The sequence below is a fragment of the Spirosoma sp. genome (genome assembly GCF_026391055.1).
GTDB lineage: Bacteria > Bacteroidota > Bacteroidia > Cytophagales > Spirosomataceae > Spirosoma.
Genome location: NZ_JAPLET010000012.1, coordinates 1 through 44,334, shown reverse-complemented (window position 1 = coordinate 44,334; position 44,334 = coordinate 1). Strand labels below are relative to the sequence as shown.

The following is a 44,334-nucleotide window of genomic DNA, read 5'->3' as shown; positions in this document are numbered from 1 at the left end:
GTCGGTTGCGGTTCCACTCGGTGGAGCCGTCGGTGCCGAAGAAGTACTGGCGCATGTTGTTGTCGATGCCGATGATGAGGTCGAATTTGTCGGCGAAGAAGGCGACGGCTTCACTGCCAATCAACCCGGCCGATCCTGTAACGAGTGCAATCTTCATATCAATTAAAGAAAACAAAGGGGTATTACTAGCAAAATAATGCTATTTCCCTGGGTGAACATCAAACAAAAGTAACGCAAAAATTTAGACTTATAGTACCGTATGTCTACTAAAACGCACCAGAAGAAACCGATTTTTACCAAGCGGACAGGTAAAATAAAAGCGGTAAACCAGCGTCTTTACGCTAATCTACCGCTTTTCGTAAGTTCATTGAACTACTTATGCGCCTTGCCCGATGGTTCCGGCGCCAAATAATTTTTCACGAATTTTCTGGGTCCGTGCGTCTAAATCTGGATTAGGCGTGTATTGATATTTTGTTTGTACAGCAGCAGAGTCTCTACCCGCTCCGTATACTTCAGGATCGCCTGCCCGGTAATCAGCCCGGTAATCATTGGCCCGGACATCTTTCTGACGAATTGTGTTATATTTCTGATAGTCGCAGGATGCCAGCGATAAGACCGCTACAGCCAACAAACCTATGCTTTGTACGCGTTTCATAGCCACTTGATTACGAATTGATTCGGCAAAAATAGGTCAGACCGCTTAGGTTTCCAAACCAAAGCCCCCACTTCTTATTGGCTAGTTCTGGTTAATTTTTCAATCTCCTCCCATACAAAGCCCATTAACTCGCGGATATGTTCCTGCGAAAAGTCGAAGGGTACGTTCGCTGCCGCGTAAATCTCCCGAATGGGCGCTTTATAACCCAAGCTCAGCGCCTGTTTGTACCCATCCAGACCCGCTTTTGGGTCGCGTCGGTAATTTCGCCAGACACCAATAGCCCCTAACTGAGCAATTCCATACTCTATATAATAGAACGGTACTTCGTATAAATGAAGTTGCCGCTGCCACAGGTACTCCTGGTAGAAGGCAAAGCCATTCCAGTTGGTGATGCTATCCGTGAACTGATTGTATATACGTACCCAGTTTTCCCGTCGTTCGGCATCGGTATGGGTTGGATTCTCGTAAATCCAGTGCTGAAATTTGTCGATGGTAGCTACCCAGGGCAGTGTTTCAATGATCGACTCCAGGTGCTGAAGCTTAGCCCGACGCAGTTCCTCGGGGTTCTCAAAAAACACGTCCCAATGGTCCATAGACAGTAGTTCCATGCTCATAGAGGCCAGTTCGGCAACTTCCATCGGCGGATTACGGAACGCTTTAAGCGATAAATCGCGGGTCAGGAAGGAGTGAATAGCGTGGCCTCCTTCGTGGACCATCGTTACCAGATCGCGCAGACTGGAGGTGGCGTTCATAAAAATAAACGGCACGCCAATTTCTTCGAGGGGGTAATTATACCCGCCGGGTGCTTTGCCCTTGCGCGATTCCAGATCGAGGTGCCCCATAGCCCGCATGATGCGTAAATCATCGCCCAGTTCCTTGTCGAGCCGGTCGAAACAGGTAATCGTTTTCTCCAGCAGTTCGGCTCCGGTCGAGAAGGGCTTCAGCGGTGGGCGCCCTTCCACATCGACCTTGGCATCCCAGGGACGCAATGGGTCTACCGATAGCCTTTTCTTACGTTCTTCAGCCAGTTCGTTCAGTAAAGGCACAACAGCCTCAGCGACTGATTCATGAAAGTTGATACAGTCTGCCGGGGTGTAATCGAAGCGCCCCAGGGCGGCAAATGAATAATCGCGGAAGTTGGCAAAGCCTGCATTGACGGCGATTTGATGCCGCAAATCGCGCAGGCGGTCGAAGAGCTGATCCAGCGTTTCGTGGTCCTGGAAACGTCGCTCCCAGATTTTGCGCCATGCTTCTTCCCGTATGGCCCGGTCGGTCGACTGGAGCCGGTCGCTGGCTTCGGGCAGAGTCATCTCACGCCCGTCGATCTGCACGGTCATCGCCCCAACGATGGCACCGTACTTACGCTCTTCGGTCTGGAGTTCGGTTTGGAGCGGCACGTTTTCATCCCGAAAAATTTCGATGGCTTTTTTCATGCCCCGTACCATTACGTCGTAACCATCATCGGTCAGTTGGCTCAGAAAAGGGCTATTGACCGCTTTCAGGTCCAACTCATTTCCGTAGGTAGTCATAGGCGGCTGAATTTCGGCGATGAAAAAATTCAGTTGATTGACCAGTTCCTCATTGGCGGTGTCGCAGGTCATGCGAATGTAACGCCACGCAAAATTTTCGGATAGGTACGATTCCAGTTCGCTACGGTCAATAAGCCATTGCTTGAGTTCGTCGGCGTTGTCGATGGCTCGGTCCAGCAGTTCTTCATATAAAGGCTTTACATCGTCCCAACTGGTTAGTTCGATGGTTTCGCCAATAAAAGAACGGGTTGGCCGGGCCGGAAGATTTAGGGTTTGATTTGCTGTCATAGGTCTTGTCATGTAACCGGGCCGTCAGTTCGATGGAAAGCCGCGCAAGCCACAGGTTAATTTTTCAGGTGCTGTTTAGTCAGGAATATGCGGCCTTCAGGCCATGCTACTGTAAGCCATTATGAAACTTTTTTGTTCACGAACTTGCAACTACGAAATCATTCGTATATGTTTACTACGAAATTATTCGTAGATAGATTATGAAGCCAACCGACTCCGAATTGGAAATCCTGCATGTGCTCTGGTCCAATGGTCCCAGCACGGTACGGCAAGTCCACGAGAAGCTGAGCCAAAGCCGCGACATCGGCTACACAACGGCCTTAAAATTAATGCAGATTATGCACGAGAAAGGCTTTTTGTCTCGTGACGAAGAAGCCCGCTCGCACACGTACACGGCACTCGTCAGTGAAGAAGACACGCAGCGCAATCTGGTCGACCGCTTTGTGGAAACTGCTTTTCGAGGTTCGGCGTCCAAGCTGGTGATGCAGATTCTGGGCCAGCACAAGGCCTCACGCGAAGAGCTGAACGAGATCAAGAAGCTGTTGAATGATATAAACCGGGATTCACAGGATTTAACTGATTAATAGGATTGTGTCATGAACTACATCCATCTCCTCTCCAGCCCGGTTACCGAGGCCCTTGGCTGGACATTACTCCACGCCGTTTGGCAGGGGTTCTCGCTGGTACTACCCGTTGCGATTGTCCTGCACCTGCTGCGCCATCGGTCTAGTGTATTGCGCTACCGGGTGGGTACGCTCACGCTGCTTGGTCAATTGATTGTTTCGGCGGCAACGTTCGCCTGGTATTACCAGCCGCTGGCTGATCGTGTTTCGCCTAAATCCATGACAACGGCGATGCAAACGCTGCCCATTCGCTGGCAGGCGATGGCGCAAACGCTGCCCTGGCATCAGCAGGTACAACTGTTTCTGGAAAACCACCTCAGCCAGTTTGTCCTGATTTACCTGATCGGGGTAGCCCTGTTTGGAGTACGGCTGACGGGTGGCTGGCTTTATCTGCAACGGCTCACGAAAACCGCTACCGAACCTGCATCTACGGTGTGGCTCCAGCTCACCGACCGCCTTCGGTCAACGCTGGCTATTTCGGGCTTGGTGCAGGTGCGGGAATCGGCCCGGATTGGCGTTCCCATGGTGGTGGGTGTACTGAAACCGGTCTTGTTACTGCCAGTCTCGATGGTTACCAACCTGACTACCCGCGAAATAGAAGCTATCCTGGCGCATGAACTGGCGCACATTAAACGGCACGATTACGCGGTCAATCTGCTGCAATCGGTCGTTGAAGTGCTGTATTTCTTCCATCCGGCTCTGTGGTGGCTATCGGCGCGGGTGCGCGAAGAGCGGGAACATTGCTGCGATGACCTGGCCGTACAGGCTTGTGGTGGCGACGGTCGCATACTGGCCCAGGCACTGGCGCATGTAGAAGAGCTTCGGCTCCTTCAGCTCAATGCAGCACCGACTCTGGCAATGGCTTTTGCCGGCAAGCGGCAGCATTTACTGCATCGGGTTCGGCGGATGTTGGGTGTTCCTACTCGCCCGTTCGTTTCCAACGGTAGTCTGGCGGGGTTGACCCTGGCGACACTCCTGCTTATGAGCGTATCCGTCTACGCGGTTCAACAACAGGAAAAGCCGAAACATAAAAGCAGTCAACCGCAGCCAACCCGAAAACATAAAGCAGGAAATGGCACTGAGTTCAGCATTGTCGACAATCGGAAAGTAGAGTACATCATCTGGAGAGGAGGAAAATTGCCCCCCAGGCAGGTAGCCCGGCTACAGCATCAGTTGGATCAGGTAATGGCGGGTCAACTAAACCTCGACGATGTAAAACAGCCCGACCGGGATATTCTGCTGACCATTATCGAAACGAATTACGGGCATCAGAAAGGTATGGAAGCGCTGGCAGAAGGCTTGTCTCACATCGACTATGGCAACATAATGGCGTCGGCGCTGACGGACATTCCGCTCAGTCCCGATGGCACGGTGGAAGGCCTGGCTAAGGTTGATTACGACGCCATTATCCGCGATGCGTTTGCGTCTTTACCAGCCCTGACTCCCCTACCCGATTCACTTGATAAGTTCAATCAACTGAACCAGCGGCTGCCTGACAATGATACGCTTCCCAACCAATTTCAGAATAAATTTCTGGAGCTTAAGCGCAAGTACGATCAAGTGGCTACGCAGTTGACGGAACAGGAAAAGGCTATGGAAAGCTACATAGAGATGATGAAGGAGCCATCAAAGCAGTGGCGACGTCTGGAACTGGAGCAATGGAAACTACAGGAAAAGATAGCTTATATGCAGAAACAAGCTTCCCGAGCCGACTTTCGGTCGATCAACGATGCAATCTTAGCGGAACTCGCAACTGCCGAAAGCCAGCTGTCCGAGCTTCGTAAACAGATGAATGAGCTAGAACTTAGCAAGATAAAGCCGCACTCGGATAAGATGTCAAAAGCATTTAAACGACTAACAAGGCTGAGGGATTCTATTCGGATCAGTGAAGGCGACCTACTTAATATCGCGCCCGCAGCACCTGTACCTCCGGCAGCACCAGCAGCGCCATTGGTCGACGCACCCGCACCACCACCGGCCAGAGCCGTCAAACCGTTACATGGCCGGGCAGCGCCATCTGCCGTTCCCAAACCACCAAAACCAGCCAAAGCACCCAAAGCAGACCGGCCGGAAAAGCCGGAATTACCCGAGACACCGGAATTACCGGAAAAGCCGAATTAGTGTAATGTCGGGCGTCCCGCCCGGGTGTGTAGCTCGTAGCCCGTTGTGGTCATGTCTTCAACACCCCGGCGGGACGCCCGGCATTACGCTAGTCAATTTCAATCACTACGTCGCGACCGTCGGGGTGAGCTACGCAGGTGAGAACATAACCGGCTTTCAGTTCAGACTCCGACAGGCCGTCTTCTTCATCCAGCTTAACTTTCCCGGAAATACATTTGCCCAGACAGGCCGTACACATACCCGCCTGACATGAGTAAGGAAGATCGATATCCAGGTCCAAAGCCGCTTCCAGAATGGTCTGGTGCGGAGCCACGGCAAATTTATATTCACTTCCTTCGTACAATACCGTTACTTCGGGCGAACTGCTTTCGGCGGCTGTTTCGGGTTCTTCAACTACCTCACCAGCTGCAACGGGTGCCGTAGCAAAGCTTTCTTTATGCACACGCTCCACCGGTACTCCCACCAGCGACAAAGCCGAACGGGCTTCGGCCATCATGCCATCGGGTCCGCACATGTAGAAACTGGCATTCTGCAACTCAGGGGGCGACAGTTGATCGAACAGTTTGGTTAGCGAATGCTGATTCAAGCGTCCTTCGGCACCCGTCCAGCCATTGGAAGGCTGGCTCAGTACGTGTGTCACCTGAAAACGCGACTTTCCGTAAGCCTGCTCCATGGCGTCCAGATGGGCTTTGTAAATGATCGACGCCTGATTGCGGTTGCCGTAAATAAGCCAGATGCGGCTGTTGGGCTCCACATGCAGGGCCGATTTTGCCATGGAAAACAACGGTGTGATACCGCTTCCCGCCCCAATTAGCACGAGTGTCCGGCGCCCCTGCGGCTCCAGTTTCGGCACGAACGTACCCATCGGTTCCAGGCTTTCGATAATATCGCCAGGCTTGATCCGGTCGCAGAGGTAGTTGGACGCGAGTCCGCCGGGAACACGTTTCACCGAAACCGCCAGTGACACATCAACGTGGGGCGACGAGGCCATGGAGTACGACCGGCGCACTTTCTGTCCATTGATGTTCAACAGGAATGTCAGAAACTGACCGGGCTGATAGCGAATTTCTTCGTTGATGGGGTGCCAGAAACTTATTGTTACAGCGTCGGCCGTTTCGCGGACAACGTCTTTAACTTTCAAAAAATACCGATTTGCCATTACTATTCAGGTTGTCTTTCAGCATGGAGCGAATGGAGCAGTCAGGAATTATCCTATTTCCTGTTTACTTTTCGGTAGCAATTCTATCTGGATCGCTGCCTGTTCGTTCCGTTGATTTCTTTTTTTGCAAAGGTACAAGTGAACGGGTGGAACTTACCCATTTTTATGAAAATCCACGAGTGCTACAGCGGGTGCTTTAATAATACGACCCATTGTTAAACCGGTTTGTTCAACAGCCTCCCGCAGCTGATCGGCGAAATAATACGCAATGGAGCCAACGAAATGGACAGGCCCTGTTTCAGACTCCGGAAAGCGCTTCACGTAGGTTGTCAGAAAGAGGACAAAGGCGTCGATCACCAACTCAGTTATGTACGGCTCATTGAGATGAGCAAACAGAAACGGTGTAAAGGACGCGAAGTACCGATTGGGGTACGGTTTCTGGTAGGCATTTTCCAGTAAGGTCGGGCGGTCGAGCGCATATTGGTTCTGGAAGGCCGCCCACAAATTGGCTGGCAGCCGCTCCTGAAAGAAGTCGCGAACGAGGGTTTTACCCAGATACCCACCGCTCCCCTCATCGCCTAGCCAGAACCCCAGCGACTGAATGCCTCGCGTAATCTGATTACCGTCGTAGCAACAGGCATTGGCCCCCGTTCCGAGGATACAGACTATTCCCGACTCATGACCCAGAGCCCCCCTTGCCGCGCCCAGCATATCGCTATTCACGTCAACCGTTTGTAAGGCTGGCAAAACAACCCGCAAGGCATCGGCAATGATATGGTTTACCGCTGGCCCTGTACAGCCGGTACCATAGTAGAAAACGTTCGTTACGGCGGCATCCGTCAGATAAGGAATAAGCTGTATCTGCAACGTTGCTACGATTTGTTGAGTAGTCTGATAATATGGATTGAAACCATCCGTTTGAATAGCGCGGGGCTGTCCATCAGCAGTTACCAGTTGCCAGTCGGTTTTTGTTGAACCGCTATCAGCGATTAAAAGCATAGATAAATACGAGTAGCGTAACGGTTGCGGTTAACGTAGTTTGCCGACAGCGGAAAAACGGTCAAAAACGCTGTTCGAATGGGGTGCATCGACGAGTTCGTCGGTGAGGTCCTGCCCGGCCCAGTGTTCGTAGTGCTTGCCATTGCGCCAAAGGCGTGAGTTCGACAGGTCGTAAATGATCCCTTCGTACGCACACCATATCTCGTCCCGGTCCTGCCCGTTTCGGAGGGCCAGTTGCGATCGGGTGTAGGTTGGCAATGGCGCTTCATGAGTTGGCATGGTCTATCCGTTCAGTCAAACTACAGGAATAATTGATCATCCTTTTTGTGAGTGACAACAAAATTAGCGTAACTTAGCCACTTCTGTTCCCATTGCATTTTATTAACCATGAGAAAGATTCATTACATCGCTTTTCTTTCAGTAGTAACCCTGATTAGTGCGTTAATAGGCTGTAAGAGTAATAAACCCGCTCCTGTTTCGGAGCGAATTGCGAAAGCCTGGTCCGCCAGTAAAGTTGACGAGGGCACCGTTACGGTCTATACAAAAGGCGGAACGGCCAACGTACGCAACTACGGCTCCTTTAAACTCGACCTGAGCCAGGCCCCTACGGTTCGCTACACGGAGTTTGACGGCAATGTATTTGTTGGCAAGTACTCTGTTCCCTCCGACAATCGCCTTGTACTGACTGACCTGACCCCTTCCCCAACCGGTGCCAATGGCACAATTGAATTCGTAATCAATTCAATTGATGATTCCAGCGTTACGCTCACACGGACAACGACCAGCCAGAAAACCGGTAACACAACGAATGTTTACACGCTGACCAATCCGTAGGACATCAGCAAACCAATTCATACGAAAAGCCGTTCCGTATAGCAATCGGAGCGGCTTTTTCCGTACCCACGGGTTTCAACACGGGTTGTTGATAAACTAAAAAGCACGGGTTGAAACCCGTGGGTACATTATTCAATACTTTATGACTGATCTTAATACAATTGGTGAAATTGGCCTTATAGAACGTATTCGGCAGGCAACGCCCGCGTCTACCCATTCCGAAACGGTGCGCGGTATTGGCGATGATGCCGCCGTGTTCGACTGGGGCGACGACTATGGTCTCCTATCGACCGATATGTTGGTAGAAGGCATCCATTTCGACCTGACGTATGTTCCGTTGAAACACCTCGGTTATAAGGCCATCACCTTTGGCGTCTCGGATATTGCCGCCATGAATGGACTACCTGTGCAAGTGACTGTAAGCATTGCCTTGAGCAGCCGGTTTCCGGTAGAGGCCATCGACGAACTATATGAGGGTATCCGGGCGGCCTGCGAGGCTTACAAGGTTGATCTGGTTGGGGGCGATACCACAGCCTCTCGCTCTGGTCTGATCATTTCGGTGTCGGTGCTCGGCAAAGTCCCGAAGAACCTGATTACCTACCGAAACACCGCGAAACCCAATGATGTCGTTTGCGTAACGGGCGATCTGGGAGCCGCTTATCTGGGCCTTCAACTACTGGAACGCGAGAAACAGGTGTTCCTCGCCGACCCAAATATGCAGCCCAATCTCTCCGAAGAACGGGCCTATCTGGTACAGCGCCAACTCCGCCCCGATGCCCGCACCGATATGGTTCACGAACTCCGCGACCTCGGCATTCGGCCAACGTCAATGATCGACATTTCGGACGGACTGGCGTCTGAACTCCTTCACCTCTGCCATCAGTCGGGTACTGGCGCGATTATCTTTGATGAAAATATTCCAATCGACGACCAGACGCATCTGGCGGCCGATGAGTTCAAGATCAGCCCGATAACGGCCGCCTTAAATGGGGGCGAAGATTACGAATTGCTCTTTACGGTTCCTCCGCAGGAGTTTGAAAAACTGTCGGCCAACGCCCGTATTACAGCCATTGGCTACCTGACGGCTGATCCTAAGCAAATTGTTCTGGCCACGAAAGCCGGCCAGCAAACGCCGATTCGGGCGCAGGGCTGGAACCAGTAATTAGCCGCTACGCGACTGGCGCGCCCCATACGATGCAGAAACGAGTCCGGTTTGATTTTGAGATTCATTTCACCAACGGCGGTAGCCTGAAAGGTGAAGACTTTCGGTTGGATATTGACGGCGATACCATTTCCGATCAGGCCCTGACGGATTATATTATTGCCGATTTACGGTTGTTGATGGTGGGGCGAACGTGTATTCTCAACAAAGAGATTATTACCGAAGCGCACAAGCGGACACCCGTAGCCGACGCGGGACAACGGACGCGCCTTGTCGATTTGAGCCATACCATTGAAGATGGTCTTGTTACCTACAAAGGGCTGCCCGCACCCATCGTCTGCGATTATCTGAGCCGGGAATCCTCCCGTCAGTTCTACGAAGCCGGTACCGAGTTCCAGATTGGTAAGATCGAGATGGTTACCAATACCGGAACCTATCTGGATTGCCCTTTTCACCGATATGCAGATGGCAAAGACTTATCTGAGTTCGGGCTTGAAGCGTTTACGGATCTGGAAGGCACCGTTATTCGCGTCCCTCATACCGATACGCTGGCCATTACGGAAACTCATTTGCAGGCATACGAAATCAGAAATCGGGCCGTCCTGATCCATACCGGCTGGGCTGATTTCTGGAACACCGATGCGTATTACGAAAATCACCCGTTCCTGACTGCTGATGCAGCTACCTACCTGCGCGATTGCGGGGTGAAGCTGGTGGGTATCGACTCGCACAACATCGATGATACTCGCGGAAATAGCCGACCGGTACATTCTACCTTGCTGGGCGCTGATATTCTGATTGTGGAACACTTGTGTAATCTGGATGCTCTTCCCGCCACCGGCTTTACCTTCAGCGCTACGCCACCCAAATTCAAGGGCGTCGGAACATTCCCCGTGCGGGCTATGGCAAAAGTATGCTAGTGAGTTGTACCCACTGACTTTAGTCCGTGTTTTGAGTAAAGCACTACTTACATAGCAAACACGGGCTAAAGTCCGTGGGTACAACTTACTACTTTACAAATTTATATATCCACTCCGATACCGTTGCCATTGTATTAATTGTCGCCTTATCGTCTTTAATCTCCTTCGACAGGAGAACCAGGACATACTTCCGACCATCGGGTAACAGAACGATGCCGGAGTCATGCCGAACACCGGCTATTGAGCCCGTCTTATGCGCTACCTTCACGTCTTTGGGCAACTTTCCAGGAATGGCGTCGTTGAATTTCTGGTCGAGTAGCGTGTTAATCATGGCTTTCGACGCATCGGGACTAACGGCTCCCCCCCTTGCAATTTTTTCAAAAATGACCATCAGATCGTAGGCGGTTGTCGTGTTGTTAAGCCCCTGGGCGAAAGCCTTGCTGTCTTCTACCCCCCGCCGAACCTGAATGTCTTTTGCGCCTAAATCGCGCATGGTCTGCGTTACATTTTGAGCACCAACGCGCTCAATCACCATGTTTGTTGCCAGATTACTGCTCACAATAATCATGTCATATACCAAATTCGCTAGGGTTCGCTTCGTCCCTACGGCTTTGTAGATACTCGTGTCGCTATCCTGCTCGGCACGAAGGTTGTAGGGGCTACCATCCACAATACTCTTGAAGTCCGTCGTGATGGTCATGGAATCCTGAAGGGCCAGTTTATGCTGAGCGGCCTGCTTGTAGACCTCAATCATGACCGGCGTTTTCATGGTACTGGCCGCATGGAACACCTCATGCTCCCGAATGAGCAATTCCTTACCGGTTGTGAGATCTTTGAAGGCAACGGCAAAAATACCGGGCTGCTTACTCAACTCCTGCTCGATCTGCTGCCGTAACTTCGATAAAGTCGTGCGTGATTGAGCTGCTACGGGTAACCACAAAGCCGATACAAAGGCCAAGCCAATGGTCAGAAAAAGAGTTTTGGTTTTTGTTCGTCGACGCGACGCTGCTGGTCTATACCTGGTCATATAGCCAAAAATGCAGTCAATCCGGGACATTTCCTCACTTTACCCGCACGAATTTTGAATAACAGGGCTGCGCCTGATTACAGTTCGACAACAGCATGAGCATATCCTGCTGCACAACAAACCGCTGCTGAAATGGCGTGTTTGCTCCGTTGGTACTGATAAAGAAATTAACAAACAGACTGTCGGGATACGTGGTGTCCACTCTGAAGTACTTGATAGAGCGGTAATAAGTCATTTCAGTGCCACTTGAGGCAAGCTGGCCATCAGCACCGAAGGTAAGCGTTTGCGGTGGAACAGCCGGATAACGTTTGGTCGTATAAAATGAGGTGTCGCGTCGAACAAAAATAGTGTCGAGCTTCGTAATCGTTGTGTCTTTCCGTACCGTTTGGCCACCCACCGTAACCTGAATGGTATCGTGCCGGACATTGAGATTGACCGTCAGAATTGACTTGGTCGAATCTTTGGAAAAATAACGCTCCACGAGTTGCCATGTACCCGTAAGGCGAGGGTCGCCGGGGCCGGGTGAAAAGCTGGCTGCATTGTTCTTACAATCAATAAGAAGACAGGCCAGCAACAGGGTCAGACTCAGGTAAAAAACGTTTCTCACAGGCTAATTAAGGGATCATAAAGCTAACGAACAGAGTCATAATCCCATTGTTTCGTCGGCTTCTCCTTCCTGAAAAGTTCTTTTCTGTCTTTCTGACGGAAGCAAAACACCAACGTATGCATCGGAATTTCGCTTCCATCAGAAAGACAGAAAAGACTTAACAAAAAACTTTATACAAACTCCATGCCCCTTTCTTTGGCGTCGGCAACAAAGTTTTTGACTTTCTGTTCTTCCTCTTTACGGCAAATCATGAGTACATTGTCGTACTCTGCCACAATATAGCCATCCAGTCCGTTAACGACTACCAGCCGGTCTTTCGGGGTTTTTATGATGCAGTTTTTGGTATCGTACAACATGATATGCCCGTCGATCACGTTGAGGTCGTCGTTCTTGTCCGATACTTCATACAATGATTTCCAGGTGCCCAGATCCGACCAGCCGAAGTCACTCAGCACAACGTACACATTCCCGGCCTTCTCCATGATACCGTTGTCAATAGAGATGCTGCGCGTGAGTGAGTAAGCTTTATCGACAAACGCTTTTTCCCGTTCGGCATAATAAGCCTCGTTTCCTTCTTCGAAAATCTCGGCAACTTCGGGCAGATACGCTTCGAAAGCCTTGATAATGGATTGGGCGTTCCAAACGAAAATACCGGCATTCCAGACAAACTCACCACTTTCCAGAAACTGCTGGGCAAGCTCCAGATGGGGTTTCTCGGTGAACGTCTTTACCCGCCGTAGCGCTGACTTTTCGACGGATTCGCCCTCTTCCGCAACGTACTGGATATACCCATAACCCGTGTCGGGGCGGCTTGGCTGAATGCCAAGAGTTACCAGAATATCATGCCCTTTAGTTGCATCAAGAGCGGTCTGAATCGTCCGTTTAAACTCTTCTTCTTTCAGGATAATATGGTCGGCGGGTGCTACAACAATGTTAGCTTCCGGGTCTTTCTGAGCAATTTTGTAACAGGCGTAAGCGATGCAGGGTGCGGTGTTTCGGGCCACAGGCTCGCATAATACCTGATCGTCAGATAATTGAGGAAGCTGCTGCTGGCAAAGATCTTTATAGAGCGAGCTGGTAACGATAAAAATATTTTCGGGTGGACAAACGCCATCAAATCGGTCGGCAGTCTGTTGAAGCAGGGTTCGGCCGGTGCCGAGTACATCGTGGAATTGCTTGGGATAGCTTGTTCGGCTGAAAGGCCAGAATCGCGTTCCGACACCTCCCGCCATGATAACAACATACGTATGATTCATTGACACTGAGTTATTTTGCAGCAAAGTTGTAACTATCTACTTGATTTATAAAGTACTGGATTGATTTACGATTCAGCGGACAGAAAAAGTATGAGATGTAGGATATAAGATGCATGATATAGGATATATGGCATAGAGTGAACCAACTTTATCTCACACTTCCCCCTCACCCACCTCCTTAAAAGTCTCCACCTATGGTTCTTAGCAAAGCTACCGCAAACTGAACTTCCTGACTGCGAAGTTGCACCAGTTGCTGTTCAGTCGTTAGAATGGTCCGCTGCGCATCCAGCACTTCCAGATAGGTAGCCAGCCCACGCACGTACAATTCGCGGTTATACTGCTCCGTTCGGCGGGCCAGAGCAACTGTTTGACCCTGTAAGTCTATTTGCTGACGAAGCATGGTCAGGTTATCGAGGGCGGTTTCGGCATCGCGCTGGGCGAGTTGAAGTGCCTGTAGGTACACCTGCTGATTGGTCTGCGTCTGCTGTTTCGATAAGGCAATGTTCTGGCGGGCGCGGTGGCCTTCATACAGCGGTACCGACGCATTAACACCAACAAGGTACGTTGCGGCACTGGGCGTAAACCAGTTACCTATTTTGCCTGCCAGCACCCCGCCCGAGCCAACCAGCGTTACGCGTGGCTGGGTGCTGGCCTGCTGTAAAATTACCTGCGCTGACGCAATCTGGTTTTGCCGGATAAATTGCACCAGATCCGGCCGACGCTGGAGCTGTTCCGCCGTAACGCTGGCGTACGGATAAGTGGGAATTGTTTGCGGCAACGCACCAGATGGCACCTGGAAGGCAGTCGGGTCCTGCCCGCAAAGCTGAGCCAGTCCGTTAACCAGCTCGACGCGGGCGCGTTCCAGCCCTTTGAGCGTCACCTGCAAACCGGCGTAGTCGGTTTCTGCCCGCTGTACGTCGATCTGGTTGATCAACCCCACCCGAAAACGCTCACGAAGAATGGACAGAGTGGTATCTCTCGACTGGATATTCCGGCGAAAAACGCCCTGCTCTGCGTCATTACCGCGAATGAGCATGTAGGTGCGGGCAATGTCTGACGCCAGCGAAAGCCGGAACGACTGAAAATCGGCGTCACTGGCCTGCGCCTGTAAGTTGGCAACGGCAATCCCGCTGCGAATCCGTTTGAACAAGTCAAGCTCGTAGCTGGCATCGACGGGCAGCAACTGAAATGTATTCAACTGAAACCGGGGCAATAAATCGGCCTGATTGGGTACCGAAAGCGGACGTCGCTCCGATAAACTCTGGGTCGTAACCAGTGCCGAACTCCGCAGCGACGGCGATAAAAAGGACTGCGCGATACGAACCCGGATTCGTGACTCCTCAAGTCGGCTGAGCGCGGCCCGGAGATTGGGACTATTGTCCAGCCCCTCCTGAATCAATGACTCCAGCATCGGGTCGCCAAACCGCCGAAAACCACTGGTTGTGAGCGTTGGCACCAGATCGATAGCCGACACGGTTGGTGTGGCGTTTCCCATTGGACTTGCTACCTGCGGCTGCACTGTTCCCGGCGAGTTAGCCGGGCCGGTGCCCGGCTGAATGGTAACCGAACCGCCCGGCGCATTGAGCGGGGTCGTCTGCGCATTGACCTGAGCGACGAAAAGACTTAAAACGAATACACTACGAAACAATTTCATCATCGTTGAACTATGATTTTTTCGGCTGGGGCTTTCCGAAACCTTACTTTCTGACCATCCCGCAAGCGGTCGTTTGGGTTGGTAACAACTAACTCCTGCCCGGTCAGGCCACTCACAGCTTCGAGCGTTGTGCCATAATCGCGACCAAGTTTGATCGGCACAAAATGAACCCGCTGACCACTATCGACTACTACTACCCGTGGTCCATCGGGTGTTATCTGCAAGGCGTTGGCCGGAATCAGTACGGGAGCCTGGGCGGCAATCATATCGAACTTTACCAGGCTATACAGCCCGGCGGGTAAACTTTCTTTGGCATTGGGAATTACGACTTCGGCCAGCAATGTTCGTGAATCGCTGCGTAAGGCCCCCGACGTATGCATAACTTTTCCCTGGAAGGTCTGATTTTTCAGCTCAGGAATCGTAACCGTAGCGGGCATCCCGATTTTCATGTACTGGTAATACGTTTGCGGCACATCGACAAATACCCGCAGTGAGCCCACTTCCGAGAGCGTAAACAGCGGCTGCCCCGTTCCCGGCGATACCAGTGTCCCGTTTTCGGCCGTCCGGCTGGTGATGATTCCGCTAAAGGGTGCCCGAATCTGCTGCAGATTTTTCAGCGCCTGCAACCGGCCGACATTGGCCTCCGCTACCGTCACCGCCGACCGGCGCGTATCAACATCCTGCCGGGCAATGGCACCGGGCAACTGCACACTTTGCAGACGGTCGAGGTTAGTTTGGGCCAGTTGCAGATCGGCTTTGGCACGGGCAATGTCCTGGTCCAGTTCGGGTACGTCGATGATAGCCAGCAGCTGCCCCTGTTTAACCTGTCCGCCAATGTCGACATACCACCGTCGCAGAAAGCCCTGCGTGCGGGCGTAGAGGGGCGTTTGCCGGAATGGCTGAATCTGGCCGGGCAAAGTAAGCCCGGTTGTATCGGACGAGTGCTTGAGCGGCACCGCGTTCACGATAGGGTCACGGCTCTTTTCCTCCGAAACGGCCGCTTTCAGTTCCTGCGTATTACGCATTCGGGGCAATACACCGAAAAAGACGAACACGGCAACCAACAGCAAAAGAGGAATCAGGATGCGAAGTGCTTTCATGGAGTAAGATTAACTAGTGTATTCAGGTTCTGGATAGACAAACGGCGCGTTTTATGGGTCATACCGAAAAACAACGGCTTCGTCTGATTTTACAAAGTTTCGACATGGACGACGGCTTCGTTGTTAAGTGGGCCGTAGAGATGCGGAAAGGCTTCGTTGTTAGTAGCCAGTTCGTACTTCAGTTCACTGGTCAGCTTGCTGGTATCGATGTGCAGCAGCAATAAATCGGGCACGGCTTGATAATAGCGGCTTAGCGTTCCTGCCACCTGTTCTTTGGTAGACAGATGAATGAAGCCTTCCGTTTGCAGGCTGGGCGCTTCGTAGGTAGACGTGTTTTCCTGCTGTTGCCAGTCGGCGGCTGAAACAATATGGTAAATGAGGTTCATTAAGCAGACTTGGGTTTGCGGGCCAGATAGCTGAATACAACAGGAACAAAGAGGAGTGTGGTAAAGGTAGCCAGCAGCAGGCCGCCAATTACCGCCCGGCCCAGCGGAGCGTTCTGCTCCCCACCTTCACCTAGGCCCAGCGACATCGGCAGCATACCGATAATCATAGCAATAGCGGTCATAATAATGGGGCGCAGGCGGGTTCGACCCGCTTCGAGGGCGGCTTCGTAAGCGTTACCACCCACTTCAGGCAGGTGGTCTTTGGCAAAGCTGACCAGCAGAATACTGTTGGCCGTGGCTACACCTACACTCATAATAGCTCCCATAAGCGACGGAATACTAAACGTTGTACCCGTCAGGAACAGCATCCAGACCATGCCGCACAAAGCACCCGGCAGGGCAGTGATAATAATGAATGGATAACGGAACGACTGGAAGTTGACAACCATGAGCAGATACACCAGCAAGGCCGCAAAGACAATGCCCAGGCCCAGTCGGCTAAAGGCGCTTTCCATGCTCTCTACCTGCCCGCGAATGGAGATGACGTTTCCGGGCTTGAGTTGTGTTTTGTATTCGGCCGTGATTTCTTCCAGCGCTTTGGCTACCGAACCCAGGTCCGTTTTCTCGACCGAGGCATACACATCGTAACTCGGCTGGGTATTGACCCGGTTGATGATGACCGGTGCCGTGGTGCGCTTCATGGTCATTACGTTACTCAGCAGTTGGGGCGTAGACCGGTCGGCCGGGCCAGCCGCGACGGGGGTTTGCAGCAACTTGTCGTACGAGTCCAGTTTGTAGGGTGGCGTTTGTACAGCAATGATGTAGGGGAAACCCGTATTTGGATCGGGCCAGAAGTTGGGACGGGTCTGGCCGGTGCCACTCAGCGAAATATTGAGGTTAGTGGCCACCCGCTGCTCGGTCAGGCCCAGTTGTCCGGCCCGCTCCCGGTCGACCGACAGAAAGAGTTCGGGAGCATCAAGCACCTGATGCAGGTGTACATCCACGGCACCGGGCACCTGCGCTATTTTTTGCTCCAGTTCGCGGGCTACTTTGAGGTTATTTGCCCGGTCGAAACCCGACACCTGCACGTCGATGGCGGCCGTCAGACCAAAATTCAAAATCTGGCTGACGATATCGGCGGGCAGAAAAAAGTACGTTACATCCGGCATTTCCTCGCGCAGCTTGGACCGAAGCTCGCGAACATAATCGATGGTTGGGTTCTTCCGATCTTCACTCAGGGAGATAAGCAATTCAGCATCTGCCGAGCTGGCGGTCGAGTTATCCGAGAAGAAAAAGTTATATCGCTCCGACGTCAGACCAATGTTGCTGATCACCGAGCTTACCTCTTCTTCCGGAATGACCTCCCGAACGATTTCGGTGGTTTGCGCGGCAATCTGCTCGGTATATTCCAGCCTGGACCCTACCGGCGCACGCAGGTGCAGTTTAATCTGCCCACCATCCACCTGCGGAAAGAAATCCCGGCCAACGAACGGAAGCAGTATAAACGTAAACACCACAACGACCAGAAAAACAGCAAACACCGTTCGCCGATTAGCCAGCACCCACTCCAGCGCCCGAATATACCGCGCCTGAAACCGGTCGAAACCCGCATTGAAACGGTTATAAAAGCGAGCAAAGGCATTGGGCCGTTTACCGCCCGCATGATTATGCTGCGTTTCGCCACGCAGCATCAGGTCGGCCAGGGCGGGTACTAACGTACGGGATAGTATATACGATGCCAGCATGGCAAATACCACCGCTTCGGCCAAAGGGCCGAATAGGAAACGCGCCGGACCTTCGAGAAACAGCACCGACGTAAACACGATACAGATAGTAAGTGTCGATACCAGCGTTGGGGTAGCAATCTGCTGGGCCCCTTCCAGAATAGCCTGCCGCAGGGGCAATCCCAGTTCTTCGTTTCGGTGAATATTCTCGATGGTTACGGTGGCGTCGTCGACCAGAATACCGATGGCCAATGCCAGTCCGCCCAGCGTCTGAATATTGAGCGTTTCGCCAAGCAGATACAACACAATCAGCGACGCCAGAATGGATAGCGGAATCGAAATGGCCACAATAAGCGTGCTGCGCCAGCTTCCCAGAAACAGCAGAATAAGTCCGGCCGTCAGCAAAGCCGCAATCAACCCTTCTATCAGCACCCCCTTAATAGAGGCCCGCACAAATACCGATTGATCGAACAGGGCTTCGACCCGAAGGTTCGATGGAGCGGCAGCGCGTACGGTCGGCAAAATCTGGTTTTTGATTTTATCGACAATTTCGGTCGTCGATGCATTGCCCGTTTTTACGATCCGCATCAGCACCCCTTTGCTGCCGTCCTGCTTCACAATATTGGACTGAACAGCCGCGCCGTCGTGCACATTAGCCACATCGCGCATGTGTACGGTGGTACCACCAATGATTTTAATGGGAATATCGTTGAGGGTATTGATCACATCCGGTTTGGAGTTCAGGCGGATGTTGTACTCCCGTTCGGCCAGCCGGAGCGAACCACCGGGCAGGGTTAAATTCTGGGCCGCAACGGCATTGGTTACTTCTTCGGGCGTGACGTTGTAAGCCACGAGCTGGTCGGGGTCCAGATCGACCGCAATCTGGCGGCTCTTCCCGCCAAATCCCTGTGAGAGACGGCTTCCCGGCACCGTCGAGATTTGCGGTCGAACGCGCGTTTGGGCATAGTCGGTAATCTGGGCTTCGGTCAGGCTATCGGATGAAAGGCCAAGCTGGAGAACCGGTACGTCGGTGGCATTATAGCGTACAATGAGCGGTGGTTGCGTACCGGGTGGCATCCGCACCAGAATTGTCTGTGAAATAGCCGTCACCTGCGCCAGCGCTTCTTCAATCTTGACCGTTGGCTGAAAGTATATTTTCAAAACAGCGGTACCATTATACGTCTGTGATTCGAGCCGTTGAATGTCGCTGACGTTATTGATAAGGGAGGTTTCGGAGAAATTGGTGATCATCTTCTCCATTTCGTTAGTCGACAGACCAGTATAGCCCCAGATGACCGAAACGACCGGAATATTGATTCTTGGAAAGATGTCGGTTGGCATTTGAATGACAGCCAACCCGCCCATAATCATAATGAGCAACGCCATTACAGCGATGGTGTATTTTTTTTCAAGCGCCAGGCGTACAATCCACATGATGAGCCAACAAAAACAAAAAATTAGCGAATACTGCGCATATACTATTACTCAATCGGGCAGGAAGAGCAATGTACAATTGCATAAATCCAAGAAGTCAAAGGAGATGAAGTACCGTTTCTAACTAACCATCAGGCAATTTAGTTGGATTATTCCAAAAAAGCCAATCGACATTATTGACTTATTCAAAGAATAAATTGTTATGACAACTTTTTTGTTAAAGTAAACGGATGGAATGTACCTGTCTGCTATTGACAGGAAATCCTCTTAATTTTGTAACAAACAAATCAATTTGAGTTATGCCAAAGGCACAGATGAATACCGACAAGGGGACGATGCTGATCGAGTTTTTCGAGAAAGATGCGCCCAAAGCGGTTGATAACTTTATTACGCTTGCCAAGAAGGGATTTTACGACGGCGTTAAATTTCACCGGGTTATCCCTAATTTCATGATTCAGGGGGGCGACCCAACCGGCACCGGAGCGGGTGGACCGGGTTACACCATCGACTGCGAGCTCACGGGCGACAATCAATACCACGACCGGGGTGTTTTGTCGATGGCGCACGCAGGACGCAATACGGGTGGTTCGCAGTTTTTCATCTGCCACAACCGTCAGAATACGGCCCACCTCGACCGCAACCATACTGTTTTTGGTAAAGTTGTAGACGGGCTGGACGTTATCGACCAGATTAAGCAGGGCGATAAAATCAACAGCATTACGGTTATTGAAGAATAGTAAAAATTTTAACCTTGTTGTATCAGGAAGCAGTCTGCTTCCTGATACAACAAGGTTTCTTATATAGGATACCTAACTATATACCGGCGTCTTCTTCGAGATCAGACCAATAATGGCCAGCACTACGGCCACAATAGCAGCTGCTCCGGCCACCAATGGTATCTGTCCAACGCCCTCCTGCTCCACCGCAATAGCCGCATACGCCCAGGCAAATACCAGAATATACGCTACACTTCGGAAGCGGTTAAAGACGATAGCCCCTACTACCAGACCAACGATCAAAATGGCAATGGCCCAGGTCTGTTCGCTTAGCCCCATCAGGCTGAATTCCGTCGATTTCAGAAAGACCGTTACGTTTAGAATCGTTGCAACGGTGAGCCAGCCAAAGTAGATCGAAAAAGGGATGCGGGTCACCCACGTTTCTGTCCCCGAAGCCGGTGACTCGGGCAGGGTTATATCGGGGTCGGCGTCAATGATAGGCACGTGCTTTCGTTCCAGCAGGCGCTGCTCAATAACGACCAGCGACAGCAGCATGATGAGAATAACGACCAGCGCTAACCCTATTTTCTCGTTGTTGAAAAGCGGGCTCCAGATGGCGTTACCGAACGCATTCAGCACCACCCACCAGCCGATGGCCCGGAAGCGCGGGTTCGTGCGCTGCGAGCCAAGTCCCTGATAGATACTGAAGGCCAGCAGTCCCAAAAAGATGACTCCCCAAATGGAAAAGGCGTACCCGGCGGGCGTAATCAACGTATGGTACTGATCTGAAATTTCCTTATTTGTCTTCCCCCCAAAAGCAGCCATGTTGGACAGGTAGTTCATGACAATAAGGGTGATAATACTAAAGAGTACGAAGAACTGGCGGAGTTTGTCGTTTTGCATAAGAAAAAGGCCTGATTACCTTTTAGTAACCAGGCCCTTCAAGGTAGTGTTTACGGATAGTAAAACCTAAACCCCTACCCTACTTGTATCGACGCCCCTAAAGTTCAAGAATCTTGAACTCCGTTCGACGGTTACGCTGGTGCTCCTCTTCGGTTTTGGCGTTCTTCACAATCAGCTGTGTTTCGCCATACCCTTTGGCGATCATCCGATCTGCTTCAATACCCTTCGAAACAATATACTCAACGGCCGACTTAGCCCGGTTCTGCGACAGGCGCATGTTGTAGGCATCCGGTGCACGAACGTCGGTGTGTGAACTCAACTCAATTTTCAGCGTTGGATTATCCTTCAGAATCGTCACCAGCTTATCAAGTTCTTCGGCCGCATCTGGTCGGATATTAAACTTGTCGAGATCGTAATAGATGTTCTCCAGTACAAACGTTTTGTTGAGCGTTGCCCGGTCGAGCAGCAGGGCCACGTTAAAGGTAGTGTCGGTCTGCGCTTTCGTCAGGAAAACGGCAGGAATACTCTTACCCTGCATGGTAAACTGTTCACGGCGGGTCAGGTAACCCCGGCGCTCAGCCAGAATGGTGTAGTCCTTGCCTTCCTGTAACGGATACTTGCCAAATGTGCCCGGTTGGCCGGTTGTGGCTTCGGCAATGGGCTGGCCCGTAGCATCGTCCAGAATGCGAACCCGTGCCGAGTCGAGCGGGACAATGGGGGTTTCATTGGCCGAAACCGTTCCGGCAATGAAGTAGCGCACAACTTTGGGTGCATTGGCCGGTGGCGTCTGCACAATCGTTGTTGAATCGGTAGCCGGACCTTCCTGGAAGAAATAAATGTCATCATCTCCTTTGCCACCACCCCGGTTCGAGGCCATATAACCTTTGGTCGGATCGGTATAGATCAGCCCGAAATCATCGGCGGGCGAGTTGATAGGCTGGCCCATGTTTTCGACCCGTGTTACCCCACCCGAACGGGTCGCTACGAAAATATCCAGCTTGCCTAAGCCAGGATGCCCGTCGGAAGCAAAATACAGTTTGGCGTTGGCACCTACATAGGGGAACATCTCATCGCCCGGCGTATTGATGTCGCGGCCCATGTTAACGGGTCGGCTGAAACGGCCCGACGCGTCGATGCTGGTCCGGTACAGGTCGATGCCACCGGCACCACCGGCCCGGTTCGACGCAAAGTACAACGTTTTGCCATCGGCCGAAAACGCGGGCGAACCGTCCCACGCCAGCGAATCGCTGATGGGTAGACGCAGGGGTTGGCTCCAGGTATTGTTGTCGCCTAATCGGCTGATGAAGAGGTCAACATCCAGCCCACCTTTGCGCTTGCCATTGTTGCCCCGCGCCAGAATCATGGTCTTGCCATCTTTCGAGAAAGCGGGCGTTCCTTCGTTCACATCACCCTGGAAAACGTTCGTACTGAACGGTTCCGGCTGGCCCGATGCACCACCTGTACTACCCGTTTCGTCGGGTTTCTGGTTCAATTTGGTCTTGTACAACCCAAGCATGGGCTGGCCGTTATTCTTGTAAATAGTTTCTTTCCGCGACGCGGTGAAAACCAGCTCCTCGCCCCGCACCACGGGGGCAAACTCAGCCCCCGGCGAATTGAGGTTGCTCATGTTACGAAGCGTAATAAGCGATTTATTCTGGGCGATGATGTTGATCGCTTTCAGCGTCTCCACTTCGCGACGGGCTTTATCGAGCGTGGCTTTAGCGGTCGTTTTCGGCGCATTGGCCACATACTGCTGCAATTGCTCCAGCGCCCCGGTATAATTTCCCAGCGATTTCAGCGCGTAGGCGTAGTTGAAGCGGGCATCCGGCTCAGTTGTATTGGCTTCGATGGCTTTCTGGTAGAACGGAACAGCCTCGCCAAATCGGTTGGATAGTCGGTATGATTCAGCGGTATAATAGTTCAGGCGGGCGGGGTCAATGGAGCCTTTGGCAGCCTTCTGGAACTGGGTTAGGGCCAGATTATATTCACCGGCGTCATAGTGACGGACTCCTTTTTTATACGCCTGCATGGCCGAATTGCAGCCCGTAAGTCCGCTGGCCAGACCGAACACGACGAGCAGTACAGATAACGTATTGATTTTCATATGGCTAAAAAAAGCAAATCGCTGTTTCCCGCTCAAGATACTGGAAATTCGGGCGGGACATACGTTTAACGATTATAATCGCTTTTTATTGAGGGTTGTTCACAGGAACGCGGGTTTCCATTTGCGATTTGTAGTCCCCGATTTTGACGATTACAAAGCGCAAATAGAAACCCGCGTTACTTACTCTATTGCCTTACGCCTGTTGCGCTACACCGGCCTCTTCGGCTACTTCTGTTGCGTACTCGTCAACAGGAATGCAGGAGCAAACAAGATTCCGGTCACCGTAGGCCGAATCAATACGGCTTACACTTGGCCAGAACTTACGGGCACGAACCTGTGGCAGCGGGAAAACAGCTTTCTCGCGGCTATAAGGTCGGTTCCAGGTATCACTTAGGGCAACCGTTGCCGTATGGGGCGCATGTTTCAGTACGTTGCTGGCGCGGTCGGCTTCGCCCGCTTCGACTTCCCGAATTTCGTTGCGAATGGCAATCATGGCTTCACAGAACCGGTCGAGTTCGGCTTTCGATTCCGACTCCGTTGGTTCGATCATCATCGTACCCGCTACCGGGAACGACACCGTTGGCGCGTGAAAACCATAGTCCATCAGTCGCTTGGCGATGTCCTCCACTTCAACACCCGTTGTAGCTTTGAACGGACGGCAGTCGATGATCATTTCGTGGGCACATCGACCGTTGGTACCGGTGTACAGTGTATCGTAATGGCCATCCAGACGCGCTTTGATGTAGTTGGCGTTCAGGATGGCCCGCTTCGTCGCGTTTGTCAGTCCTTCGCCACCCATCATCGCAATGTAAGCGTACGAAATGGTGAGGATACTGGCCGAGCCATAAGGGGCTGCAGAAACCGCATGAATGGCCTGATCGCCACCGACATGCACCACCGCATGACCCGGCAGGAATGGCACCAGCTGCGACGCCACACCGATGGGGCCCATACCCGGACCACCACCACCGTGCGGAATGCAGAAGGTTTTGTGCAGGTTCAGGTGGCAAACATCGGCACCAATGGCCGCCGGAGAGGTCAAACCAACCTGGGCGTTCATGTTCGCGCCGTCCATATACACCTGCCCGCCATGCTGGTGGATGATGTCGCAGATTTCCTTAATGCTTTCTTCAAATACCCCGTGCGTGGATGGATAGGTAACCATCAAACACGACAGGTCGTTACTGTATTGTTCGGCTTTCGCTTTCAGATCGGCTACGTCGATGTTACCGCGCTCATCGCACTTCACGATCACGACTTTCATACCGGCCATCACGGCGCTGGCGGGGTTAGTGCCGTGCGCCGACTGTGGAATCAGGGAGATTGTCCGGTGGAAATCCCCCCGGCTTTCGTGGTACGCCCGAATCACCATCAGACCGGCGTATTCGCCCTGAGCACCGGAGTTGGGTTGCAGCGACATGGCCGCAAAGCCCGTTACCTCGCAAAGCCAGGCGTTCAGCTCGGTAAACATCTGCTGGTAGCCCGCCGTCTGATCTTTCGGTGCAAATGGATGCAGCTTGCCCAACTCGGGCCAGGTAACCGGAATCATTTCGGCGGTGGCGTTCAGTTTCATGGTACAGCTACCGAGCGAAATCATGGAATGGACCAGCGAAAGGTCTTTTTCTTCCAGCGATTTCAGGTACCGAAGCATTTCGTGTTCGGTATGGTGTGTGTTGAACACCGGGTGAGTGAGGTAGTCTGACTGCCGGATGAGCGGGTCGGGCCAGGTAATTTCCAGACTTTCCAGAATGGCATCCATGTCTGGCTTGATCCCGAAAACGGTCAGCAGTTCGGTGACATCGTGGAGCGATTTAGCTTCATCGAAAGATACACCTACGTGCTCTTCATCGTCAAAATACCGAAGGTTGATTTGAGCGGCCTTCGCCGATTTTTTCAGCGATTCGGTATCCGATACGCTCACTTTAACGGTGTCGAAGTAATTTTCGGTATTGACGTCATACCCATTCCAGCGAAGCGCCGTAGCGAAGATTTTGGTGAGGGTGTGTACCTGCTCGGCAATGGCACGAAGCCGTTCGGGGCCATGATACACAGCATAGCTACCAGCCATTACGGCCAGCAATACCTGTGCGGTACAAATATTTGAGGTCGCCTTTTCGCGACGGATGTGCTGCTCACGGGTTTGAAGCGCCATGCGCAAAGCGGGGCGGCCTTCGGCATCCTGCGACACTCCGATGATCCGGCCCGGAATCTGCCGTTTGAAGGCATCGCGGGTAGCGAAGAACGCGGCATGTGGTCCACCATACCCCATAGGCACGCCAAACCGCTGCGACGAACCAACCACCACATCGGCACCCATTTCGCCGGGAGGGGTGAGCAAAGTCAGTGCCAGCAGATCGGCGGCAACGGCAACGGTAATGTTCAGTTCGTGGGCCGTTGCAATCAGGTCAGTATAGTCGAATACTTCACCATCCGAAGCGGGGTATTGCAGCAGCATCCCGAATATTTCGCCACTGGTCAGGTCGACCGCGCGGTGATCGCCGATGAGTACGTTTACGCCAATGGGGGTAGCCCGCGTTAGTACTACATCAATGGTTTGGGGATGGCAGCGCTCCGACACAAAGAAGGTAGACGCCGATTTTTTCTGGGCCGGACGCATGGCGTACAGCATATGCATGGCTTCGGCGGCTGCGGTTGCTTCATCGAGCAGCGACGCATTGGCCAGGTCCATGCCCGTCAGATCCGAAATTACCGTCTGGAAGTTCAGCAGGGCTTCGAGTCGTCCCTGGGCTATTTCGGCCTGGTAGGGCGTATAGGCGGTATACCAGGCTGGATTTTCGAGAATGTTGCGGAGGATAACGTTCGGGGTCAGGGTGTCATAATAACCCGTGCCGATGTACGATTTAAAGATTTTGTTCTGTCCGGCAACCTTTTTAAAATCAGCCAGAAAGGCCATTTCTGATTTTGGTTCGGGCAGATTCAGGGGATTTGCCAGCCGAATTGCGTCGGGTACTGTCTGGCTAATCAGTTCGTCAATTGATTCCACGCCAACGGTCTGGAGAATCTCGGCCAGTGCCGCGTCGGTTTGACCGTGATGTCGGTCTTCAAATAGGTCTGTCTGTTGAAGTTTTAGTTTCATGCCGGGATCACCCACCTTTTCGTTTTAATGGAAACTCAAATTTACGGCAAAACGTGCGAAGTCGGCGGATTCGGCACATTAGTTGTTAACTTTCGTTTGGAACATACATTGATGTCCTGTTTTTATCCTGTATCTAACCCTCTATCAACGCATTTATATGAAACAGGCACTCCTCAATACGGTGTCAACGGCCCTCGACAAACTAGGCTTCGACGGTGATCGTGTGCTGTTTAAAACGGCCATTTTAGCCCACAAGCTCGGCTTGAAGGAGCCAATCGACAATAGTAAGCCGTATAACTTTGGCGACTTCTCGATGTACGTCGATCCGCACGATACCCTCCAGATTATCAACTCGGGGAAGTTTGAAGAAACCGAAACCCAGACCATTCTTTCGTTCGTGAAAGCCAACACGGTGATGCTCGATATTGGCGCCAACATGGGTTTTTACAGCATCCGGGTGGGCCAGAAAGCCGTACATGGCAAAGTGTTTGCCTTTGAACCCGACCCCGGCAACTATGCAACCCTCCAAAAAAACCTGGTTCTCAATAACCTGACAAACGTAACGGCATACAATGCGGCTTTGTCCGATAAAAAAGAGACGCTCCGTCTGTATAAACATCCTTTCAACGTTGGTGATTATCGACTCTACAACGACGGTGATTTTACCGAATACGTCGATGTGCCAACGCTGCGGCTCGATGATACGATTAAGGAACGGGTAGACCTCATCAAGATCGACGTTCAAGGGTTCGAGTACTTTGTTCTGAAAGGTGGACAGGCTCTTTTAGCGAAGTATATGCCCATTGTCATCAGTGAATTCTGGCCGCGTGGGTTATACAATAGCGGGGCTTCTCCCGCCGATTATCTGTCGATGATGCAGGACCTGGGTTACGGTGTCAGTCAGATTGATGAGGAGAAAAATGAAGTGGTCACTACGACGTATGACGCTTTGTTTGACTTAGGGAAGAAGCCCGTTAACCGGTACATCAATTTAGTTTTTCAGGCTAGTGTATAACGTTTTAGCAGTTTGACCGAGGGGTTCAGCACTCCCGCTGCGTTAAACGACATAAACTTTACCCTCTACTTATCTGGGTATTCGTATGCCTTCTCCTAAAGACTTTACACCATCCCGATCATAGTATTCCGTGTAGCGAATTTATTTTTCAGAAAGAATGACATTCTCCCAGGTTACCCGCAACCCATAGGATAGCGTATACTGAATCATTGTTTTTTCCGGATTTGTAAAACCCCAGGTAAGCGACGCTGTTGAAGAATTCTGTCCGGAATACTTTCCCGTATTGTCGCTGAAAAACTCAATGTATTCTTCGGAGAAGCTTTCTGTATTCTGCGTTCCGTCCCGTTTGTAATAGTGTGGAACATTGTTTTGCAGGTAACGCAGCTCATCAAGTTTCCAGGCAGTAGCTGTTAATAACTGCTCGGGAGTTTTGGGCACTACGTCAGCTTGCTTACACCCCAAAACCGTTACTATAGTTAGAAATAATACGACGTTAAGCCATACCCGTTTAACACTCATAAACTCCAGATTAACGTTGTCATTCAGTTGACGCTACTAGTATATGAAAAAATCGCCTTACTTACCTGCGTTATAGGTACTTTTTCGATAGTCCGTCAACCCGCCTTAACCGCTCATTAACTGAATGCATTACCCGCTGAACAGTTATCTCATTGATGGATAGTGGGGATTCAGGGTTGAAGCCAGACGCGATAGCCGGTAAATTGGCCCGACGCTGCTCCAGGTAATCCGGGTACACATAAGTCATCATTTCTCCGAACGCCGTTGGGTACGGATGCCAGCGTACCAGTGATTTCCCCTGCGAAATGACGATCGAGGGCGTTTGGGTGGAGGCCGCTATGTGGGCGATTCCCGTTTCATTGGCAATCAGCAAATCAGCGTTTGTCAATACATACACCAGCTCAGGAATGGATAGTGAACCGGTTAGATCGACGATGGCCGACGCATCGGGCAGGTGTTTCAGGAACGATTCGGTATACGGCTTTTCATTTGGGGCTCCGGTCAAAACAAGTTTATAGGCTGGATACTGCACCAGAATGAACCGGGCAACCTCAGCAAATCGGTCGACGGGCCATACCCGAAATTCCTGTCCGGCTCCCAACGAAAAGACAACATACCGATCAGGAACAGATACGTCTCTGGCATGATGCCCGTCGAGTAACGGGGGTTGTACGGCTACCGGCTCCTGCACAAACCCCTCAACGATGCGCCGGTCGCGTTCCATCTCGAATACAATTCCCGACCCGGAGTCAATCAGGCGCGTGTATAAACGGTCGCCCAAAGCCGCTTCCCAAGGCGCTATGTTTACGTAGTCCGTCCGGCACCCAACCCGTTCCGACGCTCCGGTTGCCAAGGCCATAAAATCGTCCAGCACCAGCACCCGGCTGTAGGCCGGACAGAAAGCCACCGAAAACCCCTGCAAACGCAACTGACGCACTACCTTGAACCGATAAAGCGGCTGCGTCGATAATTTGTAAATATCCACCCAGACGAACCGGTCAATCAGTCCGCTGTCAAAGGTTTCGGCCAGCGATTTCACGGCCACATTACCGAACAGCGTAATTGAGTGATTCTCATACCGGGCCGACTTTTTTAACGCGCGCAGGTAATTCCGGAACATCAGGTAATCGCCCATGACATCCAGCCGAATGATAACCAGTGAAAGCGGCTTTTCGGGGGTGCGCACAGATAGAACGGCTACCCGGTCAACCAGCCACAGGACAAGGTCAATGGATGCCAGCAGGGGCAGCAGCAGCGGAGACGTTTTAAGAAGCCGGATAAACCGCTTGAGCATCACTTAACGAAGTTATAAACGGTTGTAATAGCCCGGTTGTGCAGCTTATGCAGAAATCGGATGGGCGTTCCGGACCAGTATCGGCTGAATGTCCGGTAATCTTCATCGAACTGAAGGCCGTACTGATTACCGCCTTTGGAGTTGGCGTGAATACGAAAAGCCGTTAACGGTTGCGACAGGATGGCCGGTGGCTGAATCGTTTGCAGGCGTAACCACCAGTCGTAATCCATGGTAAAATGCAGCGACTCCGTCAGGTACCCCAGTTGGGCGTGTGCCTCCCGTCGCCAGAAAGTAGCCGGTTGGCAAATGGCGTTGGTCATGCCCAGATACAGAGCCGGTGTTAGCGAACGAAGCAGTCGTTTATAGTGCCGAACGGGCTGCTGAATGGCGTGGCCTGCTTCGTCGACAATCTGGCAGTCGCCGGTGAGCCATAGCTTGTCCGGGTGATTGGCGAAGAAATTTCCGACGATGGACAGGGCACCGGGCAGAAAATAATCGTCGGAGTTCAACCAACAGACAATATCGCCGGTAGCCCGGCGCAACCCCTTGTTGATCGCGTCCGTCTGGCCGCTGTCCCGCTCGGCAATCAGCGTGAGTTGACTGGTATACTCACCCAGAATTGATAGCGTATTATCTGTCGACAACCCATCCACCACAATGTACTCGATGCGGGGGTAGTTCTGCGAAAGCACCGACTCCACCGTTTGTCGGATGAAGTTGCCCTGGTTGTACGATGGGGTGATAACGCTAATTAGGGGTTGCATAGTCAATTGGTAAGAGCCGCCGATGGCGACGCACCGCTGGCTTCCGGCTCGTTGATCACGTGCCGGTTCTTGAGTTCATTTCGGAGCAGCGCCACTTCCTGCGTCAGTACTTTTATCTGGTTCTGCTGCCGGGAAACCACAACCGATAGGTGAACCAGGAAAATGATGATCGCGAAGATGGCTCCCAGGAATATCAGTGAAGGCGGGTAGAATACACCCAGCGCCAGTGAAATCTGCTCAAGACCTTTTCGCCAGATCGAGAAGATGATCAGAATTACGGTGCAGACAATCCACAAGATCGAATACTCCTCACGCAGTTTTCCCTTTACGATCAGCCGAAAAATAAAGAGCAGAAATAACAGGGCGCTCAATAAGCTGATAATCTGGATGGTTATGGGTACCGAAGCCATCAGCGATGCCGTTTATTGTTCAGACGAAAATACATAAACACGATTCCCAGCGACACTTTGAGCATGTAATACAACGCCCGACTTGTGTTGATGGACGATACACCCTCTTCCCGGTTACGCATACGGACGGGCACTTCCCGAATACGAAGCCCCTGCAAACCAAATTGCACAATAGACTCTGGCTCAGGGTATTCGTCGGGATAATAACGATTTACGATCTCAATGGTTCGGCGGTTGAATGCCCGAAAGCCCGATGTACTGTCGTGAACGGTTTCGCCGATGAGCAATTGATTCAACCAGCGAAAGTATTGAATTCCCAACCGGCGGCTAAACGACGACTGAAACCCCTCCCGGCTGATAAACCGCGACCCGATGGACACATCGGCTTCCTGCTGAAAAATTGGCCGTAACACCGCTGGCAGTTCGTTGGCCGGATGCTGCCCGTCGCCGTCCATCTGCACGGCTATGTCATACCCGTTTTGGTACGCGTACCTATAGCCGCTGTGCATAGCCCCGCCAATACCAAGGTTGACCGGCAGGTTCAGGTACGAACAGGGCAGCGACCGGATTATGGTGAGCGAATTATCAGTCGAGCAGTCATTAACAACCAGAATATCCAGCGCATACCCTTCCCGATCCCGTACGGCAGTCAGCTCATGCACCACATTGGCAATAGCGCCCTGCTCATTGTAGCAGGGTACGATAACCAGAATATGCGGTTGGGGAGTCATTCGGATTGCCCTAGGGATTAGCCTGATAAATGGTTAACGAGCCCAGCGTGGCGACCGACTTCATGCAACGCACCTCTACCGGTTGGGGCTGGTGGTCGAACACCTGGTATTTAACGTTCAACTGCTTCATCCGGGGCGAACAGGGGTCCATCGCAATCACGTAGGCATCCTCGAACTGATTGACCAGAATCACCGAGTCGCGGCCGTTGATATAGCTCTGATTCGTTACGTGGGCGTATCGGTTATAGGCCGAATCCCGCTTCATTTCCGGGTCCAGCACCTTTAGCACGTGCTTTCTGTCGGGCAGGTATTTGACCCCCGTAATTTGTTGGGCTCCTGTTGCCGTAACCATATACGTTAAGTACTGGCTGCCATTTACCAGCCAGCGGGCCTGCGGGTCCTGCTCTACCAGTTGCCGGACGGTTTTATAAAACACGTTTTCGGTAATGGGGCTCAGCCCTTTCGAGAGCGGATTTGCTTTTAGGTTTGGCAGCAGGAAAACCAGCAACCCGGCGCAAAAAATCGTTACCCGGTAACGCACCGGAATGGTGAACAGCAGCAATGCATTCATGAACGCGAAAAACACAACCGGCACGAATGTCTGATATGGCTTGATTAACCCTTCCGAATCATTGACATTCACATAGGCGGTATAGACGACGAAACCAACGATAGCGGTCAGGGCCAGGGCGTTACCCCAAACCGGAATCCGCCGGTACAAATCACTAATGGCGCTATCCCGAATGGCTCCCAGGTAGGCAATCAGCAGAATAATCCCGCCAACACCCATCGGAATCTGCGCCCGGCGCGTGGGTACCATGCTCATCAGGCTGGCTTTGGCTAGTCCTGTCGGGAAGCCCACCTCCACCCAGATCCACATCAGCACGACAAACAGCGCTATGGCAGCCAGCATCCAGTCGATTTTCCGGGTAAGGACAAACAGCAGGATCATCAGCGGAACGATGACCGGCGCAAAATTGAGGTAGTGTGATAATTCGCAGATATTCAGCCAGCTTTTAGGTACTTTTTGATCATCGAAAAACCAGCTGTAATATTCAGAATACCAGTTCCCTACAAAGCCCGTGCCCCCGCTTTCGCTGCGCTGGCCCGGATACACCGTACCGGTCACTGCCTTGAGCGTCTCCTGTACATCGCCCAGGAACAGCCACAGCACAACGCCCGCCAGACCGGCCGCAACGGCCAGTGAAGCCAGCTTGACCACAACGCCTTTGAGCGGAAAAATAGAACGGTAGTTGTTGGCCAGATACCCGATCAGCGCAAAGCCGAACAGGTAAGCCATGGGCAGTTGGTAAGGCGGATACAGGATCAGGGCAAAGGAACAGACCAGCCAGACGAGTAAAAGCGCAAAAAGGGCGATCCGCATCGGTTTCTTTTCGTACAGCAGGTAGACGACCGCCACGAAAGCACCGCAGCAATACCCGATCATGGCCGACGGGATAAACGACCAGCGAACCGTACCGGACGATAGCAGCAACGTAAGTGCCCCCACCAGTGATAAGCCATATTGATTGCGGGTAATGAGCAGGAAAAACAGGAACGAACCAACCAGCAGAATAAGCGGATTTATGTCGTAAATCCAGCTGTAGCCCCGTTCGGTATCAAGAAACATGAATCCCCAATGCCCCGGCCTGAACAGCGTAACCACGTGATGCGTCGGTAAAAGTATCAGCGAGGAGTTCAGTCCGCCAATGGCTTCGTTTTCCTGCGCAAACCCGTTGGTGGCATTGGAGAGAATCCAGGGAGCCGCCACCGCATAATCGTCCATCCGAATTTGTTTGGGTGTTCCGGCAACCAGGCCACGGGTGGTCGGAGAGCCGTCGGGCAGAATCGTGTTCCAGATGGGCAGCGACACATAATGCCATTTGAACAGGACAAACAACAGAAACAGACCTACAAACACCCCGAGCGTAATTTTCACCCGTTTTGTAAACCGAATCAAGTCAAAGGCAGATGCATCCCCATCGAAATCAACGGGTTGAAATATAGGCTGATCTGGCTTGGGGTTTGCGGGAGTCGGGGGTTTCGGGGCTGGGCTGTCACTGACACTAGCGGCCCGGCCTTTTTGTTTCTTGGACATAGGAAAGGCAATGAACGAATTTTCGGAATGGGTTAGCAGTACGCGTAATCAAACTTACTAATACCATGCCAGTTTGCCAACATCCGGCATTTTCTTTCCGGAAATCGGTAATTTGGCCACATGAATAAACGGGTCATGCGGCAGGTAGTGCCGATTTTCCTAGCCGCTGGTTTACTCTGGTATGTTCTGAACGATGTACCACTGGCCCAAATTGGCAGTCAGTTCAAAAAAGCTGACTACGGCCTGCTGGGGCTGGTGGGTCTGCTAATCGGTCTGTTTTATATTCTCCGGGCGGCCCGCTGGCAGCTTACCCTCCAGGCCATTGGCTACAAACCGTCTCTGTTTCGGGCCACGGTGGCACTCCTGGCCGGGTCGCTGGCGAGTATGATCGTGCCGGGAGCCGGTGAGCTTACCCGTTGCGGCACCCTTCAGCAAACGGACGGCATCCCCGTTTCGCAGGGAATAGGCTCAGTCGTCGCCGAGCGAATCATCGATTTACTCATGCTGGTTCTCGTGTTACTGCTGACAGTTATCCTGGAATTTGGCCGGGCAAAAGCCTATTTCGCCAACTTGACACTCGCGCTACCGGGTATGTTGCTACTGGTAGTAGGTCTGATACTGGTCTTGCTGGCAACCGTCATCATCTGGCAAGTTCGCAGGCGCTCTACAGCACAAAGCCACCCGCTCATCCTGAAATTCGCTGATCTGGTTTCGGGATTTGGCCGGGGGTTCATGGCCATCCGCCAACTCCCGAAACCAGGCCTGTTCGTATCAATTACCCTGCTCATTCAGGTTTTTGCCTGGTTAACAACATATGTTTTGCTACTGGCTACCGACAGCACGCAGCAACTGCCGCTTACCGCAGCCCTTACTATTCTGGCGGTCAGTTCGCTGGGGGGATTGGCCGTACCAACGCAGGGGGGTATCGGCACTTACCATTTTCTGGTCAGCCGGGCGCTGGTGCTGTATGGCTTCAGTACCGCAGAGGGGGTTTCGCTGGCAACGTTCATGCACGCCGTTGGCTTTGGGTTCAATCTGTTATTCAGTAGCCTGAGTTTCCTGATCGTCCCGGTATTGGTACAGCAACGTAAACAGCCAACCCCCTTGGAACGGGACGCATGAACGCCGAAAAAACGGAGCCTTTACTATCTATAACCTGCTCCATTTATCGTTATACCCATCGTATATTGTGAATTGATTAGATTCTCAAACAAATCTGTTACATGACATTTCAACAACTAATGCTGTCGGCCGGGCTCATTTCCCTGCCTTTTGTGAGTAGTGCGCAGGAAAAATTTGCCAATACCATCACCGCCAGCGATCTTGAAAAACACCTCCGCGTGCTGGCGGCCGACGATATGGAAGGTCGCGAAACCGGAACCCGTGGGCAACGCAAAGCCGCTGAATACATTGCCACCCAGTTTGCCGCCGAAGGACTGAAACCCATCGTCAAGGCCGACGATGGCAAGCTGGTTTATCAGCAACCCTACACGCTTTACAAGAAAAACTGGGGTGATTTCTTCGTCAGCGCGGGCGGAAAACGCTTCGAGCCGTCCAAAGATTTCATGCCGAATGGGCTATTGTATCTGCCCACCGAAACGAGCTACGAAACGGTATTTGCCGGTTACGGCATTGGCGATACGAATTACGATGACTATGCGGGACGTGATATAAAAGGCAAAGCCATTATTGTTCTGGACGATGAGCCCAAGACCGCCGATGGCAAAAAACTCGTCAGTGGAAACACCGAAGCTTCAAAATGGGGCGGTCCGAACGGATGGCGGGCTAAAAGTCTGTTAGCTAAAGAAAATGGGGCAGCTCAATTGTTCATTGTTTCGGCCGAATCGGCCGAAGCGTTTAAGCAGTTGCTTACCCAGCGGAGTGCCATGCAGGCGCGGTTCAACCGGCTGAGCCTGAAGGCGGGTGCCGAAAACGTAGGCACAATGGGTGTTTTTCTGGTCACGGCCGATATGGCCGCCAGTCTGCTGAACACCTCCCCCGCTACGTTGACGCAAACGATGACCCAGGTAGCTCAATCAGCCAAACCAGTACCGTCATCTCTGGCAGGCAACGTGGCCGTTAAAGCGGATCGGGTCGATGAGAAAACCGAATCGTCGAACGTGCTGGGCTTTATTGAAGGGACCGACAAGAAAGATGAAGTACTGGTTGTTTCGTCGCACTACGACCACATTGGCATCAGCGCCGACGGCCAGATCAACAACGGAGCCAACGACGACGGGTCGGGAACGGTATCGGTACTGGAAATTGCGCAGGCTTTCGCCAAAGCCAAAGCCGCTGGCAAAGGCCCTCGCCGTTCCATTCTGTTCCTGACCGTTTCGGGTGAAGAAAAAGGGCTGCTCGGCTCGCAGTACTATGCCGACATGAGCCCGGTCATTCCGCTGGAGAAGACCGTGGCCGACCTGAATATCGACATGGTGGGCCGGGTCGATGACCTGCACCTGGGCAAAAATGAGAATTACATCTACGTAATCGGCTCGGACAAGCTCTCGTCAGAACTGCACAAAATCAGCGAAGAGACGAATAAGAATCACATCAACATGGAGCTGGACTATAAGTACAACGATCCGCAGGATTCTCAGCGCATCTATTACCGGTCGGATCACTACAACTTCGCCAAGCACCAGATCCCCATCATTTTCTATTTCAACGGGCTGCACCCGGATTACCATAAGCCAACGGACGACATCGAGAAAATCGACTTCAAACTGGCCGAAAAATCCGCCCGGCTTGTGTTCTACACCGCCTGGGAAATCGCCAACCGCGACCAGCGTTTAGTGGTCGATAGTAACAAGCAGTAGGGTAAGTAGTAGGAGTGAGGAGTTAGAAGCGAGGAGCTATCCGGTAGCACAGCGTGCGCCAGCCCTCCTCGCTCCTCACTCTTACTACTACCTCTCCCCTTTCCCTCACAATTCTACCAAATTTCATCCTACCTCTCAGTCCGGGCGGGTTTGTTTGTTGATGGATGTACCACATCCGTCAAGTACAACCGGTGTTTTACCTAGTCTGACCCAAAAACGGATGAAACAAGTAAAGCTATTATTCATGGGGCTGTGTCTGGCAGCCTGTTCGACCCAAAGTCGGGATAATTTAGAGACCCTTAATGCCGCCGGTGCCGGAGATGCCGACAGTAAACTGGCCCGACGCGTTAGTGGCACCTGGCTGCTCAGTACCGATTACCGCTATCAGGAACGGTGCAACTACCTCCCCGAAGAGTTTGTCAAAAACCTTTTTAAACTCGGCGAAGATGTCGAACTGGAGAAATACAGCGGGCTCAACAACTGCGAACTTCGGTGGGGGAAAAACAAAATTGGATTCTACCTGGAAAGCAAGAAGCCGTTTGAGTCGACGTTCCAGTCCGAGTACCATTTCAACAAGCTGTTTGAACCACAGGCCAATGTAGCCCAGGAGCAGACTAACCAGCCTAAACCAACCATTTACGGCCCGGCCCCTGAAGGCACCGGTGCCGAATTCCCCGCCACGACAGAGTCTACTACCCCACAGGAGGACTCCACACGGGGTGCCGACCCATCGGCTCCGCTGGAGGGTATCACCGCCCCAAGCCCACCCATTGCTACGCCTGCCAAAAACACGGCAACCGGCGAAGCCATAACCGAGGTTGGCGACAAAGCCATCTGGGAACCGGGCAAGAAATCACTTCACGTCTTGTATAACAATCACGTTTTCAGCGTTGTCGTTCAGGCACCTGGCAGTATGGCCCAGGCCAAAAAGGGAGCCATTAGTCTCGCTAAACTGATTGCTCACTCGCTCGACGATCCTTCCGACGCCAATCACGGGTAAGTATGCTCACGGCTTGCCAGCGTACCGTTACCTTACTTCCGGGAGCAACAACCAACCTGAATGAGTTGATTAATGAAGCGCCTATCCGGTGACTTTATCAATCAACTCATTTGAGTAAACAACGTATGAAAACGATAATCCTTTCTTTCGCTATGACCCTGCTGATCGGTGTGGCGAGTGTCAGCGCACAAACAGCGGGTGGCAAGTATGGCGGAAACCGGAGTAATGCCGGACGTCAGGGCAATTCTTCCCTGAATAATGCCCGCAAGGCCAATACGAGCCAGACTATGGGCAACGGAGTTCCCTACAACAAGGATGCAGAGCAAAAGCGTGCCATAGCCAGCGGATCGACCTCTACGACGGGTGGGCCAACGGTTAACCGGGGACAGTCAGCTTCGGCATCGGCACCCGCTACAGCCAAACGAAATAACGCTTCGGGAAGCAAATCCGGGCAGGGTGCCAAATCGGGAAGTACACCGCCCAAGGGTTCGGGAAACCAGTAAGTAGCATTCAGAGAATAAACGACAAATAAATAAACGAACGAACACGCGTATGTTAGCCATGAATTACCGAGGGCCGTTCCGGGTACGGGCCGCCCAAAAACCGTATCCCGAAATCCTGCATCCGGGCGATGCCATTGTTCGGGTCACCCGTTCCTGTATCTGCGGGTCGGATTTACACCTCTACCACGGGCTAGTACCCGACACCCGCGTTGGGATGACCTTCGGCCACGAGTTTATCGGCGTGGTGGAGGAAATTGGGTCGTCGGTTCAGAATCTCTCGGTAGGCGATAATGTGATCGTCCCCTTTAACGTTGCCTGTGGTAAATGTGCCTTTTGTAAGCAGGGGCTGTTCGGCAACTGCCATGAATCGAACCCCGAAGCAACCGCAGTAGGCGGCATTTTCGGGTACTCCCACACCGCCGGGGGATACGACGGCGGGCAGGCCGAATTTGTCCGGGTCCCTTATGCCGATGTAGGCCCAACGATTATACCCGACTGGATGGACCACGACGATGCCGTGCTTCTGACCGACGTTGTCCCCACCGGCTATCAGGCAGCCGAAATGGGCGGTATCAAAAAAGGCGATACCGTGGTCGTTTTCGGGGCTGGCCCGGTGGGTATTATGGCCGCTAAATCGGCCTGGCTGTTTGGCGCGGGACGGGTTATTGTGATCGACCATCTGGAATACCGGCTCGACTTTGTCAAAAAATACGCGCAATGCGAAGCCTACAATTTCCGGTCGATGGAAGATCCGGTTCTGTTTATCAAGAAAACGACCGACTGGTTTGGAGCCGATGTTTGCATCGATGCCGTGGGTGGCGACGCGGCCGGTAGTGCGCTGCAAACCATTACGGGACGGAAACTGATGATTCAGGCGGGTTCGGCCACGGCACTTCACTGGGCTATCAATTCGGTCAAGAAGGGTGGTATCGTCTCGATTGTTGGGGTTTATGGCCCCACCGACAACCTGGTTCCCATCGGGAATGTCGTTAACAAAGGTATTACCATCCGGGCCAACCAGGCATCTGTCAAACGGTTGTTACCCAAGCTCATCGACCACATCCAGGCGGGTCGACTCAACCCAAAAGAAATCATTACCCATCGGGTACCGCTGGAAGAAGTGTCGGATGCGTACCATATCTTTTCGGCCAAACTGGATAATTGTATCAAGCCAATTCTCATTCCCCCATCCGCCAGACAATAACAACACGTATTATGGAACCAACAGCAAGCGATTACCCGCATATAAACGGCTGGGGAATAGATGCCGACCCCAATAATGAGCCGACATACCCACTTAAAAACTACACTGGTGACGACCACCAGCGCCTGAATTGGGAAAGGCCTCCTCAACAGGTGCAAACGGTAGAAATACTGCACTCTAACGAACGCCCGAACCTGACGGCCGTTTTTGGCACCTCCTCACCCCCATCGGGTCTGAGCGGGGCCATCCGGCGGTTTGCATTCAGATTCAGCGAATCCGAATATGGGCACTGGCTACCGCTGTTACTGGCCGATCGCGTCAATGTGGTGGAAGGTATTGTGGATGATCTGGCCCACGGACATATTCCGAATATTTTTGCCGAGAAAGGCTGGAAGGCCGACTGGAAGCACAACCGGGCCGGACTAGTGCAGAATGTTGTGATTGGTGTAGCGGCTACTGCTCTTGTCTACGCGTTTTTTACACGTAACAAGCAGCAAACGGCTTTCACTCGATTGAAAAAGACGATTTCAAACTAAGGTTGCGGATGTGTCGCGCGGACTAGTATTCTACGCGACACATCACGCTATCCATCCGCTTATGAAACAAAAACCAGTAATTGATCAGCTCAAACACGAAACGAAAGCAGTACAGGGCGAGGCCAGTAAGGATAAGACCTATGCCAGTCAGAATACATTTTCTGACGAAGCTACCGCTCAGGAAGCTTTTGCCCGGTCGGTCGAGAAGCTGCTAAACGTTACTGGCTGGTCGGGTTTATCTAATTTGACCGCCGATTTTTCTCTCTATGATTCAGTAGGCCGGGAAAAACCGAACGAACCGGTACAACCGGGGGATTACATTCAAATTCAGCTGCCCGGCCCTACGCCCGAAAACTGGGTTCGCGTTACCGATGTCACCTCCCGCGAAAAGCGGGTCCAATTCACGGTTCAGCCCAGCCACGACCCTGGGAGCTCCCATCCGGAACAGACCGAACACTTCTTCAATGAACAGGCGCGCAGCACTTTCCAGGTCGAATTGTTAGGCACTACAATCCGTGCTGCCGAAATAGGGCAGGACGAAAGCATAAATAACCAGCAGCCCGAAGCCGGTAATCTTGGCCGGGCCCTGGTGAATACGATCATTGCAGAAGGTGGCTGGTTGTTCTATCAGAAGTTCCAGTGGAAGCTCCTGACTGACTATTTAGTGCATTTGTAGTTCCTATCGGTCGACCAGTTAAGCACGTTATTGGTTGGATTACCTCAAGCCGTTACCTCAGCTTGTCTACTTTTTCAGTACAACCCCTGCGTTTATACGTTAAACGCATGTACAAGTACAATCTATCCATCTCTATCTTGACGCTATAGGATGAGAACATAACCCTTAATTCAACTACGGTATGGCTCAGCATTCGTTTGACTATTTGCGCACTCTGGACGAATTGGCTACGTTTTTGTTTAACCGACGGGAGACCCTGTTGAATAACTGGCGTACGGCATGTGAAGCAGACCCTTCCCTTAAAAAAATATCAGCCCTTAGCCGCGAAGAGTTTAATAACATTGTCCCCATTATTCTTGATAGCCTTGAGCAGCAGTTACTTGGGCAAAAACCCGAGGTAAACCCGGCGATAGCGGCTCAGTCTCACGGCTTGCAGCGCTGGCAAAAGTCACTCGACCTACCCGATTTGTTAACCGAGCTTAGCCACTTATCCGTCATACTATTTGATGAACTAAAGCTCTTTCGTCAACTATTTCCGCAATCGGACCCAGACGCTATTCTGCGGGTACAGCAGCAGGTTCTGGTGTTTATGCACGAGGCCATGCGGGGGAGTATTACCAAGCACGATGAACTTCAGCGGCTGGAAGCAGCCAACCGGGCGGCCAGTCTGGAGCAGGCCTTGAAAGAAATGGAAGACCTTTCGCGGCAGCGGGGCGATTTCCTGAGAACATCGTCTCATGATCTGCGAAGTGGTCTGAGCCTAAGCATGGGGGCCGCCCATTTTTTACAGATGGATGACCTAAGCCTGGAAGACAGGCAACAGTATGCTGATATGCTGACGCGTAACCTCACCAACGTTCAGTCGCTGCTCACGGGCCTGATGGACCTGGCCAGGCTGGAAGCTGGCCATGAGCCCGTACAGTTGCAGGAGTTCGATGCGGCTCAGGTATTAAACGATCTGGTAACGAGTATTCAGCATCTGGCTGCCGAACGAAGCCTTATCCTCCGTGCCGATGGGCCAGCTTCTATGATGGTTAAAACAGACCGGCTCAAGCTTTATCGGATTGCGCAAAATTTACTGATGAATGCACTCAGGTACACCCCCTCTCATGCCGACTATCCGGGTATGGTATCCGTATCCTGGTCGGCGGAGAACGACTGGCGATGGGGCTTCAGCATTCAGGATTCAGGGCCGGGCTTACCGGCGGGTTTACGGGAGGTATTTCACAAGCAGCTAAAGCCAATTGTTGAAGAAACAAGCACACTGTCGCCGGATGCCGCTCAGCCTGTGGCATCCTTACCGAACGACGAACACCGGATACCGGACGATCCGTTGGCAGAAACGTCACCTGGTGCATTGACGGACAAAGGCGAAGGCGTTGGCTTACAGATTGTAAAGCGGCTTTGCGAATCGATAGGCGCCAGCTTGGAAATCGAATCGACACCGGGTCGGGGAACGCTCTTCCGCATTCGTATGCTCATGCAGCCGCCTTCCTGATTTTTTGCTCACCGCACCTATTTGCCAGCTACCAGACTATCTATCAGGCAAAATTTGTTCAGAATTTAGCAACACACAATCATGTTACTTTTTGTAAACGGAATCTATGAAGGGGTTGAATGCGAGCATGTAGGCTACTGGATCAACGATCATGAGTCGGCGTTTGAGTTGTTGACACAGTTGGTTTCGAACAACTGGGTTTTACAGGAAGCTACCATTACAGATGGGCTGGATCGATTGCGGGTTCCGTTGGAAGCTATTGATGGCGAACCTATCCAGGCGCATATCCAAACGCTGCAACACCAATGGCAATTGATCCTGAACAATACTAAAAGCAGCCGGATCAATCCGTCGGAGACACTCACACAACATCACTTAAAAAACTTGTATCTTCATTTGGATGTCTACTACGACAATATGTTAGTTCATTTGAGAAGAATGATTCTATCGCTTGAGACGAGTAAATCTTTATTACTCACCGGACAGGTAAATGAATCAGTACGGCTTCTTGTAAATGATCAATACGACTCTCTCCTCAAGAGCAACAGGCGTATGTACAGACAGACGAAGGAAGACCGTCAAAAGAACGCAATTCGTCTGCAAAAGATTGAGAATGAACCACCAGCCCGCTAACGTTTATTGATCGGACTTCAACCAATTTCAGTACGCAGGGCTCTAAATTGAAAAGTATAAAGGGGGCAGAGTAACCGTCTCCCACCAGTAGGTTCGCAGCTCCTGAAAATACGTAAGCCAGGATTCGTAATCGACTGGCTTTGTCAGGTAAGATGATACCCCTAGTTCGTAAGCCGTGGTAATATCGGTTGTATTTTCCGATGAGCTGAACATCAGGATTGGAATTTGGTTGAAGGGAGCAGGCATCCCTTTAATTTTTTTAAGTAGTTCCCAGCCATCCTTATTATCAGGCATATACAAATCCAGCAGAATAAGTTTAGGAATTTCCCATTCCTGCGTCTGCCATTCCTCCAACAACGTTATTGCCTGACAGGGCGTAGCGGCTCTAACAGGCGTTACCTCAGGAAGAGATTCCTGAAAAGCGCGTTTCATCAGTAGCCACTGATCGTCATTATCGTCGATAATCAACACTTTCGACTGTCTGAAATTGGCTTTAATCCGGGTTTGTTCCTGATCGCTTTTCATAAGACAAAGGGAGTTGTGATATACCACGCAGCTATAAACAACCTACCAAACAAATGGATTAAAATATCTACTTATTTTTATCAGTCCCCCTCTCAACAACAGACTACCAAGTACTCGATCAATCATTTGTCGAAAGCGAGGTAAAAATGATTTCATTTTATAATCGAAAGGCCGTGCATAAGCACTTATCTACCGGGCTACGAAGGGTAGAACAGCAGCTTTAGGTCGCAGGCGTTTTAGAGTCGGTATGTTGCCTGGCTGCTTCTGGCAGGCGTATTGTCCAGATAACGACGGCAATCATGCTGATCGCACAGAAAATAAACGGGGCTTTCAGACTCACTCCCGAGAGCAGGCTGTTTACCAGTGCCGTTGCAAAGCTGGCCAGCCCGCCCAGTGCCTGTATATTACCGAACATTTCGCCCTGCCCGCTGCCTTCCTTTATCACCTGCGATAGAATGCCCCCGGTTAGACCGGTAATGATAGAAACGGTGAGCGCGTCGACACCGGCCACGACATAAAACAGCTCGACCGACGATTCTGAAAAGGTATACACTATCTGCAAAACTATACTGATCAACGCCATAACCAGAATGGCGATGCGCTTATTGACATGCTGAACGATGTACGTAAAGAAAATAAAGTTGGCAGCTAACGCCAGGCCACCGTAGTACAGGAAAAAACGGGCTGTTTCGGCAGGCGTCATAATAAGTTTACTTTGGGTCAGGAAGGCCACGAAAAAAGCGAAATACCCCATACCGAGGGTAGCCAGCAAGTTCAGGATCAGAATGGATTTTATGCCCGGAAGCTGTTTGTCGGCCTCTAGGAGCTGCTGCCAGATGGAAACGACTTTCAGCGAGTTACGCGCTTTATCGGCAAGTTCGGTGTAGTCAACAGCTTCTTTTTTAGGATTGGTTTCCTGGAAGAGCAGCGCCAGTCTGATGTTCAGCATACCCAGCGCCAGCAGGAGCAGAACCGTAGGTAATGGATTAATTCGGGCTTCGTGAAATACCAGCATGAGCCACCCGGCACCCATAGGCCCAATAACCGGTGCCGAACCGGCAATGAAACTAAACAGCCCACCATACTTAAGCAGTTCATCTTTATCGGTCAGGTCAGCCACCGCCGACCGCATAACGGAGTACAACCCATTAGACCCACCTTTTACCCATCGGCTGGCAACGTATCCCCAGGTTTGAACGGGTAATAAGAACAAGGATGAGAGCAGCGATACCACCGTGGTGGCAATGGCTGCGGGTCGGCGACCCCGCAAATCGGACCAACGGCCAATGGCCGGGGAGCCCGCCAGTTGAACGCCCAGCATGAGGGCGGTGCCAACCGTCATGAGCACAGGTTTAGCCGGCAAGTTCAACACATAGTTTGAAATCAGCACGCCCAACCCACTACCAGCAATAACATCGATCAGAACAATGGAAAAAATAAGCAGTAACTGTCTGTTTTTAGACATACATGAAGAATCAGGTACACTCAATGCTCAAATACTACTCATTGGGCCATGCAATAGTTTTGAGTATGTGTCTAAACCAAGTCAATAGCTATGGATCAAGTGGTTTGGCGAGTTGATGTTTAACCGGGGCAATCCTGCAGCGTCGAACCTGTTTGTCCAGATACGCTAATTGCTGCGTGCTGCCTGATGGACTTGCTACATTTGACTGTAGACAGTTTTTAGGCACATTTGGGGGTAAACCCGAAAGTACCCATGAAAAAAAGACGTGTATTTGACGAGACGTTTAGAAAGATGGCCGTCGAGCTATCTTATGCCAAAGGTTCCGTACAGGAGGCTGCTCACGAGC

Annotated in this window: 39 protein-coding genes and 1 pseudogene; 16 read left to right on the top strand and 24 right to left on the bottom strand. The window is 51.9% G+C overall.

Annotated elements, in window-relative coordinates:
* From NT073_RS04495 to NT073_RS04485, 3 genes and pseudogenes are all read right to left on the bottom strand, one after another.
* A pseudogene (locus NT073_RS04495) lies at positions 1-157 on the bottom strand (NAD-dependent epimerase); the annotation flags it as partial.
* A 219-nt stretch (positions 158-376) separates the two neighbouring features.
* On the bottom strand, positions 377-655 hold the full coding sequence (locus tag NT073_RS04490) for a hypothetical protein (protein WP_012929657.1): 279 nt from the start codon (positions 653-655) through the stop codon (positions 377-379).
* A gap of 74 nt (positions 656-729) precedes the next feature.
* Complete coding sequence (locus NT073_RS04485; RefSeq protein WP_297369430.1) at positions 730-2,472, bottom strand: M3 family oligoendopeptidase; 1,743 nt, start codon at positions 2,470-2,472, stop codon at positions 730-732.
* Between the two features lie 200 nt (positions 2,473-2,672).
* On the opposite strand from NT073_RS04485, the gene NT073_RS04480 reads away from it, so the two are divergent.
* Both NT073_RS04480 and NT073_RS04475 read left to right on the top strand, forming a co-directional pair.
* The gene (locus tag NT073_RS04480; RefSeq protein WP_297369427.1) at positions 2,673-3,056 is read left to right on the top strand and encodes a BlaI/MecI/CopY family transcriptional regulator; all 384 of its coding nucleotides are present in this window, start codon (positions 2,673-2,675) and stop codon (positions 3,054-3,056) included.
* Positions 3,057-3,068: 12 nt separating this feature from the next.
* On the top strand, positions 3,069-5,216 hold the full coding sequence (locus tag NT073_RS04475) for a M56 family metallopeptidase (protein ID WP_297369424.1): 2,148 nt from the start codon (positions 3,069-3,071) through the stop codon (positions 5,214-5,216).
* A gap of 88 nt (positions 5,217-5,304) precedes the next feature.
* Here NT073_RS04475 and NT073_RS04470 read toward each other — a convergent pair whose 3' ends face one another.
* The 3 genes from NT073_RS04470 to NT073_RS04460 all read right to left on the bottom strand — a co-directional run bounded on the left by NT073_RS04470 (position 5,305) and on the right by NT073_RS04460 (position 7,653).
* Positions 5,305-6,375 (bottom strand): ferredoxin--NADP reductase, encoded by a 1,071-nt coding sequence (locus NT073_RS04470; RefSeq protein WP_297369421.1) that lies wholly within the window; start codon positions 6,373-6,375, stop codon positions 5,305-5,307.
* A gap of 153 nt (positions 6,376-6,528) precedes the next feature.
* Complete coding sequence (locus tag NT073_RS04465; RefSeq protein WP_297369418.1) at positions 6,529-7,374, bottom strand: N-acetylglucosamine kinase; 846 nt, start codon at positions 7,372-7,374, stop codon at positions 6,529-6,531.
* A 30-nt stretch (positions 7,375-7,404) separates the two neighbouring features.
* Positions 7,405-7,653 (bottom strand): cytochrome b5 domain-containing protein, encoded by a 249-nt coding sequence (locus tag NT073_RS04460; protein WP_297369415.1) that lies wholly within the window; start codon positions 7,651-7,653, stop codon positions 7,405-7,407.
* A 108-nt stretch (positions 7,654-7,761) separates the two neighbouring features.
* Here NT073_RS04460 and NT073_RS04455 point away from each other — a divergent pair, with 108 nt between their 5' ends.
* The 3 genes from NT073_RS04455 (at position 7,762) to NT073_RS04445 (ending at position 10,290) form a co-directional block, all read left to right on the top strand.
* A complete protein-coding gene (locus NT073_RS04455) occupies positions 7,762-8,208 on the top strand; it encodes a hypothetical protein (protein ID WP_297369412.1) in 447 nt (148 codons plus the stop codon).
* A 142-nt stretch (positions 8,209-8,350) separates the two neighbouring features.
* Positions 8,351-9,370 carry a thiamine-phosphate kinase gene (gene thiL / locus NT073_RS04450; RefSeq protein WP_297369410.1) on the top strand — a complete coding sequence of 340 codons (1,020 nt, stop codon included), beginning with the start codon at positions 8,351-8,353 and terminating at the stop codon, positions 9,368-9,370.
* A 32-nt stretch (positions 9,371-9,402) separates the two neighbouring features.
* Positions 9,403-10,290, top strand: coding sequence for a cyclase family protein (locus tag NT073_RS04445; RefSeq protein ID WP_297369407.1), 888 nt, complete (start codon positions 9,403-9,405; stop codon positions 10,288-10,290).
* An 88-nt stretch (positions 10,291-10,378) separates the two neighbouring features.
* On the opposite strand, the gene NT073_RS04440 is transcribed toward NT073_RS04445, so the two are convergent.
* The 7 genes from NT073_RS04440 to NT073_RS04410 all read right to left on the bottom strand — a co-directional run bounded on the left by NT073_RS04440 (position 10,379) and on the right by NT073_RS04410 (position 19,478).
* Positions 10,379-11,317, bottom strand: a complete 939-nt coding sequence (locus NT073_RS04440; protein ID WP_297369405.1) for a serine hydrolase — start codon at positions 11,315-11,317, stop codon at positions 10,379-10,381.
* A 34-nt stretch (positions 11,318-11,351) separates the two neighbouring features.
* Positions 11,352-11,924, bottom strand: a complete 573-nt coding sequence (locus NT073_RS04435) for a hypothetical protein (RefSeq protein ID WP_297369402.1) — start codon at positions 11,922-11,924, stop codon at positions 11,352-11,354.
* A gap of 170 nt (positions 11,925-12,094) precedes the next feature.
* Positions 12,095-13,180: a mannose-1-phosphate guanylyltransferase gene (locus NT073_RS04430; protein ID WP_297369399.1), complete on the bottom strand. Its 1,086-nt coding sequence runs from the start codon at positions 13,178-13,180 to the stop codon at positions 12,095-12,097.
* Between the two features lie 178 nt (positions 13,181-13,358).
* Complete coding sequence (locus NT073_RS04425) at positions 13,359-14,837, bottom strand: efflux transporter outer membrane subunit (RefSeq protein ID WP_297369397.1); 1,479 nt, start codon at positions 14,835-14,837, stop codon at positions 13,359-13,361.
* Positions 14,834-15,934, bottom strand: coding sequence for an efflux RND transporter periplasmic adaptor subunit (locus tag NT073_RS04420; protein ID WP_297369394.1), 1,101 nt, complete (start codon positions 15,932-15,934; stop codon positions 14,834-14,836). Before NT073_RS04420 ends, NT073_RS04425 begins: the two co-directional genes overlap by 4 nt.
* An 89-nt stretch (positions 15,935-16,023) precedes the next feature.
* Entirely contained in the window at positions 16,024-16,320 is a 297-nt protein-coding gene (locus NT073_RS04415; RefSeq protein ID WP_297369391.1) for a DUF952 domain-containing protein, read from the bottom strand.
* On the bottom strand, positions 16,320-19,478 hold the full coding sequence (locus tag NT073_RS04410) for an efflux RND transporter permease subunit (protein ID WP_297369388.1): 3,159 nt from the start codon (positions 19,476-19,478) through the stop codon (positions 16,320-16,322). Before NT073_RS04410 ends, NT073_RS04415 begins: the two co-directional genes overlap by 1 nt.
* 299 nt (positions 19,479-19,777) lie before the next feature.
* Between NT073_RS04410 and NT073_RS04405 the strand changes: the two genes are divergently transcribed.
* The gene (locus NT073_RS04405) at positions 19,778-20,215 is read left to right on the top strand and encodes a peptidylprolyl isomerase (protein ID WP_297369384.1); all 438 of its coding nucleotides are present in this window, start codon (positions 19,778-19,780) and stop codon (positions 20,213-20,215) included.
* 72 nt (positions 20,216-20,287) lie between these two features.
* Here the strand turns inward: NT073_RS04405 and NT073_RS04400 are convergent, their stop codons facing one another.
* From NT073_RS04400 to gcvP, 3 genes are all read right to left on the bottom strand, one after another.
* A complete protein-coding gene (locus tag NT073_RS04400) occupies positions 20,288-21,097 on the bottom strand; it encodes a tryptophan-rich sensory protein (RefSeq protein WP_297369381.1) in 810 nt (269 codons plus the stop codon).
* 97 nt (positions 21,098-21,194) lie between these two features.
* A complete protein-coding gene (locus NT073_RS04395; RefSeq protein WP_297369379.1) occupies positions 21,195-23,201 on the bottom strand; it encodes an OmpA family protein in 2,007 nt (668 codons plus the stop codon).
* Between the two features lie 193 nt (positions 23,202-23,394).
* On the bottom strand, positions 23,395-26,298 hold the full coding sequence (gcvP, locus tag NT073_RS04390) for an aminomethyl-transferring glycine dehydrogenase (protein ID WP_297369376.1): 2,904 nt from the start codon (positions 26,296-26,298) through the stop codon (positions 23,395-23,397).
* A gap of 157 nt (positions 26,299-26,455) precedes the next feature.
* Between gcvP and NT073_RS04385 the strand changes: the two genes are divergently transcribed.
* Positions 26,456-27,313 carry an FkbM family methyltransferase gene (locus NT073_RS04385; protein WP_297369373.1) on the top strand — a complete coding sequence of 286 codons (858 nt, stop codon included), beginning with the start codon at positions 26,456-26,458 and terminating at the stop codon, positions 27,311-27,313.
* Between the two features lie 141 nt (positions 27,314-27,454).
* Here the strand turns inward: NT073_RS04385 and NT073_RS04380 are convergent, their stop codons facing one another.
* The 6 genes from NT073_RS04380 to NT073_RS04355 all read right to left on the bottom strand — a co-directional run bounded on the left by NT073_RS04380 (position 27,455) and on the right by NT073_RS04355 (position 33,129).
* Positions 27,455-27,751 carry a hypothetical protein gene (locus tag NT073_RS04380; RefSeq protein WP_297369371.1) on the bottom strand — a complete coding sequence of 99 codons (297 nt, stop codon included), beginning with the start codon at positions 27,749-27,751 and terminating at the stop codon, positions 27,455-27,457.
* A gap of 151 nt (positions 27,752-27,902) precedes the next feature.
* Complete coding sequence (locus NT073_RS04375; RefSeq protein WP_297369368.1) at positions 27,903-29,126, bottom strand: glycosyltransferase family 9 protein; 1,224 nt, start codon at positions 29,124-29,126, stop codon at positions 27,903-27,905.
* A complete protein-coding gene (locus NT073_RS04370; RefSeq protein ID WP_297369365.1) occupies positions 29,126-29,890 on the bottom strand; it encodes a glycosyltransferase family 2 protein in 765 nt (254 codons plus the stop codon). The genes NT073_RS04375 and NT073_RS04370 overlap by 1 nt, the downstream gene beginning before the upstream one ends.
* Before the next feature lie 2 nt (positions 29,891-29,892).
* Positions 29,893-30,300, bottom strand: a complete 408-nt coding sequence (locus tag NT073_RS04365) for a DUF2304 domain-containing protein (protein ID WP_297369362.1) — start codon at positions 30,298-30,300, stop codon at positions 29,893-29,895.
* On the bottom strand, positions 30,300-31,031 hold the full coding sequence (locus tag NT073_RS04360) for a glycosyltransferase family 2 protein (RefSeq protein WP_297369359.1): 732 nt from the start codon (positions 31,029-31,031) through the stop codon (positions 30,300-30,302). The genes NT073_RS04365 and NT073_RS04360 overlap by 1 nt, the downstream gene beginning before the upstream one ends.
* A gap of 10 nt (positions 31,032-31,041) precedes the next feature.
* Complete coding sequence (locus NT073_RS04355) at positions 31,042-33,129, bottom strand: hypothetical protein (protein WP_297369356.1); 2,088 nt, start codon at positions 33,127-33,129, stop codon at positions 31,042-31,044.
* 120 nt (positions 33,130-33,249) lie between these two features.
* Here NT073_RS04355 and NT073_RS04350 point away from each other — a divergent pair, with 120 nt between their 5' ends.
* The 9 genes from NT073_RS04350 to NT073_RS04310 all read left to right on the top strand — a co-directional run bounded on the left by NT073_RS04350 (position 33,250) and on the right by NT073_RS04310 (position 41,998).
* Positions 33,250-34,251, top strand: a complete 1,002-nt coding sequence (locus tag NT073_RS04350; RefSeq protein ID WP_297369354.1) for a lysylphosphatidylglycerol synthase transmembrane domain-containing protein — start codon at positions 33,250-33,252, stop codon at positions 34,249-34,251.
* Positions 34,252-34,352: 101 nt separating this feature from the next.
* Positions 34,353-35,948: a M28 family peptidase gene (locus NT073_RS04345; protein WP_297369351.1), complete on the top strand. Its 1,596-nt coding sequence runs from the start codon at positions 34,353-34,355 to the stop codon at positions 35,946-35,948.
* Between the two features lie 220 nt (positions 35,949-36,168).
* On the top strand, positions 36,169-36,948 hold the full coding sequence (locus tag NT073_RS04340; RefSeq protein ID WP_297369347.1) for a hypothetical protein: 780 nt from the start codon (positions 36,169-36,171) through the stop codon (positions 36,946-36,948).
* A gap of 125 nt (positions 36,949-37,073) precedes the next feature.
* The gene (locus NT073_RS04335; RefSeq protein WP_297369344.1) at positions 37,074-37,451 is read left to right on the top strand and encodes a hypothetical protein; all 378 of its coding nucleotides are present in this window, start codon (positions 37,074-37,076) and stop codon (positions 37,449-37,451) included.
* Positions 37,452-37,500: 49 nt separating this feature from the next.
* Positions 37,501-38,655: a zinc-dependent alcohol dehydrogenase gene (locus NT073_RS04330; protein WP_012929690.1), complete on the top strand. Its 1,155-nt coding sequence runs from the start codon at positions 37,501-37,503 to the stop codon at positions 38,653-38,655.
* An 11-nt stretch (positions 38,656-38,666) separates the two neighbouring features.
* On the top strand, positions 38,667-39,191 hold the full coding sequence (locus NT073_RS04325; RefSeq protein ID WP_297369332.1) for a hypothetical protein: 525 nt from the start codon (positions 38,667-38,669) through the stop codon (positions 39,189-39,191).
* 61 nt (positions 39,192-39,252) lie between these two features.
* Entirely contained in the window at positions 39,253-39,867 is a 615-nt protein-coding gene (locus tag NT073_RS04320; RefSeq protein ID WP_297369327.1) for a hypothetical protein, read from the top strand.
* Positions 39,868-40,048: 181 nt separating this feature from the next.
* Positions 40,049-41,365 carry a HAMP domain-containing sensor histidine kinase gene (locus tag NT073_RS04315; protein ID WP_297369323.1) on the top strand — a complete coding sequence of 439 codons (1,317 nt, stop codon included), beginning with the start codon at positions 40,049-40,051 and terminating at the stop codon, positions 41,363-41,365.
* Positions 41,366-41,446: 81 nt separating this feature from the next.
* Positions 41,447-41,998 carry a hypothetical protein gene (locus NT073_RS04310; RefSeq protein WP_297369321.1) on the top strand — a complete coding sequence of 184 codons (552 nt, stop codon included), beginning with the start codon at positions 41,447-41,449 and terminating at the stop codon, positions 41,996-41,998.
* 42 nt (positions 41,999-42,040) lie between these two features.
* Here the strand turns inward: NT073_RS04310 and NT073_RS04305 are convergent, their stop codons facing one another.
* Positions 42,041-42,523 (bottom strand): response regulator, encoded by a 483-nt coding sequence (locus tag NT073_RS04305; protein WP_297369318.1) that lies wholly within the window; start codon positions 42,521-42,523, stop codon positions 42,041-42,043.
* 220 nt (positions 42,524-42,743) lie between these two features.
* Entirely contained in the window at positions 42,744-43,988 is a 1,245-nt protein-coding gene (locus NT073_RS04300) for an MFS transporter (protein ID WP_297369315.1), read from the bottom strand.
* Positions 43,989-44,334: the final 346 nt, after the last annotated feature.

Coding starts and splice junctions, on each gene's coding strand:
- NT073_RS04490 (WP_012929657.1), bottom strand. CDS start 655: ATGAAACGCGTACAAAGCATAGGTTTGTTGGCTGTAGCGGTCTTATCG.
- NT073_RS04485 (WP_297369430.1), bottom strand. CDS start 2,472: ATGACAGCAAATCAAACCCTAAATCTTCCGGCCCGGCCAACCCGTTCT.
- NT073_RS04480 (WP_297369427.1), top strand. CDS start 2,673: ATGAAGCCAACCGACTCCGAATTGGAAATCCTGCATGTGCTCTGGTCC.
- NT073_RS04475 (WP_297369424.1), top strand. CDS start 3,069: ATGAACTACATCCATCTCCTCTCCAGCCCGGTTACCGAGGCCCTTGGC.
- NT073_RS04470 (WP_297369421.1), bottom strand. CDS start 6,375: ATGGCAAATCGGTATTTTTTGAAAGTTAAAGACGTTGTCCGCGAAACG.
- NT073_RS04465 (WP_297369418.1), bottom strand. CDS start 7,374: ATGCTTTTAATCGCTGATAGCGGTTCAACAAAAACCGACTGGCAACTG.
- NT073_RS04460 (WP_297369415.1), bottom strand. CDS start 7,653: ATGCCAACTCATGAAGCGCCATTGCCAACCTACACCCGATCGCAACTG.
- NT073_RS04455 (WP_297369412.1), top strand. CDS start 7,762: ATGAGAAAGATTCATTACATCGCTTTTCTTTCAGTAGTAACCCTGATT.
- thiL (WP_297369410.1), top strand. CDS start 8,351: ATGACTGATCTTAATACAATTGGTGAAATTGGCCTTATAGAACGTATT.
- NT073_RS04445 (WP_297369407.1), top strand. CDS start 9,403: ATGCAGAAACGAGTCCGGTTTGATTTTGAGATTCATTTCACCAACGGC.
- NT073_RS04440 (WP_297369405.1), bottom strand. CDS start 11,317: ATGACCAGGTATAGACCAGCAGCGTCGCGTCGACGAACAAAAACCAAA.
- NT073_RS04430 (WP_297369399.1), bottom strand. CDS start 13,180: ATGAATCATACGTATGTTGTTATCATGGCGGGAGGTGTCGGAACGCGA.
- NT073_RS04425 (WP_297369397.1), bottom strand. CDS start 14,837: ATGATGAAATTGTTTCGTAGTGTATTCGTTTTAAGTCTTTTCGTCGCT.
- NT073_RS04420 (WP_297369394.1), bottom strand. CDS start 15,934: ATGAAAGCACTTCGCATCCTGATTCCTCTTTTGCTGTTGGTTGCCGTG.
- NT073_RS04415 (WP_297369391.1), bottom strand. CDS start 16,320: ATGAACCTCATTTACCATATTGTTTCAGCCGCCGACTGGCAACAGCAG.
- NT073_RS04410 (WP_297369388.1), bottom strand. CDS start 19,478: ATGTGGATTGTACGCCTGGCGCTTGAAAAAAAATACACCATCGCTGTA.
- NT073_RS04405 (WP_297369384.1), top strand. CDS start 19,778: ATGCCAAAGGCACAGATGAATACCGACAAGGGGACGATGCTGATCGAG.
- NT073_RS04400 (WP_297369381.1), bottom strand. CDS start 21,097: ATGCAAAACGACAAACTCCGCCAGTTCTTCGTACTCTTTAGTATTATC.
- NT073_RS04395 (WP_297369379.1), bottom strand. CDS start 23,201: ATGAAAATCAATACGTTATCTGTACTGCTCGTCGTGTTCGGTCTGGCC.
- gcvP (WP_297369376.1), bottom strand. CDS start 26,298: ATGAAACTAAAACTTCAACAGACAGACCTATTTGAAGACCGACATCAC.
- NT073_RS04385 (WP_297369373.1), top strand. CDS start 26,456: ATGAAACAGGCACTCCTCAATACGGTGTCAACGGCCCTCGACAAACTA.
- NT073_RS04375 (WP_297369368.1), bottom strand. CDS start 29,126: ATGCTCAAGCGGTTTATCCGGCTTCTTAAAACGTCTCCGCTGCTGCTG.
- NT073_RS04370 (WP_297369365.1), bottom strand. CDS start 29,890: ATGCAACCCCTAATTAGCGTTATCACCCCATCGTACAACCAGGGCAAC.
- NT073_RS04365 (WP_297369362.1), bottom strand. CDS start 30,300: ATGGCTTCGGTACCCATAACCATCCAGATTATCAGCTTATTGAGCGCC.
- NT073_RS04360 (WP_297369359.1), bottom strand. CDS start 31,031: ATGACTCCCCAACCGCATATTCTGGTTATCGTACCCTGCTACAATGAG.
- NT073_RS04355 (WP_297369356.1), bottom strand. CDS start 33,129: ATGTCCAAGAAACAAAAAGGCCGGGCCGCTAGTGTCAGTGACAGCCCA.
- NT073_RS04350 (WP_297369354.1), top strand. CDS start 33,250: ATGAATAAACGGGTCATGCGGCAGGTAGTGCCGATTTTCCTAGCCGCT.
- NT073_RS04345 (WP_297369351.1), top strand. CDS start 34,353: ATGACATTTCAACAACTAATGCTGTCGGCCGGGCTCATTTCCCTGCCT.
- NT073_RS04340 (WP_297369347.1), top strand. CDS start 36,169: ATGAAACAAGTAAAGCTATTATTCATGGGGCTGTGTCTGGCAGCCTGT.
- NT073_RS04335 (WP_297369344.1), top strand. CDS start 37,074: ATGAAAACGATAATCCTTTCTTTCGCTATGACCCTGCTGATCGGTGTG.
- NT073_RS04330 (WP_012929690.1), top strand. CDS start 37,501: ATGTTAGCCATGAATTACCGAGGGCCGTTCCGGGTACGGGCCGCCCAA.
- NT073_RS04325 (WP_297369332.1), top strand. CDS start 38,667: ATGGAACCAACAGCAAGCGATTACCCGCATATAAACGGCTGGGGAATA.
- NT073_RS04320 (WP_297369327.1), top strand. CDS start 39,253: ATGAAACAAAAACCAGTAATTGATCAGCTCAAACACGAAACGAAAGCA.
- NT073_RS04315 (WP_297369323.1), top strand. CDS start 40,049: ATGGCTCAGCATTCGTTTGACTATTTGCGCACTCTGGACGAATTGGCT.
- NT073_RS04310 (WP_297369321.1), top strand. CDS start 41,447: ATGTTACTTTTTGTAAACGGAATCTATGAAGGGGTTGAATGCGAGCAT.
- NT073_RS04305 (WP_297369318.1), bottom strand. CDS start 42,523: ATGAAAAGCGATCAGGAACAAACCCGGATTAAAGCCAATTTCAGACAG.
- NT073_RS04300 (WP_297369315.1), bottom strand. CDS start 43,988: ATGTCTAAAAACAGACAGTTACTGCTTATTTTTTCCATTGTTCTGATC.